This window comes from Streptomyces sp. NPDC047022 (assembly GCF_040644155.1).
In the GTDB taxonomy this organism is placed as follows: Bacteria; Actinomycetota; Actinomycetes; order Streptomycetales; family Streptomycetaceae; genus Streptomyces.
This window is the reverse complement of the sequence record NZ_JBEYVV010000010.1, coordinates 56,153-110,615: the sequence shown is the minus strand read 5'-3', so window position 1 is coordinate 110,615 and position 54,463 is coordinate 56,153. Positions and strand designations below refer to the sequence as shown.

Annotated in this window: 56 protein-coding genes (1 of these 56 only partly in view); 32 read left to right on the top strand and 24 right to left on the bottom strand. The window is 71.4% G+C overall.

What is annotated here, in order from left to right:
- Window positions 1-210: 210 nt before the first annotated feature.
- Entirely contained in the window at window positions 211-1,338 is a 1,128-nt protein-coding gene (locus ABZ845_RS13900) for an 8-amino-7-oxononanoate synthase (protein WP_360977846.1), read from the bottom strand.
- 147 nt (window positions 1,339-1,485) lie between these two features.
- Here ABZ845_RS13900 and bioB point away from each other — a divergent pair, with 147 nt between their 5' ends.
- From bioB to ABZ845_RS13880, 4 genes are all read left to right on the top strand, one after another.
- Window positions 1,486-2,706: a biotin synthase BioB gene (bioB, locus tag ABZ845_RS13895; protein ID WP_360977843.1), complete on the top strand. Its 1,221-nt coding sequence runs from the start codon at window positions 1,486-1,488 to the stop codon at window positions 2,704-2,706.
- Window positions 2,699-3,979, top strand: a complete 1,281-nt coding sequence (locus tag ABZ845_RS13890; RefSeq protein WP_360977841.1) for an adenosylmethionine--8-amino-7-oxononanoate transaminase — start codon at window positions 2,699-2,701, stop codon at window positions 3,977-3,979. Before bioB ends, ABZ845_RS13890 begins: the two co-directional genes overlap by 8 nt.
- A 3-nt stretch (window positions 3,980-3,982) precedes the next feature.
- On the top strand, window positions 3,983-4,699 hold the full coding sequence (gene bioD, locus ABZ845_RS13885; RefSeq protein WP_360977838.1) for a dethiobiotin synthase: 717 nt from the start codon (window positions 3,983-3,985) through the stop codon (window positions 4,697-4,699).
- 170 nt (window positions 4,700-4,869) lie between these two features.
- Window positions 4,870-5,532: a class I SAM-dependent methyltransferase gene (locus tag ABZ845_RS13880; protein WP_360977835.1), complete on the top strand. Its 663-nt coding sequence runs from the start codon at window positions 4,870-4,872 to the stop codon at window positions 5,530-5,532.
- Between the two features lie 22 nt (window positions 5,533-5,554).
- On the opposite strand, the gene ABZ845_RS13875 is transcribed toward ABZ845_RS13880, so the two are convergent.
- Both ABZ845_RS13875 and ABZ845_RS13870 read right to left on the bottom strand, forming a co-directional pair.
- Window positions 5,555-5,929, bottom strand: coding sequence for a fic family toxin-antitoxin system, toxin component (locus ABZ845_RS13875; RefSeq protein ID WP_360977832.1), 375 nt, complete (start codon window positions 5,927-5,929; stop codon window positions 5,555-5,557).
- Between the two features lie 4 nt (window positions 5,930-5,933).
- Window positions 5,934-6,197 (bottom strand): toxin-antitoxin system HicB family antitoxin, encoded by a 264-nt coding sequence (locus ABZ845_RS13870; RefSeq protein WP_360977829.1) that lies wholly within the window; start codon window positions 6,195-6,197, stop codon window positions 5,934-5,936.
- A 264-nt stretch (window positions 6,198-6,461) separates the two neighbouring features.
- On the opposite strand from ABZ845_RS13870, the gene ABZ845_RS13865 reads away from it, so the two are divergent.
- The 10 genes from ABZ845_RS13865 to ABZ845_RS13820 all read left to right on the top strand — a co-directional run bounded on the left by ABZ845_RS13865 (window position 6,462) and on the right by ABZ845_RS13820 (window position 17,466).
- Window positions 6,462-7,271, top strand: a complete 810-nt coding sequence (locus ABZ845_RS13865) for an ABC transporter ATP-binding protein (protein WP_360977826.1) — start codon at window positions 6,462-6,464, stop codon at window positions 7,269-7,271.
- 7 nt (window positions 7,272-7,278) lie between these two features.
- Entirely contained in the window at window positions 7,279-9,846 is a 2,568-nt protein-coding gene (locus ABZ845_RS13860) for an FtsX-like permease family protein (RefSeq protein ID WP_360977823.1), read from the top strand.
- A 91-nt stretch (window positions 9,847-9,937) separates the two neighbouring features.
- A complete protein-coding gene (locus tag ABZ845_RS13855) occupies window positions 9,938-10,366 on the top strand; it encodes a GNAT family N-acetyltransferase (RefSeq protein WP_360977820.1) in 429 nt (142 codons plus the stop codon).
- Between the two features lie 189 nt (window positions 10,367-10,555).
- On the top strand, window positions 10,556-11,881 hold the full coding sequence (locus tag ABZ845_RS13850; RefSeq protein WP_360977817.1) for a hemolysin family protein: 1,326 nt from the start codon (window positions 10,556-10,558) through the stop codon (window positions 11,879-11,881).
- Window positions 11,878-12,891 (top strand): hemolysin family protein, encoded by a 1,014-nt coding sequence (locus ABZ845_RS13845; RefSeq protein ID WP_360977814.1) that lies wholly within the window; start codon window positions 11,878-11,880, stop codon window positions 12,889-12,891. The genes ABZ845_RS13850 and ABZ845_RS13845 overlap by 4 nt, the downstream gene beginning before the upstream one ends.
- Window positions 12,892-12,963: 72 nt before the next feature.
- Window positions 12,964-13,746, top strand: coding sequence for an SGNH/GDSL hydrolase family protein (locus ABZ845_RS13840; RefSeq protein WP_360977811.1), 783 nt, complete (start codon window positions 12,964-12,966; stop codon window positions 13,744-13,746).
- Window positions 13,747-13,787: 41 nt separating this feature from the next.
- Window positions 13,788-14,126 carry a DUF4326 domain-containing protein gene (locus tag ABZ845_RS13835; protein ID WP_360977808.1) on the top strand — a complete coding sequence of 113 codons (339 nt, stop codon included), beginning with the start codon at window positions 13,788-13,790 and terminating at the stop codon, window positions 14,124-14,126.
- 82 nt (window positions 14,127-14,208) lie between these two features.
- Window positions 14,209-15,651 (top strand): adenylosuccinate lyase, encoded by a 1,443-nt coding sequence (gene purB, locus ABZ845_RS13830; protein ID WP_360977805.1) that lies wholly within the window; start codon window positions 14,209-14,211, stop codon window positions 15,649-15,651.
- On the top strand, window positions 15,648-16,208 hold the full coding sequence (gene mug, locus ABZ845_RS13825; RefSeq protein WP_360978161.1) for a G/U mismatch-specific DNA glycosylase: 561 nt from the start codon (window positions 15,648-15,650) through the stop codon (window positions 16,206-16,208). Before purB ends, mug begins: the two co-directional genes overlap by 4 nt.
- 100 nt (window positions 16,209-16,308) lie before the next feature.
- Complete coding sequence (locus tag ABZ845_RS13820; protein ID WP_360977803.1) at window positions 16,309-17,466, top strand: ROK family protein; 1,158 nt, start codon at window positions 16,309-16,311, stop codon at window positions 17,464-17,466.
- Window positions 17,467-17,497: 31 nt separating this feature from the next.
- Here the strand turns inward: ABZ845_RS13820 and ABZ845_RS13815 are convergent, their stop codons facing one another.
- Window positions 17,498-18,259 (bottom strand): GntR family transcriptional regulator, encoded by a 762-nt coding sequence (locus ABZ845_RS13815; protein ID WP_360977800.1) that lies wholly within the window; start codon window positions 18,257-18,259, stop codon window positions 17,498-17,500.
- A 228-nt stretch (window positions 18,260-18,487) separates the two neighbouring features.
- Here ABZ845_RS13815 and ABZ845_RS13810 point away from each other — a divergent pair, with 228 nt between their 5' ends.
- The 3 genes from ABZ845_RS13810 (at window position 18,488) to ABZ845_RS13800 (ending at window position 22,607) form a co-directional block, all read left to right on the top strand.
- A complete protein-coding gene (locus ABZ845_RS13810) occupies window positions 18,488-19,318 on the top strand; it encodes an alpha/beta fold hydrolase (protein ID WP_360977797.1) in 831 nt (276 codons plus the stop codon).
- A 270-nt stretch (window positions 19,319-19,588) separates the two neighbouring features.
- A complete protein-coding gene (locus ABZ845_RS13805; RefSeq protein ID WP_360977794.1) occupies window positions 19,589-21,175 on the top strand; it encodes an alkaline phosphatase D family protein in 1,587 nt (528 codons plus the stop codon).
- Window positions 21,176-21,290: 115 nt separating this feature from the next.
- Window positions 21,291-22,607 carry a GNAT family N-acetyltransferase gene (locus tag ABZ845_RS13800; RefSeq protein ID WP_360977791.1) on the top strand — a complete coding sequence of 439 codons (1,317 nt, stop codon included), beginning with the start codon at window positions 21,291-21,293 and terminating at the stop codon, window positions 22,605-22,607.
- Window positions 22,608-22,705: 98 nt separating this feature from the next.
- Here the strand turns inward: ABZ845_RS13800 and ABZ845_RS13795 are convergent, their stop codons facing one another.
- Complete coding sequence (locus ABZ845_RS13795) at window positions 22,706-23,929, bottom strand: PLP-dependent transferase (protein WP_360977788.1); 1,224 nt, start codon at window positions 23,927-23,929, stop codon at window positions 22,706-22,708.
- A 60-nt stretch (window positions 23,930-23,989) separates the two neighbouring features.
- Between ABZ845_RS13795 and ABZ845_RS13790 the strand changes: the two genes are divergently transcribed.
- Window positions 23,990-24,484, top strand: coding sequence for an Lrp/AsnC family transcriptional regulator (locus ABZ845_RS13790; RefSeq protein ID WP_360977785.1), 495 nt, complete (start codon window positions 23,990-23,992; stop codon window positions 24,482-24,484).
- A gap of 65 nt (window positions 24,485-24,549) precedes the next feature.
- The gene (locus ABZ845_RS13785; RefSeq protein WP_360977782.1) at window positions 24,550-26,244 is read left to right on the top strand and encodes a DUF885 domain-containing protein; all 1,695 of its coding nucleotides are present in this window, start codon (window positions 24,550-24,552) and stop codon (window positions 26,242-26,244) included.
- Between the two features lie 76 nt (window positions 26,245-26,320).
- On the opposite strand, the gene ABZ845_RS13780 is transcribed toward ABZ845_RS13785, so the two are convergent.
- Entirely contained in the window at window positions 26,321-26,836 is a 516-nt protein-coding gene (locus ABZ845_RS13780) for an immunity 21 family protein (protein WP_360977779.1), read from the bottom strand.
- A gap of 49 nt (window positions 26,837-26,885) precedes the next feature.
- Window positions 26,886-27,380 carry a rhodanese-like domain-containing protein gene (locus ABZ845_RS13775; RefSeq protein ID WP_360977776.1) on the bottom strand — a complete coding sequence of 165 codons (495 nt, stop codon included), beginning with the start codon at window positions 27,378-27,380 and terminating at the stop codon, window positions 26,886-26,888.
- Between the two features lie 123 nt (window positions 27,381-27,503).
- On the opposite strand from ABZ845_RS13775, the gene ABZ845_RS13770 reads away from it, so the two are divergent.
- On the top strand, window positions 27,504-27,950 hold the full coding sequence (locus ABZ845_RS13770; protein ID WP_360977773.1) for an Lrp/AsnC family transcriptional regulator: 447 nt from the start codon (window positions 27,504-27,506) through the stop codon (window positions 27,948-27,950).
- A gap of 7 nt (window positions 27,951-27,957) precedes the next feature.
- Here ABZ845_RS13770 and ABZ845_RS13765 read toward each other — a convergent pair whose 3' ends face one another.
- The 3 genes from ABZ845_RS13765 to ABZ845_RS13755 all read right to left on the bottom strand — a co-directional run bounded on the left by ABZ845_RS13765 (window position 27,958) and on the right by ABZ845_RS13755 (window position 32,878).
- The gene (locus tag ABZ845_RS13765) at window positions 27,958-30,951 is read right to left on the bottom strand and encodes an SMC family ATPase (RefSeq protein WP_360977770.1); all 2,994 of its coding nucleotides are present in this window, start codon (window positions 30,949-30,951) and stop codon (window positions 27,958-27,960) included.
- On the bottom strand, window positions 30,948-32,111 hold the full coding sequence (locus ABZ845_RS13760; protein ID WP_360977767.1) for an exonuclease SbcCD subunit D: 1,164 nt from the start codon (window positions 32,109-32,111) through the stop codon (window positions 30,948-30,950). The genes ABZ845_RS13765 and ABZ845_RS13760 overlap by 4 nt, the downstream gene beginning before the upstream one ends.
- Window positions 32,112-32,251: 140 nt before the next feature.
- Window positions 32,252-32,878, bottom strand: coding sequence for a YigZ family protein (locus ABZ845_RS13755; protein WP_360977764.1), 627 nt, complete (start codon window positions 32,876-32,878; stop codon window positions 32,252-32,254).
- Between the two features lie 233 nt (window positions 32,879-33,111).
- Here ABZ845_RS13755 and ABZ845_RS13750 point away from each other — a divergent pair, with 233 nt between their 5' ends.
- A complete protein-coding gene (locus tag ABZ845_RS13750) occupies window positions 33,112-35,103 on the top strand; it encodes an amino acid transporter (RefSeq protein WP_360977761.1) in 1,992 nt (663 codons plus the stop codon).
- 69 nt (window positions 35,104-35,172) lie between these two features.
- Here the strand turns inward: ABZ845_RS13750 and ABZ845_RS13745 are convergent, their stop codons facing one another.
- The 3 genes from ABZ845_RS13745 to ABZ845_RS13735 are packed head-to-tail and all read right to left on the bottom strand — an operon-like array spanning window position 35,173 to window position 37,176.
- A complete protein-coding gene (locus ABZ845_RS13745) occupies window positions 35,173-35,715 on the bottom strand; it encodes a histidine phosphatase family protein (protein WP_360977756.1) in 543 nt (180 codons plus the stop codon).
- Window positions 35,712-36,398, bottom strand: coding sequence for a hypothetical protein (locus ABZ845_RS13740; protein ID WP_360977753.1), 687 nt, complete (start codon window positions 36,396-36,398; stop codon window positions 35,712-35,714). Before ABZ845_RS13740 ends, ABZ845_RS13745 begins: the two co-directional genes overlap by 4 nt.
- Window positions 36,382-37,176 carry an Ig-like domain-containing protein gene (locus ABZ845_RS13735; protein WP_360977750.1) on the bottom strand — a complete coding sequence of 265 codons (795 nt, stop codon included), beginning with the start codon at window positions 37,174-37,176 and terminating at the stop codon, window positions 36,382-36,384. Before ABZ845_RS13735 ends, ABZ845_RS13740 begins: the two co-directional genes overlap by 17 nt.
- A 451-nt stretch (window positions 37,177-37,627) precedes the next feature.
- Between ABZ845_RS13735 and ABZ845_RS13730 the strand changes: the two genes are divergently transcribed.
- Both ABZ845_RS13730 and ABZ845_RS13725 read left to right on the top strand, forming a co-directional pair.
- The gene (locus ABZ845_RS13730; RefSeq protein WP_360977747.1) at window positions 37,628-38,035 is read left to right on the top strand and encodes a CoA-binding protein; all 408 of its coding nucleotides are present in this window, start codon (window positions 37,628-37,630) and stop codon (window positions 38,033-38,035) included.
- Between the two features lie 369 nt (window positions 38,036-38,404).
- A complete protein-coding gene (locus ABZ845_RS13725; RefSeq protein WP_360977744.1) occupies window positions 38,405-38,587 on the top strand; it encodes a hypothetical protein in 183 nt (60 codons plus the stop codon).
- Window positions 38,588-38,640: 53 nt separating this feature from the next.
- Here the strand turns inward: ABZ845_RS13725 and ABZ845_RS13720 are convergent, their stop codons facing one another.
- The 4 genes from ABZ845_RS13720 to ABZ845_RS13705 form a co-directional block, all read right to left on the bottom strand.
- On the bottom strand, window positions 38,641-39,501 hold the full coding sequence (locus ABZ845_RS13720) for an ABC transporter permease (RefSeq protein ID WP_360977741.1): 861 nt from the start codon (window positions 39,499-39,501) through the stop codon (window positions 38,641-38,643).
- A complete protein-coding gene (locus ABZ845_RS13715; protein WP_360978158.1) occupies window positions 39,461-40,306 on the bottom strand; it encodes an ATP-binding cassette domain-containing protein in 846 nt (281 codons plus the stop codon). Before ABZ845_RS13715 ends, ABZ845_RS13720 begins: the two co-directional genes overlap by 41 nt.
- Window positions 40,307-40,332: 26 nt before the next feature.
- Window positions 40,333-40,788 (bottom strand): MarR family transcriptional regulator, encoded by a 456-nt coding sequence (locus ABZ845_RS13710; RefSeq protein WP_360977738.1) that lies wholly within the window; start codon window positions 40,786-40,788, stop codon window positions 40,333-40,335.
- A 174-nt stretch (window positions 40,789-40,962) separates the two neighbouring features.
- Window positions 40,963-41,622, bottom strand: a complete 660-nt coding sequence (locus ABZ845_RS13705) for a TetR/AcrR family transcriptional regulator (RefSeq protein WP_360977735.1) — start codon at window positions 41,620-41,622, stop codon at window positions 40,963-40,965.
- A gap of 180 nt (window positions 41,623-41,802) precedes the next feature.
- Here ABZ845_RS13705 and ABZ845_RS13700 point away from each other — a divergent pair, with 180 nt between their 5' ends.
- From ABZ845_RS13700 to ppk2, 4 genes are all read left to right on the top strand, one after another.
- Entirely contained in the window at window positions 41,803-42,360 is a 558-nt protein-coding gene (locus ABZ845_RS13700; RefSeq protein ID WP_360977732.1) for an NADPH-dependent FMN reductase, read from the top strand.
- A 208-nt stretch (window positions 42,361-42,568) separates the two neighbouring features.
- On the top strand, window positions 42,569-43,723 hold the full coding sequence (locus ABZ845_RS13695) for an inorganic phosphate transporter (protein ID WP_360977729.1): 1,155 nt from the start codon (window positions 42,569-42,571) through the stop codon (window positions 43,721-43,723).
- Between the two features lie 17 nt (window positions 43,724-43,740).
- A complete protein-coding gene (locus ABZ845_RS13690; protein WP_360977726.1) occupies window positions 43,741-43,974 on the top strand; it encodes a hypothetical protein in 234 nt (77 codons plus the stop codon).
- Between the two features lie 41 nt (window positions 43,975-44,015).
- Complete coding sequence (gene ppk2 / locus ABZ845_RS13685) at window positions 44,016-44,903, top strand: polyphosphate kinase 2 (protein WP_360977723.1); 888 nt, start codon at window positions 44,016-44,018, stop codon at window positions 44,901-44,903.
- A gap of 42 nt (window positions 44,904-44,945) precedes the next feature.
- On the opposite strand, the gene ABZ845_RS13680 is transcribed toward ppk2, so the two are convergent.
- Window positions 44,946-45,335: a metalloregulator ArsR/SmtB family transcription factor gene (locus tag ABZ845_RS13680; RefSeq protein WP_360977720.1), complete on the bottom strand. Its 390-nt coding sequence runs from the start codon at window positions 45,333-45,335 to the stop codon at window positions 44,946-44,948.
- On the opposite strand from ABZ845_RS13680, the gene ABZ845_RS13675 reads away from it, so the two are divergent.
- On the top strand, window positions 45,318-46,508 hold the full coding sequence (locus tag ABZ845_RS13675) for a cation diffusion facilitator family transporter (protein WP_360977717.1): 1,191 nt from the start codon (window positions 45,318-45,320) through the stop codon (window positions 46,506-46,508). The two genes, ABZ845_RS13680 and ABZ845_RS13675, sit on opposite strands and share 18 nt — an antisense overlap.
- A 64-nt stretch (window positions 46,509-46,572) precedes the next feature.
- On the opposite strand, the gene ABZ845_RS13670 is transcribed toward ABZ845_RS13675, so the two are convergent.
- Both ABZ845_RS13670 and ABZ845_RS13665 read right to left on the bottom strand, forming a co-directional pair.
- Window positions 46,573-47,127: a YbaK/EbsC family protein gene (locus tag ABZ845_RS13670; RefSeq protein ID WP_360977714.1), complete on the bottom strand. Its 555-nt coding sequence runs from the start codon at window positions 47,125-47,127 to the stop codon at window positions 46,573-46,575.
- 31 nt (window positions 47,128-47,158) lie between these two features.
- A complete protein-coding gene (locus tag ABZ845_RS13665; protein WP_360977711.1) occupies window positions 47,159-47,731 on the bottom strand; it encodes an XRE family transcriptional regulator in 573 nt (190 codons plus the stop codon).
- 93 nt (window positions 47,732-47,824) lie between these two features.
- Between ABZ845_RS13665 and ABZ845_RS13660 the strand changes: the two genes are divergently transcribed.
- The gene (locus ABZ845_RS13660; RefSeq protein WP_360977708.1) at window positions 47,825-48,682 is read left to right on the top strand and encodes a DMT family transporter; all 858 of its coding nucleotides are present in this window, start codon (window positions 47,825-47,827) and stop codon (window positions 48,680-48,682) included.
- 1 nt (window position 48,683) lies between these two features.
- Here the strand turns inward: ABZ845_RS13660 and ABZ845_RS13655 are convergent, their stop codons facing one another.
- The gene (locus ABZ845_RS13655; RefSeq protein ID WP_360977705.1) at window positions 48,684-49,514 is read right to left on the bottom strand and encodes an acyltransferase; all 831 of its coding nucleotides are present in this window, start codon (window positions 49,512-49,514) and stop codon (window positions 48,684-48,686) included.
- Between the two features lie 120 nt (window positions 49,515-49,634).
- Here ABZ845_RS13655 and ABZ845_RS13650 point away from each other — a divergent pair, with 120 nt between their 5' ends.
- A complete protein-coding gene (locus ABZ845_RS13650; RefSeq protein WP_360977702.1) occupies window positions 49,635-50,168 on the top strand; it encodes a gamma carbonic anhydrase family protein in 534 nt (177 codons plus the stop codon).
- Window positions 50,169-50,180: 12 nt separating this feature from the next.
- Here ABZ845_RS13650 and ABZ845_RS13645 read toward each other — a convergent pair whose 3' ends face one another.
- Both ABZ845_RS13645 and ABZ845_RS13640 read right to left on the bottom strand, forming a co-directional pair.
- Window positions 50,181-50,831, bottom strand: coding sequence for a DedA family protein (locus ABZ845_RS13645; protein WP_360977698.1), 651 nt, complete (start codon window positions 50,829-50,831; stop codon window positions 50,181-50,183).
- A 414-nt stretch (window positions 50,832-51,245) separates the two neighbouring features.
- A complete protein-coding gene (locus ABZ845_RS13640; RefSeq protein ID WP_360977695.1) occupies window positions 51,246-51,467 on the bottom strand; it encodes a hypothetical protein in 222 nt (73 codons plus the stop codon).
- A gap of 174 nt (window positions 51,468-51,641) precedes the next feature.
- Between ABZ845_RS13640 and ABZ845_RS13635 the strand changes: the two genes are divergently transcribed.
- Together ABZ845_RS13635 and ABZ845_RS13630 are read left to right on the top strand one after the other, a co-directional pair.
- Complete coding sequence (locus tag ABZ845_RS13635) at window positions 51,642-52,589, top strand: hypothetical protein (protein WP_360977692.1); 948 nt, start codon at window positions 51,642-51,644, stop codon at window positions 52,587-52,589.
- Window positions 52,590-52,880: 291 nt separating this feature from the next.
- Complete coding sequence (locus tag ABZ845_RS13630) at window positions 52,881-53,849, top strand: SPFH domain-containing protein (RefSeq protein ID WP_360977689.1); 969 nt, start codon at window positions 52,881-52,883, stop codon at window positions 53,847-53,849.
- Between the two features lie 268 nt (window positions 53,850-54,117).
- Here the strand turns inward: ABZ845_RS13630 and ABZ845_RS13625 are convergent, their stop codons facing one another.
- Window positions 54,118-54,463, bottom strand: the 3' portion of a protein-coding gene (locus ABZ845_RS13625; protein WP_360977686.1) for a DUF4442 domain-containing protein. 107 nt of this gene lie beyond the right edge of the window; only the last 346 of its 453 coding nucleotides appear in the window; its start codon lies beyond the right edge, outside the window — the gene reads right to left on this strand; its stop codon occupies window positions 54,118-54,120.

Sequence of the window (54,463 nt, the reverse complement as noted above, 5' to 3'; positions counted from 1 at the left end):
CTCGGTCGCATTCCGGCCATTTTCCGGCCGAATTCCGAGTCGCTTTCCTGGGGGTTACTCCGTGTGTGCCGCGTACGCCCGTATACGCATACGAGTACATATGCGCGTCACATACATGTCGGATGAGCGTGAACGGGTACGACGTACGAGGAACGGCCGTTTCGCCGACTCACGGCCGCGTCTCGTCGGCTCACGCCCGCGCGCGCCGTCTCACGGCCGCGTCTGGCCGATCACCCGTACGGCGTGCTCGATCTGGTCGTCTCCGAGGTCGGCGCGGGCAGTCAGACGCAGCCGCGAGATGCCGTCGGGCACCGACGGGGGGCGGAAGCAGCCGACGACGACTCCCGCCGCCCGGCAGTCCGCCGCCCACCGTACGGCTTGGTCGGGAGAAGGCGCCCGCACCGACACCACGGCGGCGTCCGGCCGCACCGCCTCATGGCCCTCGGCCGTGAGGCGGTCGTGCAGGGCCGCCGCCACCGCTCGGGCCCGCGCGGCGCGCTCCGGCTCGCGGCGCAGCAGACGCAGCGCCGCGAGCGCCGCGCCCGCCGCGGCGGGCGCGAGGCCGGTGTCGAAGATGAACGACCGGGCCACGTTGACGAGATGGTCGATCACGTGCGCCGGGCCGAGGACCGCGCCGCCCTGGCTGCCGAGCGACTTCGACAGCGTCACCGTCGCCACCACGTCGGGCGCCCCCGCGATGCCCGCCGCATACGGGGCGCCGCGTCCGCCGGCCCCGAGGACGCCGAGCCCGTGCGCGTCGTCCACGATCAGCCCGGCACCGGACTCCCGGGCGGCGGCGATCAGTCCGGCCAGCGGGGCGGCGTCACCGTCCACCGAGAAGACGGTGTCGGAGACCACGGCCGCGGGGCCCTCGTGGGTGCCGAGGGCCTTGCGGACCGCCTCCGGATCGGCGTGCGCGACGACCTGCGTGGTGCCGCGCGCGAGCCGGCAGCCGTCGATGAGGGAGGCGTGATTGCCCGCGTCGGAGACGATCAGGGACCCGTGCGGTGCCAGCGCCGTGACCGCCGCCAGGTTGGCCGCGTATCCGGAGGACAGGACGAGGGCGGCCTCGAAGCCGCAGAAGTCCGCCAGTTCGCGCTCCAGCTCGCCGTGCAGCTCGGTGGTCCCGGTCACGAGCCGGGAGCCCGTGGCGCCACCGCCCCACACCCGGGCGGCGTCCGCCGCGCCCTCGGTGATCTCCGGGTGGCGGGCCAGGCCCAGATAGTCGTTGCTGGCGAGGTCCAGGAGCGGGGAGTCGGCGGCGCGGGGGCGCAGGGTGCGGACGAGTCCGGCCCGGCTGCGCGCACGTGCCTGCTCGTCGATCCAGCCGAACGCCATGGGTCCTCCGGGGCTTTTGTAGGCAGTGCACAGACCCTAGCGGTACGGCCAGCGGGCCAGTATGTGGCAATACCCACATGGAGAACTGTCCGTGTTGTGCAAACTCTCCTTGGCCCGGGGCCCCCGCGTAAGACAGGATCGGTCCTCATGGACCTGCTGAACACGCTGGTGGACAAGGGGTTGCGGCGCGAACTGCCGACCCGCGAGGAGGCTCTGGCCGTCCTCGCCACTTCCGACGACGATGTGCTCGATGTGGTGGCCGCGGCCGGAAAGGTGCGACGCCACTGGTTCGGCCGACGAGTGAAACTCAACTATCTCGTCAACCTGAAGTCCGGCCTGTGCCCTGAGGACTGCTCCTACTGCTCCCAGCGGCTCGGCTCGACGGCCGGCATCCTCAAGTACACCTGGCTGAAGCCCGACGAGGCGTCGCAGGCCGCGGCGGCCGGTGTCGCGGGCGGAGCCAAGCGGGTCTGCCTGGTGGCGAGCGGCCGGGGCCCCACGGACCGTGACGTGGACCGGGTCTCCGACACCATCAAGACCATCAAGGAGCAGAACGAGGGCATCGAGGTGTGCGCCTGCCTCGGTCTGCTCTCCGACGGCCAGGCGGAGCGGCTGCGCCACGCGGGCGCCGACGCCTACAACCACAACCTCAACACGTCCGAGGCGACGTACGGGGACATCACCACGACGCACACCTACGCCGACCGCGTCGACACGGTGCACAAGGCGCACGCCGCCGGGCTTTCCGCCTGCTCCGGTCTGATCGCGGGCATGGGCGAGAGCGACGAGGACCTGGTCGACGTCGTCTTCTCGCTGCGCGAGCTGGACCCGGACTCGGTGCCGGTGAACTTCCTGATCCCGTTCGAGGGCACGCCCCTCGCCAAGGAGTGGAACCTGACCCCGCAGCGCTGCCTGCGCATCCTCGCGATGGTCCGGTTCGTGTGCCCGGACGTGGAGGTGCGCATCGCGGGCGGCCGTGAGGTCCACCTGCGCGCGATGCAGCCGCTGGCTCTGAACCTGGCCAACTCCATCTTCCTGGGCGACTACCTCACGAGCGAGGGCCAGGCGGGCAAGGCGGACCTCGATATGATCGCGGACGCCGGGTTCGAGGTGGAGGGCGCGGACCAGGTGACGCTGCCGGACCACAGGGCGACGGCCGCCGGGTGCGGGTCGCACGAGGGGGCCGGGTGCGGGTCGCACGAGGGCGCCGGCTGCGGTTCCCACGAGGAGAGTGCGGGCTGCGGTTCGCACGCCGGCGGCGGAGTCTGCGGTTCCGCTCCTGCGGCGTCGGGGGCCAACGAGCCTCGTACGGACCTGGTCGCGGTGCGCCGACGGGGTGCCGGTACCGATCTCGCCCCCAATGCCTGAGCTGGGCCTCGACGAGCTGCTGGCGCTCGACCGGCAGCACGTCTGGCATCCCTACGCGCCCATGCCGGGACGGCAGGAGCCGCTGGTCGTGGAGTCGGCGAGCGGGGTGCGACTGCGCCTCGCCGACGGCTCCGGCGAGCTGGTGGACGGCATGTCGTCCTGGTGGTCGGCCATCCACGGCTACAACCACCCGGTGCTCAACGATGCCGCTCGCGCGCAGCTGGACCGGATGAGCCATGTGATGTTCGGCGGGCTCACCCACGAGCCCGCCGTCCGGCTGGCGAAGCTCCTTGTCGACATGTCGCCCGAGGGTCTCGAGCATGTGTTCCTCGCGGATTCCGGCTCGGTCTCGGTCGAGGTCGCGGTCAAGATGTGCCTGCAGTACTGGCGTTCGCTCGGCCGTCCCGCCAAGCGGCGACTGCTGACCTGGCGCGGCGGCTACCACGGTGACACCTGGAACCCGATGTCCGTGTGCGACCCCAAGGGCGGCATGCACGGGCTGTGGCAGGGCGTCCTGCCCCGCCAGGTGTTCGTGGAGGCACCCCCGGCCGACTACGAGGAGTCGTACGCGGACCAGTTGCGCGCGGCGGTCGAACAGCACGCGGACGAACTGGCCGCGGTGATCGTGGAGCCGGTCGTGCAGGGTGCGGGCGGGATGCGGTTCCACTCCCCCGCCTATCTCCGGGTGCTGCGCGAGGTGTGCGACGCGCACGACGTCCTGCTCGTGTTCGACGAGATCGCCACCGGGTTCGGGCGTACGGGCGCGCTCTTCGCTGCGGACCACGCCGGGGTGTCGCCGGACGTGATGTGCTTGGGCAAAGCGATGACCGGCGGCTATATGACCTTGGCCGCGACGCTCTGCAACCCCCGGGTGGCCGACGGGATCTCCCAGGGCGAGGTCCCGGTGCTCGCGCACGGCCCCACCTTCATGGGCAACCCGCTGGCGGCGGCCGTCGCCTGCGCCTCGCTCGACCTGCTGCTCGGCCAGGACTGGAAGACGGAGGTCAAGCGGATCGAGACGGGCCTGAAGAACGGCCTCGCCGAGGCGGCCGCCCTCCCGGGAGTACGGGATGTGCGGGTCCTCGGCGCCATCGGGGTCGTCCAGCTCGACCACGAGGTGGACATGGAGGCGGCGACGCGGGCCGCGGTGAGCGAGGGCGTGTGGCTGCGGCCGTTCCGCGACCTCTTGTACACGATGCCGCCGTACGTGACGAAGGACGCCGACGTGGCACGCATCGCTGACGCGGTCTGCGCGGCGGCACGGGAAGGCTGACATATGTCTGTATTGGTGATCACGGGGACCGGAACGGAGATCGGGAAGACGATCACGACGGCCACCGTGGCGGCGGTGGCCCTCGCCGCCGGGCGGTCGGTGGCGGTCCTCAAGACGGCCCAGACGGGGGTGGTGCCCGGCGAGCGCGGTGACGCGGACGAAGTGGCCCGGCTCGCGGGCGCCGTGACGTCATGTGAACTGGCCCGGTTCCCGGATCCGTTGGCGCCCGCGACGGCGGCCCGGCGCGCCGGGGCGGCGCCCGTACGGCCGGACCAGGTGGCGGAGGCCGCCGCCAAGCTGGCCGTCGAGCACGACCTCGTCCTCATCGAAGGGGCGGGCGGGCTGCTCGTGCGTTTCGACGACGAGGGCGGCACGCTGGCGGACGCGGCGCGGCTGCTGTCGGCGCCGGTGCTGGTGGTGACGACGGCGGGTCTCGGCACGCTCAACACCACGGAGCTGACGGCGCGTGAACTCCGCCACCGGGGGCTGGACATGGCGGGAGTCGTCATCGGCAGCTGGCCCGAGACGGCCGATCTCGCGTCACGGTGCAACCTGGCCGACCTGCCGGTGGTGACGGAGGCGCCGCTGCTCGGGGCGCTTCCCGAGGGCGCCGGGGCGTACGCGCCCGACCGGTTCCGTGCCGAGGCTCCCGGCTGGCTTGCGCCCGGACTGGGCGGGACGTGGGACGCGGAGGCGTTCGCCGCGGCATCGGCGCCCTGAGGCCCCTGAGGCACCGGCGCCGTGAGGTCCGCCCGGCGCCGTAGGGCCGCGACCGTGCGCCTCGGGCGCCAGGGGTCGCGGCCCGGCAACCGGCGCGTGCGTGCGTGGGCGGGCTCCGGGCGGGGGACACTTCCCGTATCGCCCGCCCTCCCGCACCCAGGAGGCCCGCCATGCCGGCCCGTGCCCCCAGAGAGATCCACCACCCCCTGTTCGCCCGCTTCTACGCCCGGTTCAGTCTGGCCACCGAAGGGACCGTGGGTCCGCACCGGGAGGCGCTCCTCGCCGGTCTGTCGGGGCGGGTGATCGAGGTGGGCGCGGGCAACGGCCTGAACTTCGCCCACTACCCCGGCACGGTGTCCGAGGTGGTCGCGATCGAGCCGGAGCGCACACTGCGGCGGCTCGCCGTGAACGCGGCCCTGCGGTCCGGGGTCCCGGTGGACGTGGTGCCGGGCTCGGCGGAGAAGCTCCCGGTGAAGAGCGAGGCCTTCGACGCGGCGGTCGTGTCACTGGTGTTGTGCAGCGTGCGGGACGTCGAGCGCTCCCTGGCCGAGTTGCGGCGTGTGCTGCGGCCGGGCGGTGAGCTGCGGTTCTTCGAGCACGGGCGGGGCGGCGGACGGATCATGGAGGCCACTCAGCAGGCGCTGGACCGTACGGTGTGGCCCTGGCTGTTCGGAGGCTGCCACGTCGGCCGGGACCCGGTGGCCGCGATCAGGTCGGCCGGCTTCGAACTCGGGCCCGTGCGCAGGGTGCCCTTGCCGGAGCGGGGGCCACGCCTTCCCACGTCGTACTGCGTGCTGGGCACCGCGCGGAGGCCTGCGGACACGAAGCGGTAGCGAAGCAGCAGGCGCAAAGTGGTCACAGACTCCACTGCCGCAGCTCGCGCGCGATGTCGTGCACCGAGGCCTGTCCGCTCTTCACCAGCCGGGCCAGATCGCGCACCTGCTCGGGGGACGTGACGACCTTGACGCCGCTGGCGACCAGATAGCCGTAGGCGACCGCTGAGGCGAACAGGGCGTTCGAGCGCTCCAGCGCCGGGACATGCAGGAGGAGCTGGAGCAGCGCGGCGGCGCGGGCGTGCGGAGTGTCGTAGACGGGGACGCCGAATATCTCCGCCTCGTGCCGGGCGACCGCGGCGACCAGCGCGCCCCAGTCGGTGACCTGGGGGTCTCCGGGTGTCTTTTGTTCCGCGACCATCAGCAGCCAGGCGAGGTCGATTCTGAGGTTGTCCAACGGATCAGCGACGACCCTCACCCCGGCGTCCGTCCGGGCCCTCGCCCCCGCCTTCGCGCGCGGCGCCGAACTCCTCCGCGAAGACGGACTCGTACTGCTTCATGAAGTCGGCGGCGGACTCGACGAACGTGTGGCCGACCTCCCCGGTGTCCTGCCGGACCAGCTCCTCGATGTAGCGGTTGACGCTCATACCGCGCTCCAGGGCACGCTCACGGGCGGCTCGGGCCGTGCCCTCGTCCACCCTCACGTTCAGCTGGGTCTTCGCCATACCTAGACGCTAGCGCCGTACCGCTAGCAGCGGCAAGCATGCCGACATGACGGCCATGGGGCACAGGGAGGGGGACCACCTCTTGTGTGCCCCTTACACGAGAATCAGGGGGCCGGGACCTGCGGCGGAGACACATCCGCACCCAAGGGGGATACCGGCTGTGCGGTGCGTCACACTACGCTCGGCCGGGACAGGAAGCAGGGAAGCCAGGACCCGGGACAGGGAAGACGGGACGCCTGAGCGTCCACGAGCGAGGAGGCGGTCTTGTCCACTGCTGCTGCCGAGCACGCCCCCGGCCGCGCCGAGGAGGAGGGGATCGCCGCCCGCGCCCGCGGCCTCACCAAGGCGTACGGCTCGGGCGAGACGACCGTTCTCGCCCTCGACTCCGTCGATGTGGACATCGCGCGGGGCCGCTTCACCGCGGTGATGGGCCCCTCGGGTTCCGGGAAGTCCACCCTGATGCACTGTCTGGCCGGTCTTGACTCCGTGTCGGCCGGGCAGGTGTGGCTCGGCGACACCGAGATCACCGGTCTGAAGGACCGGGAGCTGACGCGGTTGCGGCGGGACCGCGTCGGGTTCATATTCCAGTCCTTCAATCTGATCCCGACGCTGAGTGCGGCCGAGAACATCACCCTGCCGATGGACATCGCGGGCCGCAAACCCGATCAGCAGTGGCTCGACCGGGTGATCGACACCCTTGGGCTGCGCGACCGGCTCACCCACCGGCCGGCCCAGTTGTCCGGCGGGCAGCAGCAGCGCGTCGCCTGTGCCCGTGCGCTCGCCTCCCGTCCCGAACTGATCTTCGCGGACGAGCCGACGGGCAACCTCGACTCCCGGGCGGGCCTCGAGGTGCTGGGTTTTTTGCGCGAGGCGGTGGACGGACTGGGGCAGACGGTCGTCATGGTCACCCACGACCCGGGAGCCGCGGCCCACTCCGACCTGGTGCTCTTCCTGGGGGACGGACGGATCGTGGACGAGATGCGGGAGCCGACCGCGGACGCCGTACTGGAGCGCCTGAAGCGCTTCGACACCCTCCGGGCGACCGCCGACGGCGCGCCCGGCCACGAGGACTGAGGCCACAGTGCTGAAGGCGACCCTGCGCAGTTTCCTGGCGCACAAGGGGCGGCTGCTCCTCTCGGCGCTGGCCGTCATCCTGTCCGTTGCATTCGTCGCGGGCAGTCTGATCTTCTCTGACACGGTCACCCGGACCTTCGACCGGCTGTTCGCCTCCACGGCGGCCGATGTGACGGTGAGCCCCAAGGAGGACCTCTCCTCTCCCATCCCCACCGGAGCGACACCCACGCTCCCCGCCTCGACCGCCCAGCGGGTGGCGAAGGTGGACGGCGTCGCGGCGGCCCATGTCGACGCCGCCGTCACCAACATCACCGTCGTCGACAGCAGGAACCAGCCCGTGGGGCCGACGACCGGCGCTCCCACCATCGCCAAGAACTGGTACGTCACCGACCGCAGCCCGGTGAAGCTGACGTCCGGGCACGCTCCGCGGGGCGACGGCGAAGCCCTCCTGGACGAGGACACGGCCCGGCACAAGCATGTGAAGATCGGCGACACGCTGACCGTGCTCGCCCGGCCCGGCTCGTTCAAGGTGCGCATCGTCGGGATCGCGACCTTCACCACGACCAACCCCGGCGCCGCCCTCGTGTTCCTGGACACCCCGACCGCCCAGACCAGGCTGCTCGGCAGCCCCGACGCGGCCACGAGCATCTCGGCGGACGCGCGGCCGGGCGTGGACGACACCCTGCTCAAGCGGCGGATCGCCGCCGCGCTCGGGTCCGGACCCTACGACCTCAAGACGGCTGGCGAGCAGGCCAAGTCCAACACCGACCAGCTCGGCACGTTCCTCGACGTGATCAAGTACGTGATGCTGGGATTCGCCGGAATCGCCGTGCTGGTGGGCGTGTTCCTCATCGTCAACACGTTCTCGATGCTCATCGCCCAGCGCACCCGCGAACTGGGCCTGCTGCGCGCACTGGGCGCGGACCGGCGGCAGGTGCGGCGGTCGGTGCTCATGGAGGCCCTGCTGCTCGGCCTGGTCGGCTCGACGCTCGGGCTCGCCGCGGGTATCGGGCTCGCGGCGGGGCTCATCCGGCTCATGAGCGCGTTCGGCATGAACCTGAAGTCCACGGAGATGGTGATCGGCTGGGCGACACCCGTCGTCGCGTATGTGGTGGGTGTAGGGGTGACCTTCGTCGCCGCGTATCTGCCCGCGCGGCGCGCGGCCGGGGTCTCCCCCATGGCCGCCCTCAGTGATGCGGAAGTCGCCGGGGTGGGGCGGCCGTTGAAGCTCCGGGCGGTGGCGGGCGCCATCGTCGGCGCGCTGGGCGTGGCGGCGCTGGCGGGGTGCGCCGGGGCCACGAGGACCGCGGCGGGCGCCTCCCTGCTGGGAGTCGGCGTGGTGCTCACGCTCGTCGCCACCGTGATCGCGGGCCCGCTGCTGGTGCGCCCCGTGATCCGTGTGCTGGGCGCCGCGTTCCCCGCGATCTTCGGCTCGATCGGCCGGATGAGCCAGCGCAACGCACTGCGCAACCCGCGGCGGACCGGTGCCACCGCCTCGGCGCTGATGGTCGGGCTCGCCCTGGTCGGCGGGATGTCGGTGGCGAGCGCTTCCATGTCGAAGTCGTTCGACCAGCAGATCGACAAGACGCTGGGCGCCGACTTCGTGGTGCAGAACAGCAACTTCCAGCCCTTCCCGCGGGAGATCACGGACAAGGTCCGCGCCACGCACGGCGCCGGGCTCGTCGTACGCCAGCGGCTCACGCCCGTCGCGGTCCGGCTGCCGGACGGCAAACGGGTCCAGACGGCAGCCGCGGGCTACGACCCCCGGCTCGACGACGTCGCGCACATCACCTACACCCAGGGCGACACCGCCGCCGCGCTGGCGGACGGCTCGCTCGCGATGGACGTGAAGTTCGCGAGGGACCACGGCGTCCATACCGGCAGCACGATCCCCGTCGAGTTCCCGGCCGGACGCCACACGGTTCTGAGGGTCGGCGCGCTCACCGACCAGGGCGGCTCGGACGGCTTCGGCACGCAGGGCGGACTGTACTTCGGCATGGCCACGCTCCAGAAGTACGTGCCGGACGGACAGGACTCGGCGCTCTATGTGAACGCCGGGCCCGGTACGCCGAAGGACCGGTTGCGCTCCCGTCTGGAGCAGACCCTCGCGCCCTTCCCCCAGGTCCAGGTGCGCGACCAGGCCGACTACAAGAAGCTCGTGCACGACCAGATCGCCGTGCTGCTCTACCTGGTGTACGCGCTGCTCGGCCTCGCGATCGTCATCGCGGTGCTCGGGGTGGTCAACACCCTGGCCCTCTCGGTGATCGAGCGCACCCGCGAGATCGGTCTGCTGCGCGCGATCGGGCTCGGCCGGCGGCAGTTGCGCCGGATGATCCGGCTGGAGTCCGTGGTGATCGCCGTGTTCGGGGCCGTGCTCGGGCTCGCGCTGGGGCTTGTGTGGGGTGTGTGCACCCAGCGGGTGCTCGCGCTTGAGGGGATGAAGGCGCTGGCGATTCCCTGGGGCACGATCGTCGCCGTGGTGGTGGGTTCGGCGGTCGTGGGCGTGGTGGCGGCTCTGCTGCCGGCGTTGCGGGCGTCCCGGATGAATGTGCTGGCGGCGATCGCGCATGAGTGACGGCGGGTAGCGGCCCACGGGTTGGAGCGGCCGGACGTCCGCATACTGGAATTGCGCTTCCGGCGCCGTGATCGCGTGGTGCGATCACGGCATGACCGAACTGCGGATACGGCCCGCGCGGCCCGAGGACCTGGACACCGTGCTCGCCTTCTGGAGGGTGGCCGCCGAGGGTACGAGCATCAGCGACGACCGGGACGGCATGGAGCGGCTCGTCGACCGCGATCCCGGGGCGCTGATCCTCGCCCTGACAGCGGACGGAGAACTGGCGGGCACCGTGATCGCGGGGTTCGACGGCTGGCGCTGCCATCTGTACCGGCTCGCGGTGCACCCGGAGCTGCGGCGCCAGGGGATCGGTTCGGCACTGCTGGCCGCGGCGGAGGAACGGTTCGTACGGCTCGGCGGGCGCCGCGGAGACGCGATGGTCCTGCAACGCAACGAAACCGCTCATCACGCCTGGCGGGCGGCGGGGTACGCGCCCGAGGAGAAGTGGCGGCGCTGGGTGAAGCCGCTCGCGGGCTGAAGCCGGCCTGTGGACAACCATCCGGGCGACTTTACCAATCCTTTACCATGGAAGAGTCGATCCGCCTTGCGGCGGGTCAACTCGTCCCAGCATGGAAAGGTGTGAGCGCCGGCCGATGGACAGTCCTCTCCGTGCACGACCTCGCGCGGTCCCCGCGTCCCTGTCGGATCCTGGGACTGAGGTGACCCGATGACCGAAGTGCTCCTGCTGGTGGTGGCGATCCTGCTCTCGCTGGCCTGCGGTGTCTTCGTGGCGGCGGAGTTCTCGCTCACCACCGTCGAGCGCAGCGCTCTGGAGCATGCGGCGCTGCGTGGTGAGCACGGGGCGGCGGGCGCCCTGAAGGCCGTACGCAGTCTGACGTTCCAGCTCTCCGGCGCTCAGCTCGGGATCACGGTCACCAATCTGGTGGTCGGCATGCTCTCCGAGCCGTCCATCGCCAGACTGATCGCGGGCCCGCTGGAGTCACTGGGGCTGCCGCGCTCCTCGGCCTCGTCCGTCGCCCTGGTCATCGGCACGGCGCTGTCGACGGTGTTCCTTATGGTGGTCGGTGAGCTGGTGCCCAAGAACTGGGCGATCTCCTCCCCGCTGGCCGTGGCCAAACGGGTGGGCACGGCGCAGCGCTGGTTCAGCGCGGCCTTCCGACCCTTCATCACCCATCTCAACAACAGCGCCAACCGGGTCGTACGCCGCCTCGGCCTCGAGCCCGCCGAGGAGCTGGCCTCGGCGCGCGGCCCGCAGGAGCTGGTGGCGCTCGCCCGGCACTCCGCGAAGGAGGGCGCCCTTGAGGCGGACACGGCGGAACTGTTCGTCCGCACCCTGAACCTGGCCGATCTGACCGCGGAGAACGTGATGACCCCGCGCGTCCAGGTCATCGCCCTCGATGTCCAGGCGACCTGCCAGGACGTGGCCAACGCGACGCGGGCGACGGGTCTGTCGCGCTTCCCCGTCTACCGCGGCGTCATGGATTCCGTGGTCGGCATCGCGCACATCAGGGACGTGGTGGGCGTACCCGCAGGGGAGCGGCCGCACTGCTCGGTGGCACGGGCGATGCGCGAACCGCTGTTCGTGCCCGAGTCCCTCACCGTCGACAGACTGCTCGACCAGCTCTCCGGCAAGAACACCATGGCCATCGTGATCGACGAGTACGGCGGGACCGCCGGGGTCGTCACTCTGGAGGACATCGTCGAGGAGGTCGTCGGGGAGGTGCACGACGAGCACGACCCGCAGGAGGTGCCCGACCTGGCCCCGGCGGGCTCCGACGACGCGGGCCGGGCGCTGTACCTGGCGGACGGCTCGGCCCGGATCGACCAGCTCGCGCGCGTCGGGCTGCGGGTGCCGGAGGGCCCGTACGAGACGCTGGCGGGCATCGTGGCGACCGCGCTCGGCCGCATACCGGTCAAGGGCGACAGCGTGGAGGTGGCCGGCTGGCGGCTGGAGGTGGCGGACGCCTCCGGGCGCCGGGCCGCCCGGCTGCTGATGCACGCGCCGGTGGCCGGGCGGGACGGTGAGCGGTGACCGTCGTCCAGTTGCTCATCGGTCTGTTGACGCTCGTCGCGAACGCGTTCTTCGTGGGAGGCGAATTCGCGCTGATCTCGGTGCGCCGCAGCCAGATCGAGCCCCACGCCGAGGCGGGCGACCGGCGCGCGCGCAGCGTGCTGTGGGGGCTGGAGCATGTGTCGGCGATGTTGGCGGCGGCGCAGCTCGGCATCACGCTGTGCACCCTGGTCCTCGGTGTGGTCGCCGAGCCCGCGATCGAACACCTCCTGGAACCCGTGTTCCACGCCGTCGGCATTCCGCCGGGCGCGGGGCGTGTGGTGTCGTTCGTGATCGCGCTGACCCTGGCCACCTATCTGCACATGCTGTTCGGCGAGATGGTGCCGAAGAACATCGCGCTCGCCGAGCCGGTGCGCCTGGCGCTGCTGCTCGGCCCGCCGTTGGTGGGCTTCTCCCGGGCCCTGCGCCCGGTGATCTTCACCGTGAACACATTCGCGAACGCCCTGCTCACGCTGTTGCGGGTGGAAACCAGATCCGAGGTCGCGGCGACCTTCTCGGACGACGAGCTCGCGCGGCTGGTGAAGGACTCCACCGCCGCCGGGCTGATCGACGACCGCGCCCAGGAGCGGCTGTACGACGCCCTGGAACTGGGCCGCCGGCCGGTGCGGGACGTGGTGGTCCCGCTGGCGCGCGTGGTCTACGCCCGGGTGGGCATCACCCCGGAGCAGTTGGAGCGCCTGGCGGGCGAGTCCGGGTTCTCCCGCTTCCCGGTCGTGGACGACAACCGGCGGATCATCGGGTATCTGCACGTCAAGGACGCGCTGGACGCGTCCCCCAAGGACAGCCCGTTCCGGTTGCGCGACATCCGCCCCGTCCCCCGGGTGCGCGAGGACACTCCACTGGACGATGTACTGACGGCGATGCGCCGCAGCCGTACGCACCTTGCGGCGGTGAACGGGGAGGACGGACGACTGGCGGGACTGGTGACGATGGAGGACGTCCTGCGGGAGTTGTTCGGGCAGCCGGCGTGAGCGCGAGCCGGCCCGGGAGCGTACAGGGCGACCGACCGGCGAGTATGTGCGCGGGATAGCATCTACGACGCCATGGAGACGAACCCCACCCACAGCAGCCTGGTCGCGGTCGGCGACTCCTTCACCGAGGGCATGTCGGACCTGCTGCCCGACGGCTCCTATCGCGGCTGGGCCGATGTCCTCGCGGGCCGGATGGCCACGCGGACACCCGGATTCCGGTATGCCAACCTCGCCGTCCGCGGCAAGCTGATCCAGCAGATCGTCGACGAGCAGGTGGATGCCGCCGCCGCGATGCGGCCCGATGTGATCACCCTGGTCGGCGGCCTGAACGACACCTTGCGCCCCAAGTGCGACATGGGGCGGGTGAAGGGTCTGCTCACGGAGGCCGTGGAGCGTCTCGCCCCCTCGTGCGACCAGCTCGTCCTGATGCGCAGCCCCGGCCGCCAGGGCCCGGTGCTCGAGCGCTTCCGCCCCCGCATGGAGGAGCTGTTCGCCTGCGTGGACGAGCTCGCCGAACGGCATGGCGCCCTCGTGGTCGATCTGTACGGGGCCCCCTCGCTCGCCGACCCTCGGCTGTGGGACGTGGACCGGCTGCACCTGACGGGCGAGGGACACCGCCGGGTGGCGGAAGCCGTGTGGCAGACACTCGGGTACGAGGCGGAGGATACGGAGTGGCGCACGCCGCCGCCCGCGACCGCGCCCCCGGGCTGGCTCGCCCGCCGGACCGCGGACGTCCGCTTCACCCGTCGGCATCTGCTGCCGTGGATAGGACGGCGGCTGACCGGCCGTTCCTCGGGCGACGGCCGCCCGGCCAAGCGGCCCGAGCTGGGGCCGTACGAGGCGCCCGCGGCCTGAGCGGGTCCGGTGGTGTCAGGTGCGGCGGGAAGGAGTCTGGCGTGACCACGAGCGTGATCAATCTGAAGGGCCGGATCCAGGAGTTCGGCGCCCGTCTCGAGGTGGCCCCCTCGGATGTCGTCTACATCGGCCGCCGGCTGGCCCGGGGCGGCTGGAACCTCCCCCAGCATCCGCTCTACAACCCGTTCCAGATCGACACCCAGAAGAAGAAGCACGACGGGACACGGGCCGAGGTGATGGCCAAGTACCGCGAGTATCTGATGGCACGGCCCGACCTTCTGGGGCTGGTGCCCGCCCTGCGCGGCAGGACGCTCGCCTGCTGGTGCGCGCCCGAGCTGTGCCACGGGGACATCCTGGCCGAGATCGCGGACCGGAAGTGAGGGGCGTGACCGGGGTCTCGTAGGTTCCGACGAAGCGCCCCATGGCGCTGGCCTGCACGAACCGCCAGTAGAATCCATCCACGTGACAGCTGCGCCCGCTAAGCCCCGTATCCCGAACGTCCTCGCCGGACGCTACGCCTCCGCCGAGCTCGCCACGCTCTGGTCCCCCGAGGAGAAGGTGAGGCTGGAGCGCAGGCTCTGGCTCGCCGTGCTGCGGGCCCAGAAGGACCTCGGGATCGAGGTGCCGGACGCGGCGATCGCCGACTACGAGCGGGCTCTCGACCAGGTCGACCTCGCCTCGATCGCCGAGCGCGAGAAGGTCACGCGCCACGATGTGAAGGCGCGGATCGAGGAGTTCAACGCCCTCGCCGGGCACGAGCATGTGCACAAGGGCATGACCTCCCGCGACCTCACCGAGAACGTCGAGCAGCTGCAGATCCGGCTGTCGCTGGAGCTGATGCGCGACCGGACCGTGGCCGTTCTGGCACGCCTCGGCAAGCTCGCGGGCGAGTACGGCGAGCTGGTCATGGCGGGCCGCTCCCACAACGTCGCGGCGCAGGCCACCACCCTCGGCAAGCGTTTCGCCACCGCCGCCGACGAGCTGCTGGTCGCCTTCGGGCGGGTCGAGGAGCTGCTCGGCCGCTATCCGCTGCGCGGCATCAAGGGCCCCGTCGGCACGGCGCAGGACATGCTGGACCTCCTCGGCGGCGACGCGGCGAAGCTCGCCGAGCTGGAGGACCGGGTCGCCGCGCACCTGGGCTTCTCGCAGGCGCTCACCTCGGTCGGCCAGGTCTACCCCCGTTCGCTCGACTACGAGGTCGTCACCGCGCTGGTACAGCTGGCGGCGGCGCCCTCGTCGCTGGCGAAGACGATCCGGCTCATGGCCGGGCACGAGCTGGTGACGGAGGGCTTCAAGCCCGGCCAGGTCGGCTCCTCCGCGATGCCGCACAAGATGAACACCCGTTCCTGCGAGCGTGTCAACGGCCTGATGGTCATTCTGCGCGGCTATGCCTCGATGACCGGCGAGCTCGCGGGCGACCAGTGGAACGAGGGCGACGTGTCCTGCTCGGTGGTGCGCCGGGTCGCGCTCCCGGACGCGTTCTTCGCGCTGGACGGCCTGCTCGAGACGTTCCTGACGGTCCTCGACGAGTTCGGCGCCTTCCCCGCGGTCGTCGCACGGGAACTCGACCGCTATCTGCCGTTCCTGGCCACGACCAAGGTGCTCATGGCGGCGGTGCGCGCGGGGGTCGGCCGGGAGGTCGCCCATGAGGCCATCAAGGAGAACGCCGTCGCCTGCGCCCTCGCGATGCGTGAGCAGGGAGCCGAGCGCAACGAGCTGCTCGACAGGCTGGCGGCCGACAAGCGCATCCCGCTCGGCCGCGAGGGCCTGGATGCGCTCATGGCCGACAAGCTGTCCTTCACGGGCGCGGCGTCCGCCCAGGTCCAGGCGGTGACCGGCCGGATCGAGGAGATCGTCAAGCAGCACCCGGAGGCCGCCGGGTACGCCCCGGGAGCGATCCTCTGACCCGGCTCACCCAGGCGGAGTTGGAGGCCGCCCGCGACCGGCTGGTGCCGGATGTGGTCGCGGACGGCCTCAAGGTTCTCTTCTGCGGCATCAATCCGGGTCTGATGACGGCGGCGACGGGCCACCACTTCGCCCGCCCCGGCAACCGATTCTGGCCCGTGCTGCACCTCTCGGGCTTCACCCCGCGGCTGATGAACCCGTCGGAGCAGTCCGAGCTGCCGGCGCTCGGACTCGGTATCACCAACGTGGTGGCGCGGGCGACCGCGCGCGCCGACGAGCTGACGGCCGAGGAGTACCGGGAGGGCGGCCGGATCCTCGGCGCCAAGGTCGAACGGCTGCGGCCCGGCTGGCTGGCCGTGGTCGGAGTGACCGCCTACCGGGCGGCCTTCGGCGACCGCCGTGCGGTCATAGGCCCGCAGGAGCGCACGATCGGGTCGAGCCACGTCTGGGTCCTGCCCAACCCGAGCGGTCTCAACGCGCACTGGACCGCGGCGACCATGGCGGAGGAGTTCCGGCGGCTGCGTCAGACCGCCGACGGTGACACTCACGACGGCTGACCGTCCTTTGCGGCCCGGACGTATCCGCTGCCGACCTCGCGGGTGCGCGCGGTGACGAGTACGATCCGGCCAACACGCGCACGAGCTGGGAGGACGGACGGTGGGGCGGCTGACCGGCGGGGACCCCTCTCTGCTGAGAAGGATCAACTCGGCGGTGGTGCTGCACGCGCTGCGCGCCGTCGACTGCGCGACCCTCACCGAGATCACCGGAGTGACCGGTCTGTCCCGCCCGACGGTCGAAGGCGTCGTCGAGGGCCTCATGGAGGCCGGGCTCGTGGTCGAGAAGGCGGCCGAGGAAGGCGCGGCCCGGCGACAGGGGCGGCCCGCGCGGAGGTTCAGGTTCCGGGCGGAGGCGGGCCATCTTCTCGGGCTGGACGTCGGTGCGCACCGGGTGACCGCGCTCCTGGCCGATCTCGACGGCCGCGAGCTGGGCACCCTGACGAAGGACGTCTCGGAGACGGCGCCGGCCGATGAGCGCCTGGAGCGGCTGCGGAGCACCGTCGCCGAACTGCTGCGCCGGGCCGGCGTGTCACGCGGCTCGCTGCGCGCGGTCGGCGTGGGCAGCCCCGGGATCGTGGAGGCGGACGGCACGGTGCGCCTGGGCACGGCCCTGCCCGAGTGGACGGGCCTGAACCTGGGCGAGCGGCTCAGCCGGTCGTTCAAGTGCCCCGTCCTGGTGGAGAACGACGCCAACGCGGCGGCCGTGGCCGAGCACTGGAAGGGCGCCGCCACCGAGTCCGACGATGTCGTGTTCGTGCTGGCCGGCCTGAGCCCGGGTGCGGGCGCGCTGATCGGCGGGCGTCTGCACCGCGGCTTCGGCGGGGCGGCCGGGGAGATCGGGGCGCTGCACCTGCTGGGACGCGAGGCGAGTCCCGAGACGCTGCTGTCGACCACGGACGAACCGCTGCATCCGCTGGACGAGCAGCAGGTGGCCGACGTGTTCGCCCTCGCCCGCGGGGGCGAGAAGCGGGCCCGGGCGGCCGTGGACCGGTTCATCCAGCGGCTCGTGCATGATGTCGCGGCCCTCGTCCTGGCGCTCGACCCCGAACTGGTCGTGATCGGCGGCTGGGCCGCCGGTCTGGACGGTGTACTGGATCCGCTGCGCGAGGAGCTGGCCCGCTACTGTCTGCGGCCTCCGCAGGTCACCCTGTCCCGGCTGGGCGAGGCCGCGGTGGCCACGGGGGCGCTCAGACTGGCGCTGGACCATGTGGACGAGCAGCTGTTCGCGGTGGAGAGCACGGTGACGGCCCGGCACTGAACGCGACCGGGCCGCCGTCGGGAAACACCGGTCAGGAGGCGTGGCGCTCCGGGTCGTGGTGGATCTCGACACCGCCGGTCGCGCCGAAGGTCAGACGGCAGGTGTCGGCGCGGTACGTGGCGACGGACACGGCGGCGGTGAGTCCGTCCGCGTGGTAGCGGGTCGTGACCACGAGGACGGGAGCACCGGGCAGCCGGTCGAGTTCCCTGGCGTCCTCGGCGCCGGCGGAGCCCAGCTCGACGGTCTGGGAATGGCCCTCCAGCTCCAGATGCTGGAGCTCCCGCAGCACGGTGCGGGCGCGTGCCGCACCCGGGAGGGTGCCGATCGCGGAGAGGCCGGGGACGGAGGCGTCCGGGATGTAGAGGAGTTCGGCGGCGACGGGCTGACCGTGCGTCATCCGGGAGCGGCGCAGGGTGTGCACCGGCTCGTTCCGGCCGGTCTCCAGGAGGTCGGCCACCGCGGCGGGCGGAGTCGCGACCGTGCAGTCCACGGGCTGCCAGGCGTCGTCGGCCGTGCCCGGCCAGGTGTGCTGCTCGAAGCCCACGGCCACGCCCATGCGGGGCGGGGCGACGGTGGTGCCCACTCCCCGGCGACGCTGGAGCCGGCCTTCCAGTTCGAGCTGTTCGAGTGCCTGGCGCAGGGTGGCTCGGGCGACGCCGAAGCGGGCCGCCAAGTCCCGTTCGTTCGGCAGGATCTCGCCTACGGAGAACTCGGAGTCGAGTGCTTGAGTGAGTACGGTCTTCAGCTGCCAGTACTTAGGCTCCGGCACCGACTCCAGCTGCGTGGTCCCCACCCTGTCCTCCGCAATCGCCGTGGCCCGTCGGCGTTTTATCGCCCTTGTTTATTAAATGTTGTTGCACTTCTCTGTGACCATAGGGCGGCCCCCACCCTTGGTCAAGACCAATCCTCGGACTTCGCCTCGGGGCTACCCGCGGGTAGCAGTTGCTGACAAGCTGTCTACGACGTGGTCCGCGACAGCGTTCGTCAACGTGCCCCAGACGCCCAGCCGAGGAGCAGCACCATGGCCGCAACGGTCTCTTTCAGCGTCCCCTCCCCCGACGGCCCGCGGACCGCGACGGTCTCCTACGCGCGCAAGGGCAGTGGCGCACCGCTCCTCCTGCTGCACGGCATCGGGCACCACCGGCAGGCCTGGGACCCGGTCGTGGACATCCTGGCGACGGAGCGCGACGTCATCGCCGTCGACCTCCCCGGTTTCGGCGCGTCCCCGGCCCTGCCTGCCGGGCTCGCGTACGACCTGGCGACCGTGGTGCCCGTACTCGACGCCTTCTGCGCGGCACTGGGCATCGACCGTCCGCACGTCGCGGGCAACTCCCTGGGAGGCCTGCTGGCTCTCGAACTGGGCCGCGAGAAGCTCGTACGGTCCGTCACCGCGCTGTCGCCCGCCGGGTTCTGGACCGATGCCGAGCGCAGGTACGCGTTCGCCCTGCTCCTCGGGATGCGGAGGGCCGCGCGTACCCTGCCGCCGCCGTTCGTGGAGCGGCTGTCACGCACGGCGGCCGGGCGCGCGGTGCTGGTGAGCGCCATCTACGCCCGCCCCGGCCGCCGTTCACCCGAGGCCGCGGCGGCCGAGACCTTCGCGCTCGCCCGCGCCACGGGCTTCGCCGACACTCTTCGCGCGGGTACGAACGTCCAGTTCACGGACGATGTGCCCGGACTTCCGGTCACGGTCGCGTGGGGCACCCGGGACCGGCTCCTGGTGCGCCGCCAGGGTGTGCGCGCCAAGCAGATCATCCCCCGGGCCCGGCTGGTGCGGCTGCCCGGCTGTGGGCACGTCCCGATGAACGACGACCCGGCCCTGGTCGCACGGGTCATCCTGGACGGGAGCCGCTGAGCGAGGACACACGGCCGGGACCAGCGCCCCCACAGGCGGCGTTCGCCCCGTCGCGGGGTCTCTCACCGCTTCCCCAGGCTCTTCGAGCAGGGGGTATACCCCCCACCGCGTTGTCGTCGGCTGCCATGCCTCCGCCATGACGCCCTCCTGCCCGCCGGCCGGTGATGGTTCGTCACAGCTGGTTGTTCACTTGTGGTTTGCGTGTGCGCTGCGGCGCACCAGTAGTTGTGGCTGAGCCCATTGCCGGAACCACCGACCGGAGGCGCTTTCATGTCCCAACGTCCCCTTCCCGGCCGCCGCAGCCTGCTGCGCGGCACCCTGGCCGCGTCCGCGGCCCTCACTCTGCCCTCGGCGCTCGGCGCCGCCCCGGCGTTCGCCCTCTCGGGCCGGCCGAAGGCGGGATGGGGCGTCCAGTCCGGCGACGTGAGCGCTCACTCGGGGCTCGTCTGGGTGCGCTCCGACCGCCCGGCCCGGATGATCGTGGAGACCTCGGCGACGGAGTCGTTCCGCAACCCGCGCAGATGGCAGGGGCCCTTGCTGGGACCGGACACCGACTTCACGGGCACGACGCGGCTGCACGGGCTGCCGGCGGGCGAACAGATCCACTACCGCGTGCTCCTGGCCGATCCGCACGACCCGCGGCGCACCGGGGAGCCGGTGGCGGGCACCTTCCGCACGACGCCGCTCGGGCAGCGCCGCGGGGTGCGCTTCCTGTGGTCGGGCGATCTGGCGGGCCAGGGCTGGGGCATCAACCCAGACCTCGGCGGATACCGGATCTACGACGCGATGGCACGGCTCGACCCGGACTTCTTCCTGTGCAGCGGAGACAACATCTACGCGGACGGTCCGCTGTCCGCGACCCAGGTCCTGCCGGGCGGCGGCACCTGGCGGAACATCACCACCGAGGAGAAGTCCAAGGTGGCCGAGACCCTGGCCGAGTACCGCGGCAACTTCCGCTACAACCTGCTGGACGAGAACCTGCGGCGGTTCAATGCCCAGGTGCCGTCGATCACGCAGTGGGACGACCACGAGGTCCGCAACAACTGGTATCCCGGCGAGGTGATCGCCACCTCCGACAGCCGCTACACCGAGAAGAGCGTCGACGTGCTCGCGGCCCGCGCGCGCCGCGCCTTCAGCGAGTACTTCCCCGTCTCCACACTGCCGCCGGGCGACAGCGACGGCCGCGTGTACCGGGTCATGCGGCACGGGCCGCTGCTGGACGTCTTCGTCCTGGACATGCGCACCTACCGCAACGCCAACTCGCCCGACAACCAGACCGTCGACCCGCAGGGGATCCTCGGCGCGGAGCAGGCGGAGTGGCTCAAGCGGGAACTCGCGCGGTCGCGTGCCGTGTGGAAGGTCATCGCCGCCGACATGCCGCTCGGCCTGGTCGTGCCGGACCCCATGGAGAGCCTGCCGGACTTCGAGGCGGTCGCCCAGGGCGACCCGGGCGCGCCGCTCGGGCGCGAGCTGCAGATCGCCGAGGTGCTGCGGTTCATCAAGCACCGCAGGATCACGGGCACCCTGTGGCTGACGGCCGATGTGCACCACACCTCGGCGCAGCACTACCAGCCCTCGCGCGCCGCGTTCACCGATTTCGAGCCGTTCTGGGAGTTCGTCTCCGGGCCGCTGAACGCGGGCGCGTTCCCGGCGAGCGCGCTCGACAACACCTTCGGCCCCGAGCGGGTGTTCGTGAAGGCGCCTACCGACTCCAACGTGTCTCCCGCTGGCGGCTACCAGTTCTTCGGCGAGGTCGACATCGACGGGCACAGCGGGGAGCTGACCGTGCGGCTGCGCGAGCAGGACGGGACCGTGCTGTTCACGCAGGTGCTGCAACCAGGGCACGTGGGCCAGTGAGCGGGCGGTCGGCAGGCCCTTAATCAAAAGAACAACAAAAAGGACAGAAGCATCCTTTACTCGTCGGACACAAAGCGTTTGTGATCACGCAACACCCTTCCTTCACAGTGGTTGCATGACTCCAGACATGTCCGATGTGACACGAACCAAGAACGGCAACCCGATACGCCACTGGCGGCGGAACGCGATCGAGCTCGCCGCGCTGTGGTGGTCACGCCGCCACGGTCATGCCCCGCCCACAAGTGATACCGGTGCCCGGCCGCTCGCCGAGAGGCAGCAGGCCGGGCAGTCCGGGACCGACACGGCCGACGGGACCAAGGCGCTGTGGCGGATGCGGACGACTGTGCGGGACGAGCCGGGTTCGCTGGCGGCGCTGTGCGCGGCGCTGGCCGGGCTCCGGATCGACATCCTGAGCCTGCAGACGCACCCGCTGGCACAGGGCACGGTGGACGAGTTCCTGCTGCGCACGCGTTCGGACCTGGAAGCGTCGGCGATCACCAACGCCGTCGCACAGGCCGGGGGCACGGAGAGCTGGATCGAGCGGGCCGACGCGCACGATCTGGTCGACGCCCCGACCCGGGTCCTCGGCCTCGCCACCCGCACCGCACTGGACGCCGCCGAACTTCCGCTCGCACTACGGCAGTTGCTCGGGCGGTGCACGATCCGCTCACTGCCCGCCCACTCCCCCGGATCCGGCCGCGCGCAGGAGAGCGCTCCCGTCGAGGGCGCACTTGAGGACACCGTGATGCGGCTGCGGGCGCCGGAGGGCGGGGTGATCACCGTCGAACGGCCGTATCTGCCGTTCACACCCACCGAGTTCGCGCGCGCCCGGGCGCTGGTGGAGCTGGACGCCCGGCTCGGCCCGCGCGTCCCCCGCGGCCAGGACGTCCTGACGCTGCCGGAGGGCAACGCGATCACCGTACGGCGGGCCGACACCTCGGACCTGGAGGCCGCCAAGGAGATGCACGCCCGCTGCTCGGCGCGCACGCTCGGCATGCGCTACCACGGGCCGGTGGGGGACGCCGACCGCTATCTGCGGCATCTGCTCAGCCCGCGGTTCGGCCGGACCCTCACCGTGGAGACGGCTTCGGGCCGCGTCGTCGGCCTCGGGCACCTGCTGTGGGACGGTGACGAGACGGAGGTCGCGCTGCTCGTCGAGGACGAGTGGCAGCACCGCGGCGTCGGCTCCGAACTCCTCGGCCGCCTGGTGACGATGGCGGTGGAGGCGGGCTGCGAGAACGTCTACGCCGTCACCCAGGCGTCCAACACCGCGATGGTCGCCGCGATGCGCGGCCTGGGGCTGCCCCTCGACTACCAGATCGAGGAGGGCACGCTCGTCATCACCGCGCGCCTGGACGCCACGCCGGTGGCCTCACGGCTGCCGTACGACCATGCGGCTCAGCCGCACGGCACACCGGCCGGCCGGGACTGACGGCGGGCGACGGCAGAACGGCGGCACGCGACGGCGAACGGCCCGGCGCACCCGAGCGCCGGGCCGTTCGGCCTTCCGGTGGAGCGGTCCGGGGCCGGCTAGCGCCCCGCGACCTCCGGCTGCCGCAGGCCACCCGCGCAGCGCCCCGCTCCCAGCGCTCCGTCGAGATCGGCCCACAGGTCCTCGACGTCCTCGAGCCCCACCGACAGCCGCAGCAGCCGGTCGCTCACCCCGGCGCCCCTGCGGTCCGTCGGGTCCACGATGCGGTGGCTGATGGACGCCGGGTGCTGGATGAGGGAGTCGACGCTGCCGAGGCTGACCGCGGGAGTGACCAGACGGACCCCGGCGATCACCTCGTGCGGATCGCCGTGCACCTCGAAGGCGACCATCGCGCCGCCGATCCGCGGATAGTGGACGCGGTCCACGCGAGGATCGGCCGCGAGCCGCTGCGCGAGCTCGGCGGCGGTGGCCGACGCGGCCCTGACCCGGATCGGCAGGGTCGACAGACCTCGCAGCAGCAGATAGCCGGCCAGCGGGTGGAGCACCGCGCCCGTCGCGAAGCGGACCTGGCGCAGCCGGCGTGCCAGCTCCTCGTCGCAGGCCACCACCCCGCCCATAACATCGCCGTGCCCTCCGAGGTACTTCGTGGCGCTGTGCAGCACCAGCCGGGCACCCAGCTCCGCGGGGCGCTGCAGCACGGGTGTCGCGAAGGTGTTGTCGGCCAGCAGCGGAACCGAACCGCAGGCGTGGGCCACGGCACGCAGGTCGATCTCGGCGAGTGTCGGATTGGCCGGGGACTCGACCATGACCAGGCCGGTGTCCGGACGCAGGGCGTCCGCTATGCCCGCCGGGTCGGTCCAGGTCACCTCGGAGCCGAGCATCCCGGCGGTCAGCAGATGATCGCTGCAGCCGTACAGCGGGCGTACGGCGACGACATGGCGCAGCCCCATACCGCCCCGGGCGAGCAGGACGGCGCTCAGCGCGGCCATGCCGCTCGCGAACGCGACCGCGCTCTCGGTGCCCTCGAGCCGGGCGAGCGCGGTCTCGAACCGGGCGACGGTGGGATTGCCCAGACGCCCGTACACGGGCGGGCCGTCCAGCTCCGCGCCGTCCGCGGCGAAGGCGTCGATACGCGCGGCCTCGTCGCGGCTGTCATGGGAGGGGTAGGTCGTCGAGAAGTCGAGGGGCGGAGCGTGCAGCCCGAGCTCGGCGAGATCCTCACGTCCGGCGTGCACGGCCTCGGTGGCGAGTTCCCGGCGGGCGCGGGCGCCCACTGCGTATCGGTCCTGCGCGTCGTACGCGCCATGGGTGCGGGAGTCCATGGACGGCAGACTGAACACTGGCCGGAGACATGACGCCGGATCCCGTGTTACGTTCGCCGCATGGCCGATTCCGTCGTACTGGATCCGGTGGATCTTCATCTTCTGCGGCTGTTGCAGAACGACGCCCGGGCGACGTACCGCGACCTGGCGGCGCAGGTCGGGGTCGCGCCCTCGACCTGTCTCGACCGGGTGACGAGGCTGCGCCGCACGGGCGTGATTCTCGGCCATCAGCTGCGACTCGACCCGGCGAAGCTCGGGCGCGGTCTCGAGGCCCTGCTGTCGGTGCAGGTCAGGCCGCACCGGCGGGAGCTGGTGGGCCCCTTCGTGGAGCGGATCCGGGCACTGCCCGAGTCCCGTACGGTCTTCCATCTCACCGGTCCCGACGACTACCTGGTGCATGTAGCGGTCGCGGACATGGCCGATCTCCAGCGGCTGGTCCTGGACGAGTTCACGGCGCACCGCGAGGTCGCGCGCGTGGAGACCCGGCTGATCTTCCAGCAGTGGGACTGCGGCCCGCTGCTGCCTCCCAGGGCGGACGCATCCGAAACCCGCTGAACCGGCCTATGCCGAGCGCTGAATCCAGGTGACGTGGACCACGTCGGCGTACCAGGATTGTGGCCATGTCAGACACCACCAGGAGCCTCTTGCCCCGGCAGGTCGCCGACGCCTACGTCGACGCCCTCGTCGCCCTCGACCCGGTCACCGGTACCTACCTCGGCGTGAAGGAAAGTTCGAGCAAGCTGCCCGACACCTCGCCCGCGGGCCAGGAGGCGCTGGCCGAGCTGGCGCGATCGACTCTCGCGGAGCTCGACGCGGCGGAGCGCCGGCCGGGCGGGGACAGCGACATCGAGCGCCGGTGCGCGCGCCTGCTGCGCGAGCGGCTCACCGCCGAACTCGCCATGCACGAGGCCGACGAGGGCCTGCGCATGGTGGGCAACATGCACTCCTCGGTGCACTCCGTGCGTGACGTCTTCACAATCACCCCCACCGCCACGGAGGAGGACTGGGCGGCGGTCGCGGAGCGGCTCCGCGCCGTTCCGGCCGCACTGCGCGGCTACCGCGAGTCCCTCGCCCTCGGTCTGGAGCGGAAGCTGTACGCGGGCCCGCGCCCGACGGCCACCTTCGTCGAGCAGCTCACCGAGTGGTCGGACACGGACGGCCGGGGCCACGGCTGGTTCGAGGACTTCGCGTCCTCCGGCCCCGAGGCGCTGCGCGCCGGACTGGACGAGGCGGCCCGCGCGGCGACCGCCGCCGTCGTGGAACTGCGGGACTGGATGCGCGACGTGTACGCGCCGACGGTCGAGGGCGCGCCCAACACGGTGGGCCGCGAGCGCTACGCCCGCGCGGCACGCTACTTCAACGGCGCGGACCTGGATCTGGACGAGGCGTACGCGTACGGCTGGTCCGAGTACCACCGCCTCCTCGGCGAGATGAAGAAGGAGGCCGAGAAGGTCCTGCCCGGCGCGAAGACCCCCTGGGTCGCGCTCGCGCACCTCGATGAGCACGGCAGGCATATCGAGGGGGTGGACGAGGTACGCGAATGGCTCCAGGGCCTGATGGACGAGGCGATCGAGGAGCTCGACGGCACGCACTTCGAACTGGCCGAGCGGGTGCGCAGGGTGGAGTCCTGCATCGCGCCTCCCGGCAGTGCCGCGGCCCCCTACTACACATCTCCGTCGAAGGACTTCTCCCGTCCGGGCCGGACCTGGCTTCCGACCATGGGGCAGACCAGATTCCCGGTGTACGACCTGGTGTCGACGTGGTACCACGAGGGTGTCCCGGGCCACCACCTCCAGCTCGCGCAGTGGACACACGTGGCGGACGACCTCTCGCTCTACCAGGCGACCGTGGGGTGCGTCAGCGCCAACGCGGAGGGCTGGGCCCTGTACGCGGAGCGCCTCATGGACGAGCTGGGCTTCCTCACCGACGCGGAGCAGCGGCTCGGCTATCTGGACGCCCAGATGATGCGGGCGGTGCGCGTCATCATCGACATCGGCATGCATCTGGATCTGGAGATCCCCGCCGACTCGCCCTTCCACCCGGGTGAGCGCTGGACTCCGGAGCTGGCGCAGGAGTTCTTCGGCGCCCACAGCAGCCGCTCCGCGGACTTCGTGGAGAGCGAGCTGATCCGCTATCTGTCGATGCCCGGCCAGGCGATCGGCTACAAGCTGGGCGAACGCGCCTGGCTGCTGGGCCGCGAGGCGGCACGGCAGCGGCACGGCGACGCCTTCGACGCGAAGGCCTGGCACATGGCGGCGCTGTCACAGGGCTCGCTGGGCCTGGACGACCTGGTGGACGAGCTGTCGCGTCTGTGACCCGGCCTGGCTGCCGGGCCGGGCACTTTCCCGGTCCGGCAGCCGGGGCCGGCGGCCGCGCATGGGCAGCGAGGCGTCAGTCCACGGCCCTGCGCACCTGCACGAGCACCGTCCACACCTCGGGGCCGGGCTCCACATAGGCGGCGCGGACCATGTACCGGCCCGGTTCCAGCGCCACCCGCAGATGGTCGGTGCGTGCGGACTCGTTTCCCGGCCACGCCGCGTCGAACAGCACCACATCGCCCGGAACGTCCCACCGCACATCCGGCTCCCACTGCGCCGTCCGCAGCGCCTCGGGGACGCGATCGAGCAGGGCGGCCTCGGACTCCGCGGCGCACCACCGTACGAAGGTGCCGTGCTCGGGCAGATAGGCGGTGGAAGCGGGCTCGTCGCCGAGGACCAGGGCGCGGGTGTCGCCGACCGGTACAAGGCCGATGTATCCCTCGACCTCGCAGGCCCGGTCGTAGTCGGAGGACATCTCGTCGCCGTCGGCGCCCGCCCAGAAGGGCAGCACCACCTCGGGTACCGCGATGAGCGGCCCGCCGCCCGACTCCACCCACTCGACAGTGCCTTGATCCGCGTAACCGGCCATGCCCAGAAGCTACACGCACGCGCCGGGCCGGAGGCACCGCCCCCACACCTCAGCAGCCGCAGTCGCCCGTGCCCGCGGGTGCCGTCAGAACGTCGGCCGCGCGGCGCTCGCGGCCCTCCCGGCTCTCGTACGCGAAACCCTCACGCGCCCAGTACTCGAAGCCGCCGAGCATCTCCTTGACCTGGTAGCCGAGTTCGGCGAGGGCGAGCGCGGCGCGGGCCGCGCCGTCGCAGCCCGGGCCCCAGCAGTACACGACCACCGGCACGGCCTTGTCGAGGAGTCGCTCCGCGTGCCCGGGGACGAGCGCCGTCGGAAGGTGCACCGCACCGGGGATGTGGCCCTGGTCCCATGCCGTTGCCGAGCGCGAGTCGAGGACCACGAAGCCGGGGTCCGCCCCGGCCGCGAGGGCGGCTGCCACGTCGGACACATCGGTGTGGAAGGCGAGGCTCGCCCGGAAGTGGGCGGCGGCGTCCGCGGGGGCGGCCGGGGCTACGCGCAGGACGGGGTTGACGGTCGTCGTACCGATGCTCGCGGTCGGGCTCACGGCCGGTCCTTTCGTCGGTGGATCTCCATGCCGTGAAATCTACGGACCGTGATCGCTCTCCTGAAGGAACGATCCACGGCGCACCCCTTGATCGACCGGGGATCGCCCTGCTATTCCTCGGGAATGACCGTGTATTCCCCGGATGCCACCGACTGGCGCATCCTCGATGTCCTCCAGCGCGAAGGCCGCGCCAGCTATGCGGAGCTGGCCCGTGCGGTCGCCATGTCCGCGAGCGCGGTCACCGAACGGGTACGGCGCCTCGAGGAGGCAGGCGTCATCCAGGGGTATGCCGCGGTCGTCGACCCGGAGCGCCTCGGCCTGCCGATCCTGGCGTTCGTCCGGCTGCGCTACCCGAACGGCAACTACAAGCCGTTCCACGATCTCGTCGCCGCGACGCCCGGGATCCTGGAGGCGCACCATGTCACCGGCGACGACTGCTTCGTCATCAAGGTCGCGGCACGCTCGATGCGGCACCTGGAGGAGATCTCGGGCAGGATCGGCACACTGGGCTCGGTGACGACGAGCGTCGTGTACTCCTCGCCCCTGCCCCGCCGTCCCCTCGGCCGCTGAGGGCGTCTCAGCCGGCACCCCGCTGCCGCACCACGGACCCCGTTCTGCCCTTCACGACCTCCAGCTGGGCGTGGATCCGGCGCCGCAGGTCCGCGACATGGCTGACGATGCCCACGCTGCGGTCCCGTTCGCGCAGGGAGTCCAGTACGTCCAGTACCTCGTCCAGAGTCTGGTCGTCCAGGCTGCCGAAGCCCTCGTCGATGAAGAGGGTGTCCAGGCGCACCCCGCCGGTCTCGTCGGTGACGACGTCCGCGAGGCCGAGGGCGAGCGCGAGGGATGCGAAGAACGTCTCCCCGCCCGAGAGGGTCGACGTGTCGCGTTCCCGCCCGGTCCAGGCGTCGACGACATGCAGTCCCAGGCCGCTGCGCCCGCGGCCCGAGCGGTCGTCGGAGTGAACGAGGGTGTAGCGGCCCGAGGACATGCGATTCAGGCGTACGGTCGCAGCCGCCGCGACCTGCTCGAGACGCGCGGCGAGCACATACGACTCCAGGCGCATTCTGCGTTCGTTGTCGGCGGACGTACCGGCCGCCAGTGACGCCAGCCGGGCCACCCGGTCGTACTCCTCGCGCAGGGGCGCCAGCCGCCGTGCGGACAGGGTGGCCCGCGTGGACAGGCGATCGAGGTCGGCGCAGCGCGCGGAGGCCGCGTCCTGGGCGGAGACCGCCTCCTGGAGCCGGCGGCCGGCCGCCTCGGCCGCCCGTTCGGCACCCGGGAGGTCCGCCGACGGCTGCTGCGCGGCGGCCGTGGTGTCCGGCTCGGCGAGCACCGCGCGTACGGCGGTGTCCTCCTGCTGCCAGGCGTCCAGGCGCCGTTGCAGCTCGCGGTGTGCCGTGTCGTCCAGGAGGGCGGCGGCTGCGGCCCGCGGGGTGTCGAACCCGGCGCGGAATGCGGCGTCGGAGAGCCGCGCGTCGGCTTCCTTCAGCCGCCGCGCGGCGTCCTCGGCCGCCCGTACGGCCTCGGCGGCCTCGGTGAACAGGGCGGTCCGGTGCTCCAGTTCCGCCGAGCGCTCGGACACGCTCACGGCATCGCCCCTTACCCGGGCCAGCTCCGCCTCCAGGGAGGCCCGTTCACGGTCCAGGGTGTCGCGACGGGAGGCCCGGGCCGCTTGCCGCAGCGCCGCCTGCTGCCGGTCGGCGTCCCGTCTCTCCTTCTCGTGTTCCGCCTGCCTCAGCTCTTCCTGCGCGGCGTGCAGCCGTGCGGCGCCCGCGCGCGCAGCGCCGTAGAGCCGCTCCAGTTCCTCGGCGTCCACGGCGAGCCGGGCGGTGGACGCCTCCCCGGCCTCCGCGGTGGCCGCGGCCAGCGCCTCCCGTACGGCGCCGAGCCGCCGTTCGTCCCCGGCACGCTCGCCGTCGGCACGCCGGTGGGCCGCCAGCGCCCGCTCCTCCGCCTCACGGTCGACGTGCCCGGCCGTCTTCCGCGCGGGCGAGGGGTGTTCGACGGCGCCGCAGACGGCGCAGGGCTCGCCGTCGGCCAGGCTCGCGGCGAGTTCCGCGGCGATGCCCGCGAGGCGCTGCTCCTTGAGTTCGAGCCAGTGCTCATGGGCCTGAAGGGCGCGTTCGCGGGAGCCGAGGACGCGGGCCTGCGCGGCCTCGGCCTCGCGTGTCAGTGCGTCCCGCTCACGGGCCGCCTCCAGCCGCCGCAGCGCGGGTTCGCGGCGCGCCGCGAGCTGCTCGGCCCGGGTCGCGTCCTCCTGTGCGCCGTCGATCCGCTTCTGGACGGCCGCACGTGCCGCCTCCCAGCCGGCCAGCCACTCCCCGGCGTCCTGGAGAACCACCTCGTCGGCGCGCTCCTCATGGTCCAGGTCCGTCCGCTCCGCGGCGAGGCCGGTCAGCCGTGCCTCGGCGCGACGGGCCGACTCCAGGCCGCCCAGCTCCTCGGCGGCCCGGCGTGCCGCGGTCGCGAGCTCCGTGGCGCCGGCCTGCGCGAGGGCCCGCGGGAGCCGGGCGCGCAGCCGTGCCTCCTCGTCCGCGGCGTCGCGGTGCTCGTTCTCCGTACCCTCGCGCAGGGCGAGGGCGGGAGCCACGGACTCGGCCTTTCGCGCGCGCCGCATGCGCGCCTGCGCCTCCTGGTGGGCGTCGGCGCGCTGCGCGAGCAGCGCCGCCCGCTCGCGGGCCTCGGCGAACCGCCGCTGAAGACGCGCCCGTTCACGCGTGTCGTCCATGAGGTGCCACGCGGCTGCCTGCGCCGACTCCGCGGCGCTCCGGGCGCAGTGCGCGAGGGTGAGACGCTCACGGGCCGTGCTGCGGGCGACGGCGGCCCAGCCCAGGACGGTGTCGGCGAGCCCGGGATCGCCCGGGGCGAGGTCCGGCAGGGGCAGATCGTCACCGGCCGCCTGCTGCATCCGGTGGGCATCGGCGAGCAGGGCTGTGTCCCCGTCCCGTACCTCGCCCTCCGCCGCCCGGCGCCACTCGGCCAGGCGCCTTTCGACCTCGGCGAAGTGGCGGGTGTCGAAGAGGCGGCCCAGCAGCTTTCCGCGGGCCTCGGCGTCGGCGCGCAGAAAGCGGGCGAAGTCACCCTGAGGAAGCAGGACGACCTGGCAGAACTGCTCCCGGCTCATGCCGAGCAGCTCGGTGATCTCCTCGCCGATCTCCTGATGTGAGCGGCTGAGGCTCTTCCAGGCACCGGTGGCGGTGTCGTACTCGCGCAGCGCGGTGTGCGCCTTTTCGACGGTCGTGCCGGTGCCACGCTTCTTCGGCCGCTCCCGCGGCGGCTGCCGGGTGATCTCCAACCGGCGCCCGGTCACCGTGAGTTCGAGGCGGACCTCGGTGCGCACGTGTGGCTCTGCGTGGTCGCTGCGCAGGGTCATTCCCTGGCCGCTATGGCGGGCACCGGGCACGGCCCCGTACAGCGCGTAGCACACGGCGTCCAGGACCGATGTCTTTCCGGCGCCGGTCGGTCCGTGCAGCAGGAAGAGCCCGGCGGCTGACAGTTCGTCGAAATCCACCTTCTGGGTGCCGCCGAAGGGTCCGAAGGCGGTGATCTCCAGCTGGTGCAGCCTCACCGGGCGGTCTCCCCGGCCACCGCGTCGGCACGCACCGAGTCGAACGCGTCCTGAAGCACGGTTCGTTCGCGGTCGTCCGGTCCCGATCCGCGCACATGCGCCACGAAGTCCTCCGCGATCTCCTCGTCCGAGCGGCCCGCGAGCCGCCGCGCGTACGACACGCCTGACTCCTCCTCGGCACGTTCGGGGTCGAAGACGAGGCTGAGGGTGTGCGGGAAACGCTCGGCCAGCCGGGCCATGGGCTCGGGGGGCCGCACGGGATCGGTGAGCGTGGCCTCCACCCACGCGTCCTCGTGGCGTTCCAGCCCGGGATCCGCGAGCAGTTCCTCAAGCCGCCCCCGGATCCGGGCGAGCGCGCGCGGCACCGGGAAGTCGATGCGTTCCGCCGTGACCGAGCCGTCGGACCCCAGGTCGATCAGCCACATGCCCTTGCGGTGCCCGGACTCCGAGAAGGAGTACGCCAGCGGGGAGCCGGAGTAGCGGACCCGGTCGGTGATGGTCTGGCTGCCGTGGAGATGGCCCAGCGCCACATAGTCCACGCCGTCGAAGACGCCCGCGGGCACCGCGGCCACGCCGCCGACGGTGATGTCCCGCTCGCTGTCACTGGGCTCGCCGCCGGTGACGAAGGCATGGGCGAGGACGACGGAACGGGTGCCCGGGGGGCGGGTGGCGAGGTCGGCGCGGACCCGGTCCATCGCCACCGAGAGCACCGCCTCATGACCCGCCTCGGGGATCCCGAACTCCTCCTTGACCAGGACCGGTTCGAGATAGGGGAGGCCGTAGAAGGCGACGTCGCCGTGGGCGTCCGCCAGGACGACCGGGGTGCCGCAGGCGGCGGGCTCCGTGCGCAGATGGATGCCCGCGCGGCCGATGAGCCCCGCGCCGACGCCGAGGCGGCGCGCCGAGTCGTGGTTCCCCGAGATCATCACCGTGGGCACTCCGAGGTCCGCGAGACGGTTCAGCGCGTCGTCGAAAAGCTCGACCGCGGCCAGGGACGGCACCGCCCGGTCGTACACATCGCCCGACACGACCACCGCCTCCACGCCGCGCTCGCGCACGGTCGTGACGAGGTGGCCCATGAATCCGGACTGGGCGTCGAGCATCGCCACCCGGTGGAACGCCCGGCCCAGATGCCAGTCGGAAGTGTGCAGGAATCTCACGGACCTCAGTCTGCCACCGGCGTCCCGTGCCGGACGGCCGGGCCCTTGGCCGTGGGAGTCGGGGTTGCCCTTGTCACAGGTGCTGTTGACGCCACGCGAGGTCATCCGCCTCACGGGCCTCGGCCGCGGTCACGCTCGCGTCATGCGTCCCCGTATGCCTCTCCGCCCAGTTCGAGCTCGGCCGTGCCCGCGGTGACGTCCGCGAGCCACGCCCGGAACGCCTCCACATCGGCGTCGGGCAGGCCGATCTCGATCGCGACGCTCTCCCCGTAGCGCACGTCCCGCACCTCGCGGCCCGTCGACCGCAGGTCGTTCTGCACCTTTCCCGCACGCTGGTGGTCGACCGTCACCGTCGCGAGCCGGAACCGGCGGCGGGTGACCGTGCCGAGCGTGTCCAGCGCCTCGCCCACCGCTCCCCCGTACGCCCTGATGAGCCCGCCCGCGCCGAGCTTCACCCCACCGTAGTACCGGGTGACGACGGCGACGACGTACCTCATGTCACGGCGCAGGAGCATCTGGAGCATGGGGACGCCGGCCGTGCCGCCCGGTTCGCCGTCGTCGCTCGCCTTCTGGACCTCGGCACCGGCGCCGATGACGTACGCGGAGCAGTTGTGGGTGGCGTCGGCGTGCTCCTTCCGGACGGCGGCGATGAACTCCGCCGCCTCCTCCTCGGTGGCGGCCGGCGCGAGGGAACACAGGAAGCGACTGCGGTTGACCTCGGTCTCGTGCATGCCCGCGCGGGCGACGGTGCGGTACTCGTCCTGCATCCGACCAGCGTATGCGGCGCCGCCGCGGGTACGGCACCGGGGACGGCGCGCGCCACGTGCCCGGTGCCCGGCGCGCTCGCCCCGCCGCCGGTGCGGACGGCCGCGTAGGGAATACTCGCTCGTCGTTGTCCGAACACCCGTAGCCGTGAGGCCCGGACCACACCGGGGCCGCGAGGCCCGGACCGCGGCCGTGGCCCGCCGGCCGCCCGAACCGACAGCAGGGAGAACGCAGCATGACCGGCACCGAGGTGGAGAGCCCGGACGCCGCCGGGCCCGGCCATGCGGAGCCCTCCGCCGCCAAGGCCCGTCGGCGGGCCTGGCTGCTGGAGGGCCTGAGCGAGCGGTCGGCCCGGCACCCGGGCCCGCACGCCACCCCGGACGCCGAGCACACGGGCCACACCTGGTGGCGGGTCATGTGCCTGACGGGTGTGGACTACTTCTCCACCCTCGGCTACCAGCCCGGCATCGCCGCGCTCGCCGCCGGACTGCTTTCACCGCTCGCCACCTTGGTGCTGATCGCGCTGACCCTCCTCGGCGCGCTCCCGGTCTACCGCCGGGTGGCCCACGAGAGCCCGCACGGCGAGGGTTCCATCGCGATGCTGGAGCGGCTGCTGCCGTGGTGGGCGGGGAAGCTCTTCGTCCTTGTCCTCCTCGGCTTCGCGGCGACCGACTTCCTGATCACGATGACGCTGTCGGCGGCGGACGCCGCGGCGCACGTGGTGGAGAACCCCTTCGCACCGCACTGGCTGGAGCACGGGAACCTCTGGATCACCCTCTTCCTGCTGGCGGCGCTGGGCGCCGTCTTCCTGAAGGGCTTCAAGGAGGCCATCGGTATCGCCGTGGTCCTCGTGGGCACGTATCTGGCCCTGAACGTCGTCGTACTGGCGGTGTCCGCCTGGGAGGTGCTCAGCCACCCGGTGAAGATCGGCGACTGGACGCACGCGATGACCGCCGGACACTCCTCACCGCTCGCGATGGTCGCCGTGGCGCTGCTCGTCTTCCCGAAACTGGCCCTCGGCATGTCGGGCTTCGAGACGGGCGTGGCGGTGATGCCGCAGGTCAAGGGCGATGCTACGGACACGCACGCCGACCCGGCGGGCCGTGTCCGCGAGACCCGCAAGCTGCTGACCACGGCCGCCGTGATCATGAGCTGCCTTCTGCTGCTGTCCAGCCTGGCGACGACGATCCTGATCCCGCAGGACGCCTTCAAGAGCGGCGGCCCGGCCAACGGACGCGCGCTCGCGTATCTCGCCCACGAACACCTGGGCGGTGCGTTCGGCACGGTCTACGACGTGTCCACGATCGCCATCCTGTGGTTCGCGGGTGCCTCCGCGATGGCGGGTCTGCTCAATCTGGTGCCGCGTTATCTGCCCCGCTATGGCATGGCCCCGGAGTGGACGCGCGCGGTACGCCCTCTGGTCCTGGTCTTCATGGTGGCCGGGGTCCTCATCACCGTGTGGTTCAAGGCGAACGTCGACGACCAGAGCGGCGCCTACGCGACCGGTGTGCTGGTGCTGATGCTGTCCGCCGCGTTCGCCTCGACCGTGGCCGTCCACCGGCGCGGTCACCGGGTGGCGGCGCTGGGGTTCGGCGCGATCACGGCGGTCTTCGCGTACACCCTGGTCACGAATGTGATCGAGCGGCCCGACGGCATCAAGATCGCGCTGATCTTCATCATCGCGATCCTGGGCACCTCGTTCGCCTCCCGGGTGCACCGCGCGTTCGAGTTGCGTGCGGCGGCGGTCACGTTCGACGAGGACGCGGCCAGGTTCATCGATGAGGCCGCCGCGAGCGGGCCGCTGCGGCTGATCGCCAACGAGCCCCAGGAGCACAGCAGCAGGGAGTACCGCGTCAAGGAGTACAGCCAGCGGGAGCAGACGCATATCCCCGGTGGCCGCCCCGTGCTCTTCCTGGAGGTCTTCGTCACGGACTCGTCGGACTTCACCGCCGATCTGGCCGTGCACGGGGAGGAGAAGCACGGGGTGCGCAGGCTGCGTGTGGCGGGTGCGACGGTGCCCAACACCATCGCGGCCGTCCTGATGGAGCTGCGCGAACGCACCGGCGAGGTGCCGCACGCCTACTTCAACTGGACCGAGGGCAATCCGTTCAGCCATCTGCTGCGCTTCCTGGTGTTCGGCGACGGCGAGGTGGCCCCCGTCACCCGCGAGGTGCTGCGCCGTGCGGAGCCCGCCCCGGACCGCCGCCCCCGGATCCACGTCGGCTGAACCCCGTCGCCGGGCTCCCGGAGGCCTAGGGTCTTTCGTTTGGATCCGGCCTGATCCAAACGAAAGACCCTAGTTCTTCACGCCCCTCGGGACGGTCACATCCGTCAGGAGTGCCGTTCGGGGGGCGAGGGAGTCCCAGGTGCCGCCATGCCAGGCGAGCACGGCGATCGCCGCGGTGGGGAACTTGAGGCGGACCCTGTCCAGGGTGTCGCCGACCCCGTCCCCGGCGAGCCGCAGAACCAGCTCCGCGAGCCCGGGATTGTGCCCGACCAGCAGCAGTGTCCCCACCTCGGCGGGGACTTCGTGCACGACCTCCAGCAGATCCGCTACGTCGGCGGCGTACAGGCGCGACTCGAACCGGGCGGCGGGCGGGGTGCCCCATTGGGCCGAGGCCAGTTCCCAGGTCCGGCGGGCGCGGACGGCGGTCGAGCACAGCGCGAGATCGGGCAGGCAGTCGGCCTCGGCGAGCGCCCGCCCGGCGGCGGGGGCGTCCCGCAGGCCGCGTGGCGCGAGCGGCCGTTCGTGGTCGTCGGCACCCTCCGGCCAGGCTGACTTGGCATGCCGCAGCACAACGAGCCTGCGCAGCGGGCCGGTTCCGGTGCGGGGCATCATGTCGCGGCCCCGATCTCCCGGGTGAGGTCCAGGCCGAGGAGCCGGTCGGCGTAGGCGTACGTCTCGAAACGCGCCCCTTCCGGCATGTCGTCGGCGTCCTCCACGCGCTGCAGCACCTCCAGGACGGCCGCCATGTCGAGATCGTCCTCCCAGGCGGCGCGCAACTCGTCCCGTACCCGCTCGGGAACGGGCCTGGACGGGTGTGTCGCCCAGGTGGCGACGGCTTTGCGCCAGCGCCCCAGTGTCTCCCGCGTCTCGGCCAGGACAGCCGCGTCGAGATCCACGGCCTGCCGGCGGGGGCGGGCGAGCAGGGCGAGGCGTACGGCGGCCGGCTCCGCCCCGGTGCCGAGGGGTGGTCCGCTCGCCGGGGCGACCTCCACGTACGGCCCGCCGGGGGCGCTGTCCTGCCGCCCGAGGACGTGCAGCACGCGTCCGACGCCCGGCGCGTCCGGGTCCATGGGCCGGATGCCGAGGTCGTCGGCGCGGGTCCTGAGCGCGGCGGACGGGTCGGCGACCGTGACGACGGGTGTTCCGCCCATTTCCAGGGTCCGCGCGAGCACATCCGCCATCAGCAGGATGCGCAGGGCCGAGGTGTCGGCACCGGTCACGTGCGCGTGGACGCGGAGCAGACCCGGGGGGATCGCGGTGGGTTCGCCGGTGCGGGCGTCAGTGATACGGAGCACGGCCCGAGCGTAGGCGGACGCGGGCCGCGGCGCAGGGAGGCGGGTCCATTCCCGGTGTCCCGCGGGCATCCCTGTCCAAGCCATGGCTTGGGTGCGGGAATGAAATCCGTAGGATTGACCGGTATTGCGGCACGCACGATGATCGGCAGGCGACGAAAGGTTCCCGCCCCGTGCCCATCGACACTGCCGCTCCAGACCACGCCATCGCGCTCCTGCGGGTCGACAGCCCTTGAGCCTGCTTCTTCGCCGACGTCGGCGTGCCGGCTCTCCGCTTCCCATGCGACTTCCTCTTGCGACAGTGGTCGGCTTCGCCGCCGTGGACACCCGTCATCTCACGTCGTCCGTGGCCGTGGTCGTGTCGAGGCTTCCGTGGCGGGCACGCCGAAGCCGGCGAAACGTTCACGGTCGTCGTGTCGAACGATGCCGAGCAGTTGGGATTGCCGCTGTAGAAGGCGGTGATCGTGTGAGGACCCGGGGCGGCGAAGGCCACCGTTTCGATCGCCATTCCAGCCGCGTTCACCGGAATGGTGCCCAGAGGGTGCGGGCCGTCGAAGAACGTGATCGTGGAGCCGCCTGTGACGTCCTGCGAGCAGGTCACAGTGGCTTCCAGGTTCGTCGGCTGGCCGATGACTGGCGTAGGGGGGATGGCTCGGACCGTGGTCGTGCTCGGCACCGGTGCGGACTGCGCCGCGGAAGCGGACGCGGAGAACGTCGCCAGCGCGGTCACCGCCGCGATGGTCACCGGTTTCCAGGCGCGGGCCTTCTGCCACTGCTTCAATGGAAGTGACTCCTGGGCGCATTCGGGGCGGTCTGACGCATTCGTTCACATGGATGACGGCACCTTACGGCGGTGCTGTGCGTGGTCCAGCACCGGCAGGACGGACGGCAACTCCGTTGGACCACAGACTCCACCGGATCGCCGGGCGCTCATCTGCCACCGCCGCCTGGCACATCACCAGGCTGGTCGGCCACGTACGGCTGCGAGAAGGGCAAGGCCGCGACAGACCGCAGAACCGGCCGCCGGCGGGTCAGCGCCCACCGACCAGGTGAAGCGCCGCTGAAGTCCGGCGGACATCTCAGGCCGCCCTTTCATCGACGCAGCCCGGGTGTGGGACCGCACGGCACGGGCCAGCCGCCCAGTCGGCGCAGCGCACCGGGAATGGCACACAGCCGAGGGCCGTTCCCTTCTGCGGTGAACAGGCGAACATCCGACCGAGTGGAGGCACGGCATGCGCAGTGAGACGGAGACGGTCCGGGAGATCCTCACAGGACTCGGCGACACCTGGGCGATCGTCGGTCTGTCCTCGAACGAGAGCCGTGCCGCCTACGGAGTCGCGGAAGTCCTTCAGCGCTACGGCAAGCGGATCGTCCCGGTGCACCCGAAGGCCGAGACGGTTCACGGGGAACAGGGCTATCCCTCTCTCGACGCCATTCCGTTCGACGTCGACGTCGTCGATGTCTTCGTGAACAGCGAGCTCGCGGGCGTGGTCGCCGCCGAAGCCGTCGCGAAGGGCGCCAAGGCCGTGTGGTTCCAGCTCGGCGTGATCGACGAGGACGCCTACGACCGGACTCGCGCCGCGGGGCTCGAGATGGTCATGGACCGTTGCCCCGCGATCGAGATCCCGCGACTCGGCTGACACATCGCGGGCCGCGCCCACTCGGGCGGGGTCAGGCGACCCAATGAGTGAACGCTTGCGCGAGTCAGTCACAGAGGGGCACCTCTCGCCTATAACGTTGCTACTGCGAAGTAACTGGTCTGGCGGCGACGAGAATCCCCTTCCCGCCACCGCCGCGCCGACGGTCCGGAGCCGCGCCGGCACCGGACCCGCCGGACTCGATGACGCCGTGCCCCTTAGGCTCTGTCGTCACGTTCCCGGCCGCTCTGCCGGGCCGGGTGCACAGCCGACGGGCACTGCGTGACGACAGGCGTCCGCCTGCTCCGCTGAGGTCTTCGCATCAGGGCGAGGTCTGACGAGAGCAGCGGCCGGTTCCCTCCGGGAGGCGGTATGTGGACCACGCTGGAGCAAATGGCCGCGGCCGCTCCTCAGCTCTTCCTCTACGTCGTGGGCCTTTTCGTCGCCATGATCCTTCTGTCGCTCGTCATCAGCCTGCGGCAGACGGCGGCTTCGGAACGCCCCGAGATCATCAGGGCTCTCGCGGATCTGATGACCTTCTGGAAGAAGAGATGACCGGCGCCGCCTCCTCGAAGGGGGCCATGGCCGGGGACCCGCCCCGCCCCGGTTCAGCGGGCGAGCCGTCCCAGCAGCGACGAGGCCGACGCGATGCCCAGGGCCGCGGCGACCGCCAGGACGGTGAAGTCGGTCAGCAGGTGGGAGGGCGTGCCCAGCAGGAGGCCGCGCAGGGCGTTCACCTGGTAGCTCAGTGGGTTGATCGTGCTGATGACCTGAAGCCAGCCGGGCATGACGGACACCGGGTAGAGGGCGTTGGAGCCGAAGAACAGCGGCATCGTGATCGCCTGCCCGATGCCCATCAGACGGTCACGGGTGAGCACGATGCCCGCGATCGTCATCGACAGGCAGGAGAAGAAGGCCGAGCCCAGCACGACGGCCAGCGCCACGCCCAGCAGCCGCAGGGGGTTCCAGGTCATGGCGACGCCCAGCAGCGCCGCGATGACGATGACCACGATCGCCTGGATCAGCGCCTTGACCCCGGCCGCGAAGGCCTTGCCGGTGATGAGGGCCGCGCGCGGGGTAGGGGTGACCAGCAGCTTGGTGAGGATCCCGGCGTCGCGCTCCCAGATGATCATGATGCCGTAGAAGATGGCGATGAACATCGCGGACTGGGCGATGATGCCGGGCGCCAGGTAGTCGATGTACGGGATGCCGCCGGTCGGTATGGCCCTGATCCGGGTGAACGTCTCACCGAAGATCAGCAGCCACAGAGCGGGCTGGATCGCCCGGGTGTACAGCTCGGTCCGGTCGTGGCGCAGTTTCTGCAGTTCGACCGCGCACATCGCGCCGACCCGGGCGGGCAGCACCTTCCATCCGGTGCGGGCCCGCGGCGGGGACACAAGGAGGTCGAGTTCCGCGGGACGTGGGGCGTCAGCCGACACGGGACGCGGTGCGGCGGGTGCTTCGGACATCGCGGAAGTCTCCTGACTGATCGTCGAGTCCACTGCCGGCGACGTCACGGAAGACGTCCTCCAGCGTCGGCAGCGGGCCTTCGGTACCGAGGCGTTCCTTCAGGCCGCTGCGCAGTTCTTCGGGCGTGCCGAGGGCACGGACGCGCCCTCGGTGCATCAGGGCCAGCCGGTCGCAGTACTGGTCGGCCTCGTCCATGTAGTGCGTGGTGACGAGCACGGTCATGCCGGTGGCGGCACGGACGGCGTTGACGTGCTCCCACACATTGGTCCGGGCGATCGGGTCGAGACCGATCGTCGGCTCGTCGAGGATCAGCAGCCGGGGGGCGCTCACCAGTGCCTGGGCGAGTTCGAGGCGGCGGACCATGCCGCCGGAGTACGTCTTCGCGAGCCGGTCGGCGGCGGCCGTGAGGTCGACGGCCGCCAGTGCCTGGTCCACGCGCCGGGCCCGCTCGCGGCGGGGGACGTCGAAGACACGGGCGAACAGGGCGACGTTCTCGCGCCCGGTGAGCCCGGAGTCGGCCGAGAGCTGCTGCGGTACGTACCCCAGCAGACGGCGCACGGCCATGCGTTCGCGGGCCGCGTCATGGCCGAAGACGCGGACCATGCCTGCCGGGATGGGGAGGAGGGTGGTCATGCAGCGGATCGCCGTCGTCTTTCCGGCTCCATTGGGGCCGAGCAGTCCGAACACCTCGCCGTCCCGCACGGACAGGTCGAGCCCGTCCACCGCGGTCGTCTCCCCGAAGGAGTAGCGCAGCCCCGCACAGGTGACGGCATCGGCCGCCGGGGCCGCCTCGCCGTTCGTCATGTCTTCCGCGTCTTTCGCCTTGCCCGTCATGCGTCCTCGGCCTCCTCGTGCAGGTTCTCCGCCAGCTTGCGCAGGGCCGGAAGTGCCGCCTCGAGCGCCTTGAGGTCCGTCTCGTCGAGACGGGCCACCTGGCGGCGCACGAGTTCCGTGCGCCGCTCGCGCCAGTCGCGCAGCCTCGCCCTCGCCGCCTCGGTGGGCAGCAGTCGCGCGGCCCGCCGGTCGGCAGGGTCGGTCTCGCGGATCAGATAGCCGTCGCCTACTAGGCGGTTGACCAGGGTCGAGACGGAGTTGCCGGCCAGGTACAGCTCCCTGGCCGCGTCGGACACGCCGATTCCCGGCCGTGTCACGACCAGGCGCAGCAGTTCGACCTCGGCGCCGCGCAGCCGGGGCGAGGTCATCCCGCGGCGCAATCGGCGCCGGATCGGTCGTTGCACTCCGACGAGCGCGTCGGCCAGTTCGTCGGCGAGGCTTTCCGCATCCACACTTCCGAGATTAGCTCTGTCTCAGAGGTATTGCGGACAAGAGATGGTCAAAAGGGTGACGCGGACGACGGAAGCGACGGGGAGGACGGAGACGGCAAGGACGGTGGACGCGCGCCCGACGCCGTCACGCGGCGCGGGATGCCATACGCCTCATTGCCCGGGATGGACGCCGTATCAGCCGGTACATCGGCCCGTGAACCGGCCGACGAGGTCGTACCAGCCGAGCTCCAGACGGCCCAGGGACATCCCGGGACGGGTGAGCAGGTGATCGATGAGCACCGTCTCGACATAGCCGAGCAGCGTGTGCGCGACGAGCTCGATGTCACCGTCGGCCCGCGCCTCGCGCAGCAGCATGCAGACATGCGCCAGCCGGAACTGGTACGGCGGGCTCGCGCGGCGGCGGCCCGGCTTGGCGTGGGCCGCCATGTAGAGGTCCCGGTTCGCGTGTTCGTGGTACATGACGGCCGGACCGAAGGCGCGCAGCCGCTCCGCCGCGGGCGCCCCCGGGCCGACGGGCGGCGGTCCGGAGAGAAAGGCGGCCTGGAGTTGCTCCTCCTGATGGCTGAGCAGTTCCACCAGCAGGCCCGTGCGGTCACCGAACCGGCGGAACACCGTGCCCTTGCCGACGCCGGCGCCCAGGGCGATGTCCTCCATGGTGACGTTCGCGATGCCACGCTCGGCCGCGAGGCAGGCGGCCACTTCCAGGAGCCGGGCGCGGTTGCGCGCGGCGTCCGCGCGCAGCGGCGCGGGCCCGCCCGTCGGCATGAGGGCGAGGTCCATCGGGCCGCCGGATCCGTTCTGCGGTGCGGGAGTGAGCGGAAGTGGCTCGTTCATGCCGCTTAGCGTAGCGCCCCGGGAAGACAATCGGACCCCGGTCCGTTTATTCGTGATAGAAAGTGGACCTGGGTCCGCTTAGCAGTTCCGGGGAAGTGGACCGAGGTCCGATTGAAGTGGTACAACTTTCAACGGACTCCGGTAGTCCGCTTGTATCGATCTCACACTCTGGGAGTTTCCATGTCCGTCCGCATCCTCGCCCTCGTCGGCAGCCTCCGCGCCGGCTCCCACAACCGTCAGCTTGCCGAGGCCGCCGTGAAGCACGCCCCCGAGGGCGTCGAGGTGGTGCTGTACGAGGGTCTCGCCGAGGTCCCCTTCTACAACGAGGACATCGACGTCGAGGGCACGGTGCCGGCCGCCGCCGGCGCGCTGCGTGCCGCCGCGGGCCAGGCCGACAGCCTGCTGCTCTTCTCCCCCGAGTACAACGGCACCATCCCGGCCGTCCTGAAGAACGCGATCGACTGGCTGTCCCGTCCGTACGGTGCCGGCGCCCTGTCCGGCAAGCCCGTCGCCGTCGTGGGCACCGCTTTCGGCCAGTACGGCGGCGTGTGGGCGCAGGACGAGGCCCGCAAGGCCGTCGGCATCGCCGGCGCCACGGTCGTCGAGGACGCCAAGCTCTCCATCCCCGGCTCGGTGACCCGTTTCGCCGCCACCCACCCCGCGGACGACAACGAGGTCGTCGAGGGTCTGACCAAGGTCATCGAGCAGCTGTCGCAGGCCGCCCCCGCCGCCGCCTGATGCCCCGGCCCGGGCCGTCCGCCGGCCCGGTCGGCGACATGGCTGTGGGCCAGGACCCTTCCGTCCTGGCCCACAGCCATGTCCAGGTCCTGTCGCCGCGCACGCTCAACCCCCTTGCGCCGCTGAGTGCCTGATCGCCCATCAGACACACGCCCGGCCTTCGCCCGCGCTTCTCCGGTCGTACTCCTTCGGCTGCTTACATCGAGGTATGGACCACATCACGTTCCTCGTGGCCGTTGTCATCGTCACGGCACTGGCCTTCGACTTCACGAACGGGTTCCACGACACCGCGAACGCGATGGCCACCTCCATCGCCACCGGCGCGCTCAAGCCGAAGGCAGCGGTGCTGATCAGCGGGGTGCTGAACATCGTCGGCGCCTTCCTCTCCACCGAGGTCGCCAAGACCATCTCGGGCGGCATCGTGAGCGACTCCCTGGTGACCCCGGGGATGATCTTCGCGGGTCTGGTGGGCGCCGTCCTGTGGAACCTGCTCACCTGGCTTCTGGGGCTGCCGTCCAGTTCGTCGCACGCGCTGTTCGGCGGGCTCATCGGGGCCGTCTGGGTGGGTGCGGGCAGCAAGGGCGTGCACTTCGACAAGGTGGTCGAAAAGGTGCTCGTCCCGGCGGTGGCCTCGCCCGTGGTGGCCGGGCTCGCGGCCCTTGTGGCCACTTACCTCGCGTACCGGATCACCGCCCGGGCGCGCAAGGAGTCGGTGACCCGGGGCTTCCGCGCCGGGCAGATCGCCTCGGCCTCACTGGTGTCGCTCGCACACGGTACGAACGACGCTCAGAAGACGATGGGCGTGATCACGCTCACGCTGATCTCCGCCGGCGCGCTCGGCCATGACGCGGGTCCGCCGGTCTGGGTGATCGCCTCGGCCGGTCTGGCCATCGGTCTTGGTACCTACCTGGGCGGCTGGCGGATCATCCGCACCATGGGCAAGGGCCTGACGGACATCGAATCGCCGCAGGGCTTCGCCGCGGAGGCCGCCTCCACGACCGTCATCCTCACCTCCGCCCACCTCGGCTTCGCGCTGTCCACCACGCAGGTCTGCTCCGGTGGCATCCTCGGCGCGGGCCTGGGGCGGAGGCTGGCGGAGGTACGCTGGGGCACCGCGGGCCGCATGGTGATCGCCTGGCTGATCACCCTTCCCGCAGCCGCGCTGGTCGGCGGTGTCTCGGCGGGCCTCGTCAAGCACGGCGGCAACCTCGGCACCGCGGTGATCGCCCTCGTCGCCCTCGCCGTCGCAGTGTTCATTGTGATCGTCTCGCGCCGTAACCCGGTGCACGCCGACAATGTGAACGAGACCCATGAGGTCGCCCTCCGTCCCACCACCCCGCCGCATGTCGGCACCGCCGCCTGATCAGGGAGTTTCAAGCCATGCACCTCGACTGGACCGCCCTCGGCAAGGTCACGGCGGTCAGCATCTCGGTCACCGTCGCCGTGGTCGTCGTCTTCGCCCTCGGTGTGCTCGGACTGGCCCGGACCGAGGCCGCCCGCGCCAGGGACGGCGGTGCCCACGCTCTCGGAGTGGTCCAGGCCGCGCTCTGCTTCCTGGCCTGCGCGGCCGTGGTGACGTACGGCATTTATCTGATCGTGCCGCAGTTGCACTGACGGACGTCGGTTTCACTGCGACATCGCGGGGAGGAACACGGATGGCACCACTGATCACGGAAGGCCTGCGGGTCGACTACAGCGACCACGACGACCCGATACTGCTCGGGGTCGACGGCACCCCGGTGGACACCTGGCGGGAGAACTACCCGTACGCGCAGCGCATGGAGCGCAAGGAGTACGAGTGGCACAAACGCCTCCAGCAGATCGAGCTGCTCAAGCTGCAGAGCTGGATCAAGGAGACGGGCCGCCGGCTCGTCGTCGTCTTCGAGGGGCGGGACGCGGCGGGAAAGGGCGGCACGATCAAGCGCTTCACCGAGCACCTGAACCCGCGGGGCGCCCGCGTGGTGGCCCTGGAGAAGCCGACCGAGCGCGAGAGCGGGCAGTGGTACTTCCAGCGTTACGTCCAGCATCTGCCGACCGCGGGCGAGATCGTGATGTTCGACCGGTCCTGGTACAACCGGGCCGGTGTCGAGCGCGTGATGGGTTTCTGCACCGACGACGAGTACGACCGCTTCATGCGCCAGGCGCCGCTGTTCGAGCGAATGCTGGTGGACGACGGCGTGGACCTGGTGAAGTTCTGGTTCTCGGTCTCACAGAGCGAGCAGCGCACCCGATTCACGATCCGGCAGGTGGACCCCGTGCGTCAGTGGAAGCTGAGCCCGATGGACCTCGCGTCCCTCGACCGCTGGGACGAGTACACGTCCGCGAAGGTCGCCATGTTCCATGAGACGGACACCGGCTACTCGCCCTGGACCGTGGTCAAGAGCAACGACAAGAAGCGGGCGCGTGTGGAGGCCATGCGCAGCGTGCTCGCCCGCTTCGACTACTCCGACAAGGACGAGGAGGTCGTCGGCCGTCCCGATCCGAGCATCGTGGGCGCCGCGGCGAACCTCCTCGAGGCGGGCGAGGACGACAGCGCCCGTTGAGCGCGCCCCGGCGGGGCCCGGCGGTGCGCACTCCAGCCGGCCTCAGTCGTGGGCCGGGCGGTTGGTGAGCCGGTGGTCGGCCACGCTGAGCGCCTCGTCCACGACCCGGCGCAGATGGCCGTCGCGCAGCGAGTAGATCACGCGACGGCCCTCCTTGCGCGTGTCGACCAGGCCCGCGAGCCGCAGTCGCGCCAGGTGCTGGCTGACGGCGGGCCGGGCCACCGCGCACACCTCGGTGAGCGTGGAGACGTCGCACTCGCCACCCGCCAGGGCGTGCAGCAGCGTGAGACGGGTGCGGTCCCCGAGCAGCGCGAGCAGTTCGGCGGCCAGCGCGAACTGCTCCTCGCCGGGCGTGCGCGCGTGTTCCTCGGCCGCATCCGACGCGTTCGGTCGCGCGTGGTGCGCGGCTGACAGGTGCATGCGTGCGCTCATACGCACATAATGGCTCCGTGGGGCGAACGCGTCCACCGTCGCGCGGCGAAAGGGGTCCTTCCGGTGAGCCACGAACACGAAGGACACGAGCACTCGCACAGCCACGGCCACGGCGATGGTCGTCTTCGTCACGGGCATGGGCATGAGCACCCGCACGATCACGGCCCCGGCCACCGCCACGGCCTCCTCTCCCGTCTTCGCCACATCCTCACCCCCCACTCCCACGAGACGGCCGACAAGCTGGACTCAGCGCTCGAGTCCTCGGCACGCGGCATGCGGGCCCTGTGGGTCTCACTGGCCGTGCTCGGGGGCACCGCGCTGGCGCAGGCCGCCGTGGTCGCGGTCTCCGGTTCGGTCGCACTGCTCGGTGACACCGTGCACAACGCCGCCGACGCGCTGACCGCGGTGCCGCTCGGCGTCGCCTTCGTCCTGGGCCGGCGTGCGGCCACGCGCCGCTTCACCTACGGATACGGCCGCGCCGAGGACCTCGCCGGAATCGCGGTCGTCCTGACCATCGCCGCGTCCGCCGCGTTCGCCGCCTGGGCATCGGTCGAGCGCCTGCTGGACCCACGGCCCGTGCAGCACATCCCCGCCGTCGCCGTCGCGGCCGTGATCGGGTTCGCGGGCAACGAGTGGGTGGCCCGTCACCGTATCCGGGTGGGCCGCGCGATCGGATCGGCCGCGCTGGTCGCCGACGGACTGCACGCACGTACGGACGGATTCGCCTCGCTCGCCGTCCTGGTGGGCGCGGGCGGCGCGGCGCTCGGCCTGCCGCTCGGCGATCCGCTGGTGGGGCTGGCCATCACGGCCGCGATCGCCCTCGTACTCCGGGACGCCGCGCGCGAGGTGTTCCGCCGGGTGCTGGACGCCGTCGACCCGGCACTGGTGGACCGTGCGGAGGAAGCACTGCGCCAGGTGCCGGGAGTGCGCGAGGTGGGCGAACTGCGGCTGCGCTGGATCGGGCACCGTCTGCGCGCCGAAGTGGCGGTGGTGGTCGACGGGGAGGTGAGCGTGCGCCGGGCGCACGACATCGCGGTCGACGCGGAACACGCACTGTTGCACGCGGTACCCGGACTCACCGCGGCCCTGGTCCACGCCGACCCGGAGCCGGCACCGGGCCTGACGGACCCGCATCTGGTCCTGTCCCACCACTACCCCGGCCTCGGCGCCTGACGCCGCGGGCCCGGGGTCCTTCGTCGGGATCAGGCCGGATCAGTGAGCGGGGCGAGCCGGTGCGTCAGACTCCGAGACTCTCGATCACGACCGCGTTGCCGAGCTCGGCGAACGCCTTCCCCGGCACCAGCAGTTTGCCCCGGCGCCGTCCGCTGCCGACGAGCACATACGGCAGGTCCACCACCGCGGCGTCCACCAGCAGCGGCCAGGCTCCGGGCAGACCGATGGGCGTGATGCCCCCGTACTCCATGCCGGTCTCCTCCGTCGCCGCCTCCATCGGAGCGAACGATGCCTTTCTGGCGCCCAGATGACGGCGGACCAGGCCGTTCACATCGGCCCTGGTGGTGGACAGCACCAGGCAGGCGGCCGGCATCGTCTCGCCACCGCGCTTTCCGGCGACCACGACGCAATTGGCGGAACAGCCGAGCAGTTCCCTGCCGTAGTGCTCCACGAAGACCGCGGTGTCGGCCCACTCGGGCTCGGTGTCGACGTAGACGATCCGGTCGGCCGGCACGCTGCCGCTCCAGTGGCGCACGGCGTCCGCCACCGGTGGGGCCAGCACGTCGAGGCAGTCGGGGGCGGGCATCGCGTGTTCGAAGTTTCCGATGGGTGCGCGCATGACCGCACGCTACCCCCGCCAGGGTGGTGGCTCAGCGCACGGGCGGCACGGAGACCGTCATCACCATCTCCATCGGCAGGTCGCCGTCGTTGCCGTAGATGTGGGGGGTGTTGGCCTCGAACGAGGCGCTCGCGCCGGCCGGCACGTGGTATTCGGTGCCGTCGACGGTGAGCGTCAGCACGCCCGCGATGACGTGGACCAGCTCGACGGTCCCGGTCGGATGCGGGTCCGAGGGGCTCTGGTCACCCGGCATCAGCCGCCAGTCCCACATCTCCAGGGGGCCGGGCGCCTCGGTGCCCGCGAGGAGGCGGTTGTAGCTGCCCGCGTCGGTGCTCCAGAGGCGAACGGCCTGATCGGCGGGGACGATACGGACCTTCGGGCCCTGCTCGTAGTCGAGCAGGGTGGTGATGCTGACGCCGAGCGCGTCGCCGATCTTGACCACCGTGCCGATGCTCGGATTGGTGCGCGCCTGCTCGATCTGGATGAGCATGCCGCGACTGACTCCGGCGCGGGCGGCGAGTGAGTCCAGCGTGAAGCCCCGCTCGGTGCGCCAGCGCTTGACGTTGCGCGCCAGGGACTGGGTCAGCAGGTCGAGGTCCGACACTTTCCGTCCAATATTTTGAATGACATAGTCTAGTCGAATGAACTAATGTGTGGTGCACCTGATTGTTCACTGAACTGTACTGCGAGGCACCCCATGACAGCACTCTTCGCCCTGGTCACAAGCCTCCTCTGGGGGCTGGCCGACTTCGGCGGCGGTCTGCTGACCCGGCGGATGCCCGCACTCACGGTGGTCCTGGTCTCCCAGGCCATCGCGGCGGCCGTGCTCGGCGCCATCGTGGTGGCCACCGGCGGCTGGAGCGAGGCGGGACCGCGGCTGTGGTTCGCGGTCCTCGCGGGCCTGGCCGGACCGGTCGCCCTGCTCGCCTTCTACCAGGCACTGGCCCTGGGCCCGATGGGTGTCGTCTCTCCGCTGGCCACGCTGAGCGTGGTGGTTCCCGTCGGCGTCGGACTCGTCCTGGGCGAGCGCCCGGGACCGATGCAGGCCGCCGGTATCGCGGTCGCCGTCCTCGGGGTCGTCCTCGCGGGCGGGCCCGAGCTGAGGGGCGCACCGGTCCAGCGGCGCGTGATCCTGCTCACGCTGATCTCGGCGCTCGGCTTCGGCACGGTCTTCGCCCTGGTCACGGAGGCGTCGACCACGCTCAGGGGGCTGTTCCTCGCGCTCTTCGTGCAGCGGATGGCCAATGTGGCCGTCGGCGGTGCCGCCCTCGGCATCGCCCTTCGGAGGGGTACGCCCGCGCTCCCGCCCGGGGGCGTCCCCTGGCGCACCCTGCCCTCGCTCGCCTTCGTGGGACTCGCCGACGTCGCCGCCACCGGCACGTACGCGGTCGCCGCCCAGCACGGCCCGGTCGTGGTGGCCGCCGTCCTCGCGTCCCTGTATCCGGTGGTCACGGCGCTCGCCGCGCGCGGATTCCTCAGCGAGCGGCTGCGCGCGATCCAGGCGGCGGGTGCGGGCCTCGCACTGATCGGGACGGTGCTGCTCGCGACGGGCTGACTCAGGACTCGGCGTCCAGCCCCGCCAGCCGGGTCTCCTCCTGGGGCTCCAGGTCCGCGAGCCGGGTCTCCTCCTCGAGATCCAGCTCCGCGAGCCGTGCCACCTCCTCCTCGTCCAGCCGCGACAGCGCCAGCAGCTGGCCTGGGGTGACTCCGTCGGGAATCGGTACGGGAGCCGGAGTTCTCAAGGGTGGCTGCCAGCCCTCCCCGGGTGTCCAGCGCCGCACCACACGCGCCGGGGCTCCGGCCACCACGGCATGATCCGGTACCTGTCCTCGTACGACCGCACCGGCCGCGACCACGACGTTCCGCCCGATCCTCGCGCCGGGCAGGATCACCGCTCCCGTCCCGATCCAGCACCCCGGGCCGATCTCCACCGGCTCCATCCGCGGCCACTGCTTGCCGATGGGTTCGTTCGGGTCGTCGTACGAATGGTTGGTCGAGGTCACGTAGACATAGGGCCCGAAGTAGCAGTCGCTGCCGATGGTGACCGTGGTGTCGGCGATGACATGGCTGCCCCGGCCCAGGACCACACCGTCGCCGATACGCAGGATCGGATCGGGCCCGAGATCGAGATCGGGCATCAGCCCGGCGGTCAGCGTGACCTGCTCGCCGATGATGCAGTGGGAACCGAGATGGATCCAGGGCTCGCCGAAGACCGTCCCCAGGGGGAACGCGAGCCTGGTACTTGTTCCCATCGCGCCGAAGCGGAAGCCGCCCGGATGTTCCGCCGTCACGGAGCCGGTGCGCTGGACCCAGGCCCAACCCGCGTGAACGGCACGCTGGGCGAGGCCACGACGCCATGATGAGAACGTGTTCTTGGTCCTGGGCACCCGCACACGGTACTCAGCCGGGCCTGCGCCCAAGGCGCCGTGCTGCTGTGATCTTCGCCCCACCGATGGCGTACGGTGCCGGGGAACCGGTCACGAGGAGACTTGAAAGGCAGGGCGGCGATGACGCACCAGCCCCTGATCAAGGGCATCGGCGGCAAGGACCCCCGGATAGACGACGAGGCGTTCGCTGCGCCCTCGTCCGTGTTGATCGGGGAGGTGACTCTGCACGCGGGCGCCAGCGTCTGGTACGGGGCGGTGCTGCGCGCCGACTTCGGGCCGATCGTGGTCGGCGCCGACAGCAATGTGCAGGACAACAGCACGCTGCATTCCGACCCGGGGTTCCCCGTCTCCATCGGCGAGCGGGTCTCCATCGGGCACAACGCCGTGGTCCACGGGGCCACCGTCGAGGACGACTGCCTGATCGGCATGGGCGCCACGGTCCTCAATGGCGCGGTGATCGGAACGGGGTCCCTGGTGGCCGCTCAGGCGCTGGTGCCGCAGGGCATGCGGGTGCCGCCGGGGTCACTCGTGGCGGGCGTACCCGCGAAGGTCAAGCGGGAGCTGACGCCGGAGGAGCGGGAGATGGTCACCCTGAACGGGACGGCGTACGTGGATCTGGCGCGGGAGCACCGAGAGGTGCACGAGAAGCCCTGAGATCCGTCAGGCTCAGTCGGCGGCCGGGACGCTCTCCTGCTCGGCCGCCTCCTTCTCTTCCGTCGCCCGCTTGGCCTTGCGCTTCACGATCAGCATGGAGGCGATGCCGATGAGCACCGCGGCCCCGAGTCCGACGAACGAGAACTTCTTCAGATAGGACTCGGCGACCAGGCCGACGTAGTACACACCCGCGGTCGTACCGCCGGCCCAGATGACACCGCCCAGGAAGTTGGCGATCAGGAACTTCCAGTACGGCATGCGCAGCACCCCGGCGAGCGGGCCCGCGAAGATCCGCAGCAGGGCGATGAAGCGGCCGAAGAAGACCGCCCACATGCCCCACTTCTGGAAGGACCGCTCGGCGGTCGCGACATGGCCCTCGCCGAAGTGCCTGGGGAACTTCTTCCCGAGCCAGGCCAGCAGGGGCCGTCCGCCCTTTCGGCCGATGGCGTAGCCGATGGAGTCGCCGATCACCGCGCCGAGGCTCGCGCAGGCGCCCAGGATCAGCGGGTTGATGTCACTGTGCTGGGAGGACAGCAGCGCCGCGGATACGAGGACGATCTCGCCCGGCAGCGGGATGCCCAGACTCTCCAGGCCGATGACCAGGCTCACCACGGCATACACGGCCGCAGGGGGTACCGTGTCGAGCCACTCCTGGACGTGCACCGCCGGTTCCTCCCCGATTCGGGTCCGCGTGTGGTCATTCGGGGATGCGCCAGGTCTGGCAGGCCCCCGGAAAGGGTACCCGGTCGGACGCCGATACGGCGGAAGTGTTCTTGACTCGGACTTGACCCAGGCTTGACGCACGCCGGAGACGACGCGGGATACGCGGGACTCGGCGCGACGACGGTCCGGGCCTCCGGCGCCCGGCAGGCGAAGGGCCCCGGCCGCCGGGGACGCCTGTCCCGGCCGGGGCCCTTCAGCCGTTGTCGGCCGCTGTCAGCCGTTGGGACGCAGGGTCCACACCACGGTCGTCTGAACACCTTGAGGGAGAAACCTGCCGTGATTCCCCGAGTGGCGGGTGTGGCCTCCACGACTGGGGCCTTCCCAAGCAGCTCACCCGCCAAAGTCGGCGGTGGTTCAGCCGGGGTTCCTGAGGCAGTTCAGCAGGGCTCGCAGCACCGAACGGCGGTGGGCGCGGAGCCGTTCCGCGGCTTCCGGGTCGTCCCGCGGAGTGTCCGCGTGGCCGAGGGCCTTGCGCGCGGCATATACCGTGAGGATTCCGAGGAGCAGCCGGACCGCCGCGCCGCTCGCGGCGGCGGATGCCAGGATGTACAGGGCGAGGCCGCTGGTGATGAGCATCGTCGCCTCCCTCTTCCGGGATCAGGAGCTCTCCTGTGTACCGGTCCGGTGCGTGCTCCGCTTCCCCGTAGGGACGTGGAGTTCTGCAGCATCGCCGGGTGCGTCGGGAGGCTCGGGAGAAGTCCACGTACCTACGGGGTTGTTGGCCGCCCGTGCCCAGGCGAGCATGCGCGCATGAAGAACTGGGACGACAGCGAAGACGACGGGCGCGAGCCGAGCACTCCCCGCAGGAAACGGGACCTGCCGTTCCCGTACAACCAGGACCTGTCAGGGGTCCTGCTGCGAGTCGGCCTCGACCGCCGTACCGCCTGGGGGCGTTCCCGGCTGGCGAACGACCCCGTGACGGCCTCCCTCCTGGCCGCCGGGATGCGATTGCTGGACCAGCACTTCGGTCCCGGGGCCGAGCGCCCCATGACGAGCACGAGCCTGCTGCTTGGGCCCTTGTCGCAGCGGTGCGTGGACGAGGCGTTCCGCGGCAACCCCGGACCGTTCGACCGTCACGGCGACGGCGCGGGGTTGCTGCGGGACCGCTGGAAGAAGCACTCGAACTTTGTCATCGATCTGATCAACTTCGCGGTGTGGAAGTGGAATTACCACCCGGAGTTCCGCAAGCAGCGCACCGCCACCACCAGGCGTCTCGTGCACGGGCGCAATGGCCACGACTTCGTGCGCGCCGTGCACGACATCGCCTACCGGCACACCGCCGAGAGCGTCGAATTGCCCTCCGTACGGCTCGGCCTGGCCCTGATGACGGCGGCCGACGGCGACGAGGAGACAGCGCGCATCACGGCCGGCATCTACACGGGCTACCTGGGCTCGTGGAAGGAGCTCTACGCCGCCGTCCTCACCGAGCGCGGCCTGCGCCTGCGCCCGGGCCTCACCCTCGACGACCTGGCCAACGCCTTGTCCGCGGCCACCGACGGCGTGACGCTTCGCGCCATCGGCGACCCGGCCTCCGGTGTCCTCGACGACGCCCAACGCCGCTCCCTCATGGGCACCGTGGCCCTCGCCGTGGTCCACTCCTTCCTCGAACCGCAGGACGAAGCGAGCGGCCTGACCCTGGAGCAGGCCGTCGCGGCACGCTTCGGGGGACGCCGACCCAAGCTCACCCCCGAGCAGTAGGCCGCGGGTCGCCCAACAGCCCAGCGCTTCCGGGCCTCACCCGGTACACCCGCTGGGGCCTGGTCCCCGATGGCCTGCACACCAAGACGCAACTCGACCGCCACGGGCTCAAGCCCGGCTCCGACCCGGTGGGCCAGGTACTCGAGCCCGAGCCGCACACCCCGCCTGGCAGACCCCGAAACGCGGCGGCCCTCAAGAGCACCCCCGCCGGGAGATCGTGGACGCGATCTTGTGTAGCGTGCCGTTCCGCATGCCGACCCGGCATCGCCGTCAACACGGGGGGAACGCATCATGCTTCGCAGAACCCGGCTGCTCATCGTGGCCGGAGTGGCCGTCGCCATCGTTCTGATCACCACCATAGTCAGCCTCATCGGCGGCTTTGACCGCACTGACGGCGGCCAGGTGGCCATCGTCCGCAACGGCGGCATGTTCGATGACCGGAACATCCGCCAGATCATCCAGCCCGCCTCCGGACTCACCTGGACCGGGCTCTACTCCACCAGCCACAAGTACCCGGCCCAGCAGCGCTTCTACACGATCACCGCGAAGGCCGACGCGGGCGACCGCTCGGGGGTGGACGTGGTTCACACCCCGTCTTCGGACGGCGTGGACATGGGCATCGAGGGCACCCTGTACTTCAGCCTCAACCTTGACCAGAAGGCGCTGCGGGACTTCGACAACAAGTTCGGGACCCGCACCTTCACCGCCGCGGACGGTCAGACGTACCACGCCTACGACGGGGACAAGGGCTGGTCCGCCTTCCTGGACCAGATCATCCGGCCGGTGATCGACAACGATCTGCGCGAGCAGATCTCCCGGTTCCGCTGCGCGGAACTGGTCTCGTCCTGCTCGTTGGTGCAGAACAACGGCAGCACCTCAGGCAGCCAGGTGGCCGGCAAGAGCAACAACGGCAACATCGCCGCCGTCCAGAACGCCATCAACAGCTCGCTGGCGGAGGACCTCGAATCCACCCTCGGGGACAAGTTCCTGGTGGGCCTGCGCTTCAACCTGGTCCGGATCAGCCTCCCGGACAATGTGCAGCAGGCTGTCGACAAGGCCCAGGCGGCCTTCGCCGCCGTCTCCGAGGCCCAGGCCAAGGTCGCCCAGGCCCGTGCGGAGGCGGCCGCCAATGAGGCCCGTCAGCAGGGCTACTCCAAGTGCCCGGCCTGCGCCACCATCGACGAGATGAAGGCCATCCCGCCGAACGTCAGCACCTTCGCACCCGGGCAGAGCTTCGCCGTCACCCCCGGCGCGAAGTAGCCGGACCCGCCCGTCGGGACCGGGCTCGCCGGACGGCGGCGCCCCGGGACGACCCGGCCCGGCCCGGCACGGTATCGGAGCCGTGCTACCCGACCGCGCCCGCTCCAGCCGTCCGCCTGATCTACGCGCACATGACGCCGGAGGCCGACGGCAGGGGTAGGGCTGCGATGGACGCCTGGTTTGCAGGCGATTCGTAACAGATCTCCCTGGCCGCTCCCTGAAGCTCGAATGAAGCGGCCAGGGAGCGGCGTTTCCCCAGGAAAATCCGTCAGCTGTTGGGACGCAGGGTCCACACCACGGTCATCTCGCCGGTCACCGCGCCGTCCTCACGCTGGATGGAGATGGCGACGGGGAACTCGGGACGCTGGCCGGCGTCCAGCTCGGCGACGACCTCGGCGGCGGGGCGGCCGAGGGTGGCGGTCGCGGTGACCGGGCCCATCGCGAGCTTCTTGTAGGCGATCTCGGCGCTGACGGCGAGCGGCACGGCCCGCGACAGCTGGTCGCCGAACGCCGCGATCACGATCGCGCCGCTGGCCGACTCGCCGAGCGTGAACATCGCTCCGGCGTGCGGACCGCCCACATGGTTGTGGTAGTCGCTCTGGTCCGGCAGGGCC

What these genes read in the sequence shown, in the direction of transcription:
- ABZ845_RS13745 (WP_360977756.1), bottom strand. Translation starts at nt 35,715, where the DNA reads ATGATGCCCCGCACCGGAACCGGCCCGCTGCGCAGGCTCGTTGTGCTG.
- ABZ845_RS13850 (WP_360977817.1), top strand. Translation starts at nt 10,556, where the DNA reads ATGACCGAAGTGCTCCTGCTGGTGGTGGCGATCCTGCTCTCGCTGGCC.
- ABZ845_RS13900 (WP_360977846.1), bottom strand. Translation starts at nt 1,338, where the DNA reads ATGGCGTTCGGCTGGATCGACGAGCAGGCACGTGCGCGCAGCCGGGCC.
- ABZ845_RS13755 (WP_360977764.1), bottom strand. Translation starts at nt 32,878, where the DNA reads ATGCAGGACGAGTACCGCACCGTCGCCCGCGCGGGCATGCACGAGACC.
- ABZ845_RS13715 (WP_360978158.1), bottom strand. Translation starts at nt 40,306, where the DNA reads ATGACGAACGGCGAGGCGGCCCCGGCGGCCGATGCCGTCACCTGTGCG.
- ABZ845_RS13690 (WP_360977726.1), top strand. Translation starts at nt 43,741, where the DNA reads ATGCACCTCGACTGGACCGCCCTCGGCAAGGTCACGGCGGTCAGCATC.
- ABZ845_RS13700 (WP_360977732.1), top strand. Translation starts at nt 41,803, where the DNA reads ATGTCCGTCCGCATCCTCGCCCTCGTCGGCAGCCTCCGCGCCGGCTCC.
- ABZ845_RS13810 (WP_360977797.1), top strand. Translation starts at nt 18,488, where the DNA reads ATGGCCGCAACGGTCTCTTTCAGCGTCCCCTCCCCCGACGGCCCGCGG.
- ABZ845_RS13790 (WP_360977785.1), top strand. Translation starts at nt 23,990, where the DNA reads ATGGCCGATTCCGTCGTACTGGATCCGGTGGATCTTCATCTTCTGCGG.
- ABZ845_RS13695 (WP_360977729.1), top strand. Translation starts at nt 42,569, where the DNA reads ATGGACCACATCACGTTCCTCGTGGCCGTTGTCATCGTCACGGCACTG.
- ABZ845_RS13855 (WP_360977820.1), top strand. Translation starts at nt 9,938, where the DNA reads ATGACCGAACTGCGGATACGGCCCGCGCGGCCCGAGGACCTGGACACC.
- ABZ845_RS13705 (WP_360977735.1), bottom strand. Translation starts at nt 41,622, where the DNA reads ATGAACGAGCCACTTCCGCTCACTCCCGCACCGCAGAACGGATCCGGC.
- ABZ845_RS13650 (WP_360977702.1), top strand. Translation starts at nt 49,635, where the DNA reads ATGACGCACCAGCCCCTGATCAAGGGCATCGGCGGCAAGGACCCCCGG.
- ABZ845_RS13880 (WP_360977835.1), top strand. Translation starts at nt 4,870, where the DNA reads ATGCCGGCCCGTGCCCCCAGAGAGATCCACCACCCCCTGTTCGCCCGC.
- bioB (WP_360977843.1), top strand. Translation starts at nt 1,486, where the DNA reads ATGGACCTGCTGAACACGCTGGTGGACAAGGGGTTGCGGCGCGAACTG.
- ABZ845_RS13800 (WP_360977791.1), top strand. Translation starts at nt 21,291, where the DNA reads ATGACTCCAGACATGTCCGATGTGACACGAACCAAGAACGGCAACCCG.
- ABZ845_RS13805 (WP_360977794.1), top strand. Translation starts at nt 19,589, where the DNA reads ATGTCCCAACGTCCCCTTCCCGGCCGCCGCAGCCTGCTGCGCGGCACC.
- ppk2 (WP_360977723.1), top strand. Translation starts at nt 44,016, where the DNA reads ATGGCACCACTGATCACGGAAGGCCTGCGGGTCGACTACAGCGACCAC.
- ABZ845_RS13630 (WP_360977689.1), top strand. Translation starts at nt 52,881, where the DNA reads ATGCTTCGCAGAACCCGGCTGCTCATCGTGGCCGGAGTGGCCGTCGCC.
- ABZ845_RS13870 (WP_360977829.1), bottom strand. Translation starts at nt 6,197, where the DNA reads ATGGCGAAGACCCAGCTGAACGTGAGGGTGGACGAGGGCACGGCCCGA.
- ABZ845_RS13680 (WP_360977720.1), bottom strand. Translation starts at nt 45,335, where the DNA reads ATGAGCGCACGCATGCACCTGTCAGCCGCGCACCACGCGCGACCGAAC.
- ABZ845_RS13890 (WP_360977841.1), top strand. Translation starts at nt 2,699, where the DNA reads ATGCCTGAGCTGGGCCTCGACGAGCTGCTGGCGCTCGACCGGCAGCAC.
- ABZ845_RS13635 (WP_360977692.1), top strand. Translation starts at nt 51,642, where the DNA reads ATGAAGAACTGGGACGACAGCGAAGACGACGGGCGCGAGCCGAGCACT.
- ABZ845_RS13640 (WP_360977695.1), bottom strand. Translation starts at nt 51,467, where the DNA reads ATGCTCATCACCAGCGGCCTCGCCCTGTACATCCTGGCATCCGCCGCC.
- ABZ845_RS13780 (WP_360977779.1), bottom strand. Translation starts at nt 26,836, where the DNA reads ATGGCCGGTTACGCGGATCAAGGCACTGTCGAGTGGGTGGAGTCGGGC.
- ABZ845_RS13840 (WP_360977811.1), top strand. Translation starts at nt 12,964, where the DNA reads ATGGAGACGAACCCCACCCACAGCAGCCTGGTCGCGGTCGGCGACTCC.
- ABZ845_RS13770 (WP_360977773.1), top strand. Translation starts at nt 27,504, where the DNA reads ATGACCGTGTATTCCCCGGATGCCACCGACTGGCGCATCCTCGATGTC.
- ABZ845_RS13725 (WP_360977744.1), top strand. Translation starts at nt 38,405, where the DNA reads ATGTGGACCACGCTGGAGCAAATGGCCGCGGCCGCTCCTCAGCTCTTC.
- ABZ845_RS13795 (WP_360977788.1), bottom strand. Translation starts at nt 23,929, where the DNA reads ATGGACTCCCGCACCCATGGCGCGTACGACGCGCAGGACCGATACGCA.
- ABZ845_RS13730 (WP_360977747.1), top strand. Translation starts at nt 37,628, where the DNA reads ATGCGCAGTGAGACGGAGACGGTCCGGGAGATCCTCACAGGACTCGGC.
- ABZ845_RS13670 (WP_360977714.1), bottom strand. Translation starts at nt 47,127, where the DNA reads ATGCGCGCACCCATCGGAAACTTCGAACACGCGATGCCCGCCCCCGAC.
- ABZ845_RS13785 (WP_360977782.1), top strand. Translation starts at nt 24,550, where the DNA reads ATGTCAGACACCACCAGGAGCCTCTTGCCCCGGCAGGTCGCCGACGCC.
- ABZ845_RS13720 (WP_360977741.1), bottom strand. Translation starts at nt 39,501, where the DNA reads ATGTCCGAAGCACCCGCCGCACCGCGTCCCGTGTCGGCTGACGCCCCA.
- ABZ845_RS13660 (WP_360977708.1), top strand. Translation starts at nt 47,825, where the DNA reads ATGACAGCACTCTTCGCCCTGGTCACAAGCCTCCTCTGGGGGCTGGCC.
- bioD (WP_360977838.1), top strand. Translation starts at nt 3,983, where the DNA reads ATGTCTGTATTGGTGATCACGGGGACCGGAACGGAGATCGGGAAGACG.
- ABZ845_RS13750 (WP_360977761.1), top strand. Translation starts at nt 33,112, where the DNA reads ATGACCGGCACCGAGGTGGAGAGCCCGGACGCCGCCGGGCCCGGCCAT.